The organism is Kineococcus rugosus (genome assembly GCF_050871975.1).
Lineage (GTDB): Bacteria > Actinomycetota > Actinomycetes > Actinomycetales > Kineococcaceae > Kineococcus.
Genome location: NZ_JBJLSJ010000021.1, coordinates 1 through 56,182, shown reverse-complemented (window position 1 = coordinate 56,182; position 56,182 = coordinate 1). Strand labels below are relative to the sequence as shown.

56 protein-coding genes and 1 pseudogene (1 of these 57 cut by a window edge) are annotated in these 56,182 nt (G+C 75.4%); 27 read left to right on the top strand and 30 right to left on the bottom strand.

What is annotated here, in order from left to right; translation table 11 throughout:
* Together ACRYM6_RS13560 and ACRYM6_RS13555 are read left to right on the top strand one after the other, a co-directional pair.
* On the top strand, positions 1-785 hold the end of the coding sequence (locus ACRYM6_RS13560) for an aconitate hydratase (protein WP_432543405.1). It extends 2,065 nt beyond the left edge of the window; 785 of the gene's 2,850 nt are visible here — the last part of the coding sequence; its start codon lies beyond the left edge, outside the window; the stop codon is at positions 783-785.
* A gap of 147 nt (positions 786-932) precedes the next feature.
* Entirely contained in the window at positions 933-2,423 is a 1,491-nt protein-coding gene (locus tag ACRYM6_RS13555) for a hypothetical protein (protein WP_432543404.1), read from the top strand.
* A gap of 149 nt (positions 2,424-2,572) precedes the next feature.
* On the opposite strand, the gene ACRYM6_RS13550 is transcribed toward ACRYM6_RS13555, so the two are convergent.
* The 4 genes from ACRYM6_RS13550 to ACRYM6_RS13535 are packed head-to-tail and all read right to left on the bottom strand — an operon-like array spanning position 2,573 to position 9,385.
* Positions 2,573-5,947, bottom strand: a complete 3,375-nt coding sequence (locus ACRYM6_RS13550; protein ID WP_432543403.1) for an ATP-binding protein — start codon at positions 5,945-5,947, stop codon at positions 2,573-2,575.
* Positions 5,944-6,621 (bottom strand): DUF4194 domain-containing protein, encoded by a 678-nt coding sequence (locus ACRYM6_RS13545; RefSeq protein WP_432543402.1) that lies wholly within the window; start codon positions 6,619-6,621, stop codon positions 5,944-5,946. The genes ACRYM6_RS13550 and ACRYM6_RS13545 overlap by 4 nt, the downstream gene beginning before the upstream one ends.
* On the bottom strand, positions 6,618-8,201 hold the full coding sequence (locus tag ACRYM6_RS13540) for a DUF3375 domain-containing protein (protein WP_432543401.1): 1,584 nt from the start codon (positions 8,199-8,201) through the stop codon (positions 6,618-6,620). The genes ACRYM6_RS13545 and ACRYM6_RS13540 overlap by 4 nt, the downstream gene beginning before the upstream one ends.
* Positions 8,198-9,385 (bottom strand): MFS transporter, encoded by a 1,188-nt coding sequence (locus tag ACRYM6_RS13535; protein WP_432543400.1) that lies wholly within the window; start codon positions 9,383-9,385, stop codon positions 8,198-8,200. The genes ACRYM6_RS13540 and ACRYM6_RS13535 overlap by 4 nt, the downstream gene beginning before the upstream one ends.
* A 221-nt stretch (positions 9,386-9,606) precedes the next feature.
* Here ACRYM6_RS13535 and ACRYM6_RS13530 point away from each other — a divergent pair, with 221 nt between their 5' ends.
* From ACRYM6_RS13530 to ACRYM6_RS13515, 4 genes are read left to right on the top strand one after another with little or no spacing between them, the layout of a single operon-like run.
* Positions 9,607-11,817 carry a putative bifunctional diguanylate cyclase/phosphodiesterase gene (locus tag ACRYM6_RS13530; RefSeq protein WP_432543399.1) on the top strand — a complete coding sequence of 737 codons (2,211 nt, stop codon included), beginning with the start codon at positions 9,607-9,609 and terminating at the stop codon, positions 11,815-11,817.
* Between the two features lie 8 nt (positions 11,818-11,825).
* On the top strand, positions 11,826-12,662 hold the full coding sequence (locus ACRYM6_RS13525; protein WP_432543398.1) for an HDOD domain-containing protein: 837 nt from the start codon (positions 11,826-11,828) through the stop codon (positions 12,660-12,662).
* Between the two features lie 12 nt (positions 12,663-12,674).
* Entirely contained in the window at positions 12,675-13,067 is a 393-nt protein-coding gene (locus tag ACRYM6_RS13520) for an ATP-binding protein (RefSeq protein WP_432543397.1), read from the top strand.
* Complete coding sequence (locus ACRYM6_RS13515; protein WP_432543396.1) at positions 13,064-13,609, top strand: GNAT family N-acetyltransferase; 546 nt, start codon at positions 13,064-13,066, stop codon at positions 13,607-13,609. Before ACRYM6_RS13520 ends, ACRYM6_RS13515 begins: the two co-directional genes overlap by 4 nt.
* A 38-nt stretch (positions 13,610-13,647) precedes the next feature.
* On the opposite strand, the gene ACRYM6_RS13510 is transcribed toward ACRYM6_RS13515, so the two are convergent.
* Complete coding sequence (locus ACRYM6_RS13510) at positions 13,648-14,265, bottom strand: TetR/AcrR family transcriptional regulator (protein ID WP_432543433.1); 618 nt, start codon at positions 14,263-14,265, stop codon at positions 13,648-13,650.
* A 130-nt stretch (positions 14,266-14,395) separates the two neighbouring features.
* On the opposite strand from ACRYM6_RS13510, the gene ACRYM6_RS13505 reads away from it, so the two are divergent.
* Complete coding sequence (locus tag ACRYM6_RS13505; RefSeq protein ID WP_432543395.1) at positions 14,396-14,947, top strand: NAD(P)H-dependent oxidoreductase; 552 nt, start codon at positions 14,396-14,398, stop codon at positions 14,945-14,947.
* A gap of 22 nt (positions 14,948-14,969) precedes the next feature.
* On the opposite strand, the gene ACRYM6_RS13500 is transcribed toward ACRYM6_RS13505, so the two are convergent.
* From ACRYM6_RS13500 to ACRYM6_RS13490, 3 genes are all read right to left on the bottom strand, one after another.
* A complete protein-coding gene (locus tag ACRYM6_RS13500; protein ID WP_432543394.1) occupies positions 14,970-15,458 on the bottom strand; it encodes a hypothetical protein in 489 nt (162 codons plus the stop codon).
* Between the two features lie 9 nt (positions 15,459-15,467).
* The gene (locus tag ACRYM6_RS13495) at positions 15,468-15,887 is read right to left on the bottom strand and encodes a hypothetical protein (RefSeq protein ID WP_432543393.1); all 420 of its coding nucleotides are present in this window, start codon (positions 15,885-15,887) and stop codon (positions 15,468-15,470) included.
* Between the two features lie 1,279 nt (positions 15,888-17,166).
* On the bottom strand, positions 17,167-17,532 hold the full coding sequence (locus ACRYM6_RS13490) for a MerR family transcriptional regulator (RefSeq protein ID WP_432543392.1): 366 nt from the start codon (positions 17,530-17,532) through the stop codon (positions 17,167-17,169).
* Positions 17,533-17,575: 43 nt separating this feature from the next.
* Here ACRYM6_RS13490 and ACRYM6_RS13485 point away from each other — a divergent pair, with 43 nt between their 5' ends.
* Complete coding sequence (locus ACRYM6_RS13485; RefSeq protein ID WP_432543391.1) at positions 17,576-18,304, top strand: SDR family oxidoreductase; 729 nt, start codon at positions 17,576-17,578, stop codon at positions 18,302-18,304.
* Positions 18,305-18,639: 335 nt separating this feature from the next.
* The gene (locus ACRYM6_RS13480; RefSeq protein ID WP_432543390.1) at positions 18,640-18,819 is read left to right on the top strand and encodes a hypothetical protein; all 180 of its coding nucleotides are present in this window, start codon (positions 18,640-18,642) and stop codon (positions 18,817-18,819) included.
* Positions 18,820-19,559: 740 nt separating this feature from the next.
* Here the strand turns inward: ACRYM6_RS13480 and ACRYM6_RS13475 are convergent.
* The 3 genes from ACRYM6_RS13475 to ACRYM6_RS13465 all read right to left on the bottom strand — a co-directional run bounded on the left by ACRYM6_RS13475 (position 19,560) and on the right by ACRYM6_RS13465 (position 22,112).
* Positions 19,560-19,928, bottom strand: a complete 369-nt coding sequence (locus tag ACRYM6_RS13475; protein WP_432543389.1) for a hypothetical protein — start codon at positions 19,926-19,928, stop codon at positions 19,560-19,562.
* A 229-nt stretch (positions 19,929-20,157) separates the two neighbouring features.
* A complete protein-coding gene (locus ACRYM6_RS13470) occupies positions 20,158-20,607 on the bottom strand; it encodes a hypothetical protein (RefSeq protein ID WP_432543388.1) in 450 nt (149 codons plus the stop codon).
* An 845-nt stretch (positions 20,608-21,452) separates the two neighbouring features.
* Positions 21,453-22,112: a hypothetical protein gene (locus ACRYM6_RS13465; protein WP_432543387.1), complete on the bottom strand. Its 660-nt coding sequence runs from the start codon at positions 22,110-22,112 to the stop codon at positions 21,453-21,455.
* 444 nt (positions 22,113-22,556) lie between these two features.
* Here ACRYM6_RS13465 and ACRYM6_RS13460 point away from each other — a divergent pair, with 444 nt between their 5' ends.
* Positions 22,557-24,224, top strand: a complete 1,668-nt coding sequence (locus ACRYM6_RS13460; protein ID WP_432543386.1) for a thiamine pyrophosphate-binding protein — start codon at positions 22,557-22,559, stop codon at positions 24,222-24,224.
* A gap of 75 nt (positions 24,225-24,299) precedes the next feature.
* Here the strand turns inward: ACRYM6_RS13460 and ACRYM6_RS13455 are convergent, their stop codons facing one another.
* Genes ACRYM6_RS13455 through ACRYM6_RS13440 form a run of 4 tightly spaced genes read right to left on the bottom strand, consistent with a single transcriptional unit; the run spans position 24,300 to position 27,739 of the window.
* The gene (locus ACRYM6_RS13455) at positions 24,300-25,769 is read right to left on the bottom strand and encodes a Na+/H+ antiporter NhaC family protein (protein WP_432543385.1); all 1,470 of its coding nucleotides are present in this window, start codon (positions 25,767-25,769) and stop codon (positions 24,300-24,302) included.
* A 35-nt stretch (positions 25,770-25,804) separates the two neighbouring features.
* Entirely contained in the window at positions 25,805-26,341 is a 537-nt protein-coding gene (locus ACRYM6_RS13450; protein ID WP_432543384.1) for a helix-turn-helix domain-containing protein, read from the bottom strand.
* Between the two features lie 7 nt (positions 26,342-26,348).
* On the bottom strand, positions 26,349-27,410 hold the full coding sequence (locus tag ACRYM6_RS13445) for an LLM class flavin-dependent oxidoreductase (RefSeq protein ID WP_432543383.1): 1,062 nt from the start codon (positions 27,408-27,410) through the stop codon (positions 26,349-26,351).
* Entirely contained in the window at positions 27,407-27,739 is a 333-nt protein-coding gene (locus ACRYM6_RS13440; protein ID WP_432543382.1) for a TIGR04076 family protein, read from the bottom strand. Before ACRYM6_RS13440 ends, ACRYM6_RS13445 begins: the two co-directional genes overlap by 4 nt.
* Before the next feature lie 195 nt (positions 27,740-27,934).
* Here ACRYM6_RS13440 and ACRYM6_RS13435 point away from each other — a divergent pair, with 195 nt between their 5' ends.
* Positions 27,935-28,723 (top strand): GPP34 family phosphoprotein, encoded by a 789-nt coding sequence (locus ACRYM6_RS13435; RefSeq protein ID WP_432543381.1) that lies wholly within the window; start codon positions 27,935-27,937, stop codon positions 28,721-28,723.
* A 20-nt stretch (positions 28,724-28,743) separates the two neighbouring features.
* Here ACRYM6_RS13435 and ACRYM6_RS13430 read toward each other — a convergent pair whose 3' ends face one another.
* The 4 genes from ACRYM6_RS13430 to ACRYM6_RS13415 all read right to left on the bottom strand — a co-directional run bounded on the left by ACRYM6_RS13430 (position 28,744) and on the right by ACRYM6_RS13415 (position 31,351).
* Positions 28,744-29,688 (bottom strand): amidoligase family protein, encoded by a 945-nt coding sequence (locus ACRYM6_RS13430; protein WP_432543380.1) that lies wholly within the window; start codon positions 29,686-29,688, stop codon positions 28,744-28,746.
* Positions 29,689-29,710: 22 nt separating this feature from the next.
* The gene (locus ACRYM6_RS13425) at positions 29,711-30,280 is read right to left on the bottom strand and encodes a hypothetical protein (protein ID WP_432543379.1); all 570 of its coding nucleotides are present in this window, start codon (positions 30,278-30,280) and stop codon (positions 29,711-29,713) included.
* Between the two features lie 67 nt (positions 30,281-30,347).
* Entirely contained in the window at positions 30,348-30,848 is a 501-nt protein-coding gene (locus ACRYM6_RS13420) for a hypothetical protein (protein WP_432543378.1), read from the bottom strand.
* The gene (locus ACRYM6_RS13415; RefSeq protein ID WP_432543377.1) at positions 30,833-31,351 is read right to left on the bottom strand and encodes a SigE family RNA polymerase sigma factor; all 519 of its coding nucleotides are present in this window, start codon (positions 31,349-31,351) and stop codon (positions 30,833-30,835) included. The genes ACRYM6_RS13420 and ACRYM6_RS13415 overlap by 16 nt, the downstream gene beginning before the upstream one ends.
* 103 nt (positions 31,352-31,454) lie before the next feature.
* On the opposite strand from ACRYM6_RS13415, the gene ACRYM6_RS13410 reads away from it, so the two are divergent.
* From ACRYM6_RS13410 to ACRYM6_RS13400, 3 genes are all read left to right on the top strand, one after another.
* Positions 31,455-32,132, top strand: a complete 678-nt coding sequence (locus tag ACRYM6_RS13410) for a ThuA domain-containing protein (protein ID WP_432543376.1) — start codon at positions 31,455-31,457, stop codon at positions 32,130-32,132.
* Positions 32,133-32,301: 169 nt separating this feature from the next.
* Entirely contained in the window at positions 32,302-33,630 is a 1,329-nt protein-coding gene (locus tag ACRYM6_RS13405; RefSeq protein ID WP_432543375.1) for an MFS transporter, read from the top strand.
* A gap of 70 nt (positions 33,631-33,700) precedes the next feature.
* Positions 33,701-34,225: a hypothetical protein gene (locus ACRYM6_RS13400; RefSeq protein ID WP_432543374.1), complete on the top strand. Its 525-nt coding sequence runs from the start codon at positions 33,701-33,703 to the stop codon at positions 34,223-34,225.
* A 7-nt stretch (positions 34,226-34,232) separates the two neighbouring features.
* Here the strand turns inward: ACRYM6_RS13400 and ACRYM6_RS13395 are convergent, their stop codons facing one another.
* Genes ACRYM6_RS13395 through paaI form a run of 4 tightly spaced genes read right to left on the bottom strand, consistent with a single transcriptional unit; the run spans position 34,233 to position 38,094 of the window.
* The gene (locus ACRYM6_RS13395; RefSeq protein ID WP_432543373.1) at positions 34,233-35,033 is read right to left on the bottom strand and encodes an enoyl-CoA hydratase/isomerase family protein; all 801 of its coding nucleotides are present in this window, start codon (positions 35,031-35,033) and stop codon (positions 34,233-34,235) included.
* Positions 35,030-36,346 carry a phenylacetate--CoA ligase PaaK gene (gene paaK / locus ACRYM6_RS13390; RefSeq protein WP_432543372.1) on the bottom strand — a complete coding sequence of 439 codons (1,317 nt, stop codon included), beginning with the start codon at positions 36,344-36,346 and terminating at the stop codon, positions 35,030-35,032. The genes ACRYM6_RS13395 and paaK overlap by 4 nt, the downstream gene beginning before the upstream one ends.
* Before the next feature lie 42 nt (positions 36,347-36,388).
* Positions 36,389-37,582, bottom strand: coding sequence for a 3-oxoadipyl-CoA thiolase (gene pcaF / locus ACRYM6_RS13385; protein WP_432543371.1), 1,194 nt, complete (start codon positions 37,580-37,582; stop codon positions 36,389-36,391).
* A 38-nt stretch (positions 37,583-37,620) separates the two neighbouring features.
* Complete coding sequence (paaI, locus tag ACRYM6_RS13380) at positions 37,621-38,094, bottom strand: hydroxyphenylacetyl-CoA thioesterase PaaI (protein WP_432543432.1); 474 nt, start codon at positions 38,092-38,094, stop codon at positions 37,621-37,623.
* A 174-nt stretch (positions 38,095-38,268) separates the two neighbouring features.
* Between paaI and ACRYM6_RS13375 the strand changes: the two genes are divergently transcribed.
* From ACRYM6_RS13375 to paaZ, 9 genes are all read left to right on the top strand, one after another.
* A complete protein-coding gene (locus ACRYM6_RS13375) occupies positions 38,269-38,895 on the top strand; it encodes a TetR/AcrR family transcriptional regulator (RefSeq protein WP_432543370.1) in 627 nt (208 codons plus the stop codon).
* A gap of 169 nt (positions 38,896-39,064) precedes the next feature.
* A complete protein-coding gene (gene paaA, locus ACRYM6_RS13370) occupies positions 39,065-39,979 on the top strand; it encodes a 1,2-phenylacetyl-CoA epoxidase subunit PaaA (protein ID WP_432543431.1) in 915 nt (304 codons plus the stop codon).
* A gap of 74 nt (positions 39,980-40,053) precedes the next feature.
* A complete protein-coding gene (gene paaB / locus ACRYM6_RS13365) occupies positions 40,054-40,380 on the top strand; it encodes a 1,2-phenylacetyl-CoA epoxidase subunit PaaB (RefSeq protein WP_432543430.1) in 327 nt (108 codons plus the stop codon).
* Positions 40,377-41,159, top strand: coding sequence for a 1,2-phenylacetyl-CoA epoxidase subunit PaaC (paaC, locus tag ACRYM6_RS13360; RefSeq protein ID WP_432543369.1), 783 nt, complete (start codon positions 40,377-40,379; stop codon positions 41,157-41,159). The genes paaB and paaC overlap by 4 nt, the downstream gene beginning before the upstream one ends.
* Positions 41,153-41,659: a 1,2-phenylacetyl-CoA epoxidase subunit PaaD gene (gene paaD / locus ACRYM6_RS13355; protein ID WP_432543429.1), complete on the top strand. Its 507-nt coding sequence runs from the start codon at positions 41,153-41,155 to the stop codon at positions 41,657-41,659. The genes paaC and paaD overlap by 7 nt, the downstream gene beginning before the upstream one ends.
* A 35-nt stretch (positions 41,660-41,694) precedes the next feature.
* Positions 41,695-42,837: a 1,2-phenylacetyl-CoA epoxidase subunit PaaE gene (gene paaE / locus ACRYM6_RS13350; protein ID WP_432543368.1), complete on the top strand. Its 1,143-nt coding sequence runs from the start codon at positions 41,695-41,697 to the stop codon at positions 42,835-42,837.
* The gene (locus ACRYM6_RS13345) at positions 42,834-43,622 is read left to right on the top strand and encodes an enoyl-CoA hydratase/isomerase family protein (protein WP_432543367.1); all 789 of its coding nucleotides are present in this window, start codon (positions 42,834-42,836) and stop codon (positions 43,620-43,622) included. Before paaE ends, ACRYM6_RS13345 begins: the two co-directional genes overlap by 4 nt.
* A gap of 71 nt (positions 43,623-43,693) precedes the next feature.
* A complete protein-coding gene (locus tag ACRYM6_RS13340; protein WP_432543428.1) occupies positions 43,694-44,494 on the top strand; it encodes a 3-hydroxyacyl-CoA dehydrogenase family protein in 801 nt (266 codons plus the stop codon).
* Between the two features lie 95 nt (positions 44,495-44,589).
* On the top strand, positions 44,590-46,647 hold the full coding sequence (gene paaZ, locus ACRYM6_RS13335) for a phenylacetic acid degradation bifunctional protein PaaZ (protein ID WP_432543366.1): 2,058 nt from the start codon (positions 44,590-44,592) through the stop codon (positions 46,645-46,647).
* A 3-nt stretch (positions 46,648-46,650) separates the two neighbouring features.
* Here paaZ and ACRYM6_RS13330 read toward each other — a convergent pair whose 3' ends face one another.
* The 5 genes from ACRYM6_RS13330 to ACRYM6_RS13310 all read right to left on the bottom strand — a co-directional run bounded on the left by ACRYM6_RS13330 (position 46,651) and on the right by ACRYM6_RS13310 (position 50,242).
* A complete protein-coding gene (locus ACRYM6_RS13330; RefSeq protein ID WP_432543365.1) occupies positions 46,651-47,082 on the bottom strand; it encodes a PaaI family thioesterase in 432 nt (143 codons plus the stop codon).
* Positions 47,083-47,121: 39 nt separating this feature from the next.
* Positions 47,122-48,018, bottom strand: coding sequence for an SDR family oxidoreductase (locus tag ACRYM6_RS13325; RefSeq protein ID WP_432543364.1), 897 nt, complete (start codon positions 48,016-48,018; stop codon positions 47,122-47,124).
* A gap of 564 nt (positions 48,019-48,582) precedes the next feature.
* Complete coding sequence (locus tag ACRYM6_RS13320; protein WP_432543363.1) at positions 48,583-49,203, bottom strand: GNAT family N-acetyltransferase; 621 nt, start codon at positions 49,201-49,203, stop codon at positions 48,583-48,585.
* 70 nt (positions 49,204-49,273) lie between these two features.
* Positions 49,274-49,567, bottom strand: a complete 294-nt coding sequence (locus ACRYM6_RS13315) for a hypothetical protein (protein WP_432543362.1) — start codon at positions 49,565-49,567, stop codon at positions 49,274-49,276.
* A gap of 150 nt (positions 49,568-49,717) precedes the next feature.
* Complete coding sequence (locus ACRYM6_RS13310; protein ID WP_432543361.1) at positions 49,718-50,242, bottom strand: DUF6584 family protein; 525 nt, start codon at positions 50,240-50,242, stop codon at positions 49,718-49,720.
* A gap of 142 nt (positions 50,243-50,384) precedes the next feature.
* Between ACRYM6_RS13310 and ACRYM6_RS13305 the strand changes: the two genes are divergently transcribed.
* Positions 50,385-50,630 (top strand): hypothetical protein, encoded by a 246-nt coding sequence (locus tag ACRYM6_RS13305; RefSeq protein ID WP_432543360.1) that lies wholly within the window; start codon positions 50,385-50,387, stop codon positions 50,628-50,630.
* A 92-nt stretch (positions 50,631-50,722) separates the two neighbouring features.
* On the opposite strand, the gene ACRYM6_RS13300 is transcribed toward ACRYM6_RS13305, so the two are convergent.
* Positions 50,723-50,923, bottom strand: coding sequence for a hypothetical protein (locus tag ACRYM6_RS13300; protein WP_432543359.1), 201 nt, complete (start codon positions 50,921-50,923; stop codon positions 50,723-50,725).
* A 1,561-nt stretch (positions 50,924-52,484) separates the two neighbouring features.
* On the opposite strand from ACRYM6_RS13300, the gene ACRYM6_RS13295 reads away from it, so the two are divergent.
* The 3 genes and pseudogenes from ACRYM6_RS13295 to ACRYM6_RS13285 all read left to right on the top strand — a co-directional run.
* Complete coding sequence (locus ACRYM6_RS13295) at positions 52,485-53,384, top strand: macrolide 2'-phosphotransferase (RefSeq protein WP_432543358.1); 900 nt, start codon at positions 52,485-52,487, stop codon at positions 53,382-53,384.
* A gap of 237 nt (positions 53,385-53,621) precedes the next feature.
* Positions 53,622-55,280: an ABC-F family ATP-binding cassette domain-containing protein gene (locus tag ACRYM6_RS13290; RefSeq protein ID WP_432543357.1), complete on the top strand. Its 1,659-nt coding sequence runs from the start codon at positions 53,622-53,624 to the stop codon at positions 55,278-55,280.
* A pseudogene (locus ACRYM6_RS13285) lies at positions 55,277-55,711 on the top strand (IS5 family transposase); the annotation flags it as partial. The gene ACRYM6_RS13290 and the pseudogene ACRYM6_RS13285, both read left to right, overlap by 4 nt.
* Here the strand turns inward: ACRYM6_RS13285 and ACRYM6_RS13280 are convergent.
* Positions 55,678-55,989, bottom strand: a complete 312-nt coding sequence (locus ACRYM6_RS13280; protein WP_432543356.1) for a hypothetical protein — start codon at positions 55,987-55,989, stop codon at positions 55,678-55,680. The pseudogene ACRYM6_RS13285 and the gene ACRYM6_RS13280 sit on opposite strands and share 34 nt — an antisense overlap.
* Positions 55,990-56,182: the final 193 nt, after the last annotated feature.

Sequence of the window (56,182 nt, the reverse complement as noted above, 5' to 3'; positions counted from 1 at the left end):
AGTCCACCTACGTCCGCAAGCCCCCGTACTTCGAGGGCATGCAGGCCGAGCCCGCCCCGGTCACCGACATCTCCGGCGCGCGCGTCCTGGCGCTGCTCGGCGACTCGGTCACGACCGACCACATCTCCCCGGCCGGTTCCATCAAGCCCGACTCCCCGGCGGGGGTGTACCTGTCCGAGCACGGCGTCGAGCGCAAGGACTTCAACTCCTACGGGTCCCGCCGCGGCAACCACGAGGTGATGATCCGCGGGACGTTCGCGAACATCCGGCTGAAGAACCAGCTGCTGGACAACGTCTCCGGCGGTTTCACCCGGGACTTCACCCGCGACGGCGAGCAGACGTCGATCTACGACGCCGCGCAGAACTACGCCGCGCAGGGCACCCCGCTGGTCGTCCTGGGCGGCAAGGAGTACGGCTCGGGGTCCTCCCGCGACTGGGCGGCCAAGGGCACCGCGCTGCTGGGCGTCAAGGCCGTCATCACCGAGAGCTTCGAGCGCATCCACCGCTCGAACCTCATCGGGATGGGCGTCGTCCCGCTGCAGTTCCCGAAGGGGGAGTCGGCCGCGTCGCTGGGCCTGGACGGCACCGAGACGTTCGACATCACCGGCATCACCGAGCTCAACGAGGGCCGCACCCCCAAGACCGTCAAGGTCACGGCGACGAAGGTCGACGGCGGCGTCGTCGAGTTCGACGCGGTCGTGCGCATCGACACCCCCGGTGAGGCGGACTACTACCGCAACGGCGGGATCCTGCACTACGTGCTGCGGTCGCTGACCGGCGCGTGACGACCCGCTGAGCGGCGCCGCGCGCCGCCGGTCGCCCGGACGGGCGGTCACCCCGGGTGGGGTGGCCGCCCGTCCGGCGTCCGGAGCCGGCCCACCGCACCGGACGCTGTGCGCGGGCTGTACCGGGAGTGTGGTGGGATCACCCCTGTGCCCAGCCTGACCCGGAGAACCGTCCTGCCCCTGTTCGGGGCCGTCGTGGGGGCCCTCGCGGCGTGGGTGGCGTCCCGCGGTCTCATCGACGACACGTACATCACCCTCGCCTACGCGCGGAACCTCGCCGAGCACGGCCACTGGGGGATGACCCCGGGGATCCGGTCGAACGCCGCCACCTCCCCGCTGAACGTGGCCCTGCTGGCGCTGGGCTTCCTCGTCGTCGGCCCCTTCGCCGGGGCCGACGGGGAACTCGCGCTCGGGGTCGTGACGACGGTCCTGGGGGCGGTGGCCGCCGCCTGCGCCGGCGTCGTCGTCCGGCGCGCCGGCCTGTCGGCGTGGTGGGCCGCGGCCGGGGTCGTGGTCGTGCTGGCCAACCCGTTCCTGCTCTCGGCCCTCGGCCTCGAGGTCGTGCTGGTGTTCACCGCCGTGACGGCGCTGCTGGCCGCCGGGGTCGCCGGCCGCCCCGCGCTGTACGGGGTCGCCGCGGCCGCCGCGCTGCTGGCCCGGCTGGACACGGTCGTGTTCGTCGGTCTCCTCGCGCTGCTGACCCCGGTGGTGCGGCGCCTGCACGTCGCGGTGCTCACGTGCTGCGCCGTCGCGCTGCCGTGGTTCGTGACCAGCTGGTTCTGGCTCGGGTCGGCGATCCCGGACACCTTCGTCATCAAGACGAGCCAGCGGAACTTCGGCGAGGGCCGCACCTACCTGCGGGGCCTGTGGACGCACTACTGGCCGAACACGCCGCTGGCCGTCGCGGTGAGCGTGGCGGCCGCGGCCGTCGGGCTCGTGGTCCTGCTCGTCCTGCTCCTGACCCTGGTGCGCCGCCGCGAGGCGGTCCGCACCGGCCTGGTCGGCCTCGGCCTGGGCGGGGTCGGGTACTTCGCCGTCTACAGCGTCCTGGGCGTCCCGCCGTACCAGTGGTACTACGTGCCGGCGATGGCGGCGCTGTCGTTCACCGCCGTCCTGGGGCTGGGGCTGCTGCTGCGCGACCGGGTCCGGCGGGTCCTGCCCGTCGTCCTGTCGGCGGCCGCGCTGGGCGGCCTGGCCGCGACCGTACCCGCCGCGGCGTGGCCGCTGCCGTGGGCCTACCCGCCGGTGTTCGGCAACTTCGCCACCCCCGCGCAGTACCGCCAGATCGGCGCCGACGTCGGTGAGCTCGTCGGGGACCAGCGGGTGACGGCCCCGGGGGAGATCGGCACCCTCGCCTACGCCTGCGACTGCGAGCTCATCGACCAGTTCTCCGACCCGGCGGTGCTGCAGCCGCTCGTCGAGGCCCGCATCGCCGACGCCGGTCCGGTGCTGGGCCGGCTGCTGGAGTGGAACTACACCCACCGCGACCCCGGCCCGGCGCAGCCGACGCCGTGGGTCCTGCGCTGGCGCAGCGCCGCGATCGCGCCGCCGGAGGGGGTCGAGCAGTGGACCACCAACGCCGGGACGTGGCAGTCGCCCGACGAGCTGGTGCTGTTCCGGGCGCAGGACGGTCGGTAGGCCCCGCCGTCCAGCGGCTGGACCCGCCGGGCCGGGCGGTGCCCAGGACGGGCGGTCGTGTCCCCGAGCCGCCCGTGAGACCCGCGTAGTCACACCTCGGCCACCGCCGAGCTGCACCTGCCCGGCGGTGGACCCGGCGGGGGGCCGGGTCAGGCCCCCTCGTCGGCGTCGACCAGCGTCAGGGCCCGGGCGTACCCGGCCGGCGTCTTGGTCACCTCGATGACCCGCTGCATGAGCGGCTCGATCGCGGGCACCTTGTCCAGCGGGGCGGCGATGATCAGCTGGAAACCCAGCCCTCGCCACGCGTTCACCCCGCGCGCGGTGAACTCCCCGTCGGACTTCACGAACCCCTCGTCGAGGAACACCGGGGCGAACACGGGCAGCGCGTTGCGGCTGGTGCCCAGCTGGTAGCGCAGCGCGGCCCCCACGATGAACGCGATGAGTTCCTGCACCTCGCCCCCGGACTTGCCGCCGAGGTGGTCGTAGATGCTCAGCGTGCGGCCCGTGGCGGGGTCCACGCGCAGCGCCCGGACGGAGGTGTGCTTGCGGACGTCCAGCAGCAGGTCCCGCTCGGCGGTGTTGCCCGGCACGTTGCGGATCCGGTCGATGAACGCGCGCAGCGCCAGGAACCGCTCCTCGACGGCGGCCGCGTCGGCCGGGCGCACCGACCCCCCGGCCAGGTCGCGCAGCTCCCGCTGGAACACCGTGACCTCGGCGATCGTCTGCGGCTGGACCTCGATGTGCAGCCGGTCCCCGGTGGGACCGAACGGCAGCCCGGCGAGGATCTCGTTGACCGGGGCCAGCCGGTTCACGATGTCCGCCCCGGCCTGGCGCAACGTCGACTGCAGGGTCAGCAGGTCGTCGCCGGACCAGCTGACCACCTGGCGGCGGAACTCCTCGGCGCGTTCGGCCAGGCCCTGCCGGGTCAGGTCGTCCAGGATCTCGCGGTACCCCTCGTAGGAGGCGACGCCCTGGCCCAGGTTCGGCTGCGGCCAGCGGCTCTGGAACGCCCGGAAGGCGCGCTCGAGCCGGCTCACGGCGTCCGCCTCGCGGGCCAGCGCCTCGGTCCGGCCCTCGGCGGTGGCCTGCCGGATCTTCGGCAGCACGCGGCGGAAGTTCTCCACGGTGTCGTCGATGCCGTACCGGCGGTGCAGCTCGGCCAGGTGCCCGGCCTGGTCGGCGGTCACCTCCACGCCGCGCTCGTCGAGGTCGGCGAGCTGGTCGGTGACCTCGTCCTGCAGCGCCACCAGGTCGCCCCACAGCTTCTCGGCCGCGGTCAGGGTGATCTGCGCCCGGGCCTCGCCCTGCCGGGCCTCGTCGGCGGCCACGTCGAGCCGGTCGCGCTCGGCGCGCAGCGCGGCGATCTGGTCGTTCGTGGCCAGCAGGGAGTCGATCTCGCGCTGGCGGGCCGCGACGGCGGCGGCGGTGGCGGTGGTGTCGACGTCCTCCCAGCGCACCTCCGTGCGCCGCTGGTGGGCCTTCTCCCGCGCCAGCAGGTCCGTGCGGGCCGCGGTCAGCGCGTTCTGCCGCTGCTGGTGCCCGGCGAGCCGGGCGTCGACGGCGGCGACCTCCTCCTCGATGCGCACCAGCAGCGCGGCGGGGGAGAAACCCAGGATGGCGCGCAGCCCCTCCTGGCCGCCGTGGGCGCCGCGGTCGCCGTTCTGCACCTGCCCGGCGCGGGTGATGCGCCGGACCCGGTCCTCGCCGAACGCGTCCGGGCCCTCCACGGCCAGGTGCGGGAAGTCCTGCGGCAGGACCGTGCTCAGCCAGCCCCGGTACGGGGAGTCCTCGCGGATCCGCAGCTTGCCCACCAGCGTCGCGGGGTCCGGTTCGGCGACCGGCAGGCCGGTGTCGGCGAACTGGAACTGCACGCGGCGGTGCAGCCGCAGCTGGTCCACCCGGCGGCGGAACGTCGAGCGCAGCGAGCGGTCCACGACGAGGCTGCGGGCGAAACCGCCGAGCAGCAGCTCGGCCGCCGTGCGCCACTGCTCGTCCTCGCGGCGCACGTCGAGGAGCTCGGCGACGAACGGCAGGTCGTGCGGGTCCAGCCCGAGCTGCTGCGCGATGGCCGTGCGGGTCGCGTCCAGGTCGTGCGGGATGAGGTCGCTGCGCCGGGCGAACCAGCGCTTCTCGGCCCACAGCCGCTGCCGCTCGGCCAGGTCGGGCCCGGCCGACTCCGCCAGCGCCCGGCCCTGCTCCTCCAGGTCCTCCAGCGCGCCGGGCAGGTCCCGCAGGAACTGCGCCGAGGCGCGCTGGTGGTCCTCGAAACCCTCCCGGTCCCCGGCGACGTCGCCCAGCGCCCGGGTCTGCTCGGCGAACCGGCGCCGCGCGGCCCCGGTGCCGGAGTGCGCCTGCTCGGCCGCCTTCCGCTGCAGGCCCAGGGTCTCCAGCGCCCCGCCGCCGTGGGTGTCCAGCAGCTGCCGGTTCTCGTCGACGCGGACCTCCGCGGCCAGCCGCTCGGCCCGCGCGCGCCGCAGGTCGGCCTCGGCCTCGTCCCGGCGGGTCTTGGCGGCCCGTTCCTGCGCCTCGACGAGGCGGGCCTCGATGCGGGCCGCCCACAACGCGAAACCGCTGTTCTCCGACGAGCCCAGCGCGTCGGCGAGGTCGATCGCGTCGCGCGCCCGCGACAGGTCCTCGTGCAGCCGCGGGATCTCGCCGAGGACGGTGATCTGCTCCTCGGCGGTCTTCATCGTCGCGTACGTCGACTCCAGGTCGGCGAAGTGGGCGACGGCGCGGTCGGCGGCCTCGAACGTCCGGGGACGCTCCAGGACCATCGACCGGTACAGCTGGTCGACCGAGGCGACCTCCCGGCCGGCCTGGATGCGGCCCAGCAGCTTCATCGCGGCCGAGCCGTCGCCGTCGGCGCCGATCCCCAGGACCGGGTGCACGGTGGCGGCGAACCGGGAGTAGGAGTCGAAGAAGTCCAGGCCCTCGAACTCGCGGCGCATCGCCTTGTGGTCGAAGCGCCGCTCGGCGAACGGTTCCACGCGGGCGAGGTCGAAGTCGCCGCGGAACACCGCCAGGTGGTCCTTGACGTCGCGGGGGTCCTTGGCCGAGGCGGGGGCGAAGTACAGCCGCATCGTCGTCAGGGTCCGCCCGCCGGTGTGCCGGAACGTGAACGCCAGCCCGGACCAGGCGTTGGCGGGGTTCCCGGCCGCGTCGCGCCCGCGCAGCGTCGCGTCGCGGTTCTTGCCGGTCTGCTCGTCGAGGACCTCGTCGAGCTTGCCCCGCACGTACGACAGCGGGTTGCGCTGGGTCGCCGAGCGCGCCCGGCCGGTGACGGCGTCGTTGCTGGCGCCGTTGAACGCGGTCGCGGTGTTCATCATGACGGCGATGTACGCGTCGAGCGTCGTCGACTTCCCGGTGCCCGAGGCGCCGGTGACGAGGTTGGCGCGCTCGTCGAACTCGATGCGGTGGTAGCCGTCGAAACCGCCCCAGTTCACCAGCTGGGCGTGCGCGACGTGCCACTGCTGGCGGCCGGCGCCGGCCAGGGCGAGGCCGGGGATGGTGGGGCCGTCGGTCACGTCGTCTCCTGCTCGGCGGGGTCGGTCGGGCCGGCGGGGCCGGTGCCGGAGTTGTGCTCGGTGAGCTGGGCCACGAGCCGCTGCACGACGTCGACCGGCAGCAGGACCTCCAGGATGGGGGAGACCCGGTAGCGGTTCTCGGTCCCGGTGCGCAGCAGCACCTCCTGGCGCAGCAGGCTGTCCACCCCGAGCGCGGCCTGCTGCAGGTCACGGGCCCGGTTGGTGCTCGACAGCGGGCGGAAGTGCCCCACCTCGTCGATCAGCTCGGCGCGGTCGACGAACACCTCGGTGTCCCCGGCGGCCGAGCGGGACCGGGCCAGGCGGCGCAGGCACACCAGCAGGACGGTCTCCTCCCGGCTCCACGGCTGGTCGAACAGCAGCGTCGGGAACCGGTCGGCCGCGGCCGGCGCCTGCTGCTTGTACGCGACCTGGTGGTCGGTGTTGACGACCAGGTCGAGGTACAGGTCGTTCAGCCGGGACCGCAGGGACCGCTGGTGCTCCAGCAGGACCCGCCACGCGGCGGGGTGCTGGGCGGCCGAGACGTACCGGCGCCGCAGCAGCTGCACCAGGACGGTGCGGACGGGTTCGGCCAGGGTCCCGCTGTCGCCGGGGAACAGGCCGTCCTCGGGCAGCGGGTCCGCCTCGGGGGGCAGCACGGGGGTGGGGTCGCTCATGCGGGGGTCCGGGACTCCTCGTCGGTGCCGTCTCGGGTTTCTTCTCGGGTTTCGTCGGGGGCCCCCTCGAGGGTCCCGTCGCGCAGGGGCAGGTCGGGACCCAGGAACCGGTGGACGGTCCCGTCGGGGCGGGTGGTGGTGTACACGGCCTCGCGCGTGGTGGTTCGCGGGTCCGAGCCGGACACCGACACGGCCAGGTGCAGCAGCCCCATGAGGTCCGCCGGCCGGCGCAGGTCGTCGGGCAGGTCGTCGAACACCCCCGCCGTCCCCGCGCCGGGGTCGGCGGTGGTCAGCGCCGAGCGCAGCCGCTCGAAGTCCGGGCCGCCGAAGCGGCGCAGCTCCTCCAGCGACGACCCCTCGCCGGGGTCGCCGTCGTGCGCGCGCAGCGGCGGCGGGCTGGCGTCGTCGGCGGGGTCGTGCAGGCGGGTGCGCATCGTGGTGACCGCGATCCGCGCCGAGGGGATGGGGGAGGACACGTCGATCGTGGCCCGCGGCCCGGTGGTGGCCATCCAGCCGGTCAGCTGCTCGGCCGCCGCGCGCAGCGCCTCGTCGAGCTCCCTGTCCCGCAACGGGTCGTGGCGCAGGATGTGCGAGCGCAGGGAGGCCGACAGCCGCCGCCGCTGCTCCAGGACCAGTTCGATGCCGTCGCCGATCGTCTCCAGCGTCGTGCGCAGCGCGTGCCGCTGCTCGCCGCTGAGGTCGGCCGCGAAACCGTGGTCGAGGATGGTGGTGAGGTCGGCCTGCAGCTCCCGCAGGGTGTCCTCGTCGCGGGCCAGTTCCACGGCGCCGGCGAACGCGCGCCCCGAGACGGACCCGGTGAGCATGCCCTCGGCGCGGCGCAGGTAGTCGTCCAGCACCTCCCCGGAGGGGCGCTGCTCGGCGCGGAAGTCGCCGACGATCTCCCGGTGGATGCGGCGGACCTCCTCGGAGACGCGCAGGAAGTCCCCCGGCAGCGCCGAGAGCAGGTCCTCCAGGTTCAGGTACTGCCCCAGCACCCGCTCGTTCGAGGCGGGTTCGTCGTCGCCGGCCAGCAGCCGGTCGCGCTCGGCGCTCAGCTGCGCGATCTGCTCCTCCAGGCGCTGCACGCGCCGCTCCCGGTCCGGGGTGGCCTCCAGCGCGCAGCGGCGGGCCGCGTCGAGGATCGTCCGCATCCGCGACTCGCCCAGCAGGACCCGGTCCCCGCCGATCCGCGCGACGTGGTCGAGGGCGTCCTGGGCGTGCGAGGTCAGCGCGTACTCCTCGTCCGCCTCGTCCTCCCCGTCCTCCGCGCGGTCCTCCCGCACCGCGTCCGCGCCGGGGCCGCCGACCGGGGTCAGGGACAGCCACTGCTCGCGGACCCAGCCGCGGACCAGCTCGCGGGCCGGGGTGTCGGGGACCTCCTGGCCGTGCAGGGCCAGCTCGTCCAGCAGCCCCTGGACCTGGGAGTGGAACCGGTCGGCGGGGATCCGCGAGCGCTGCCCCCCGAACGCGCAGGTCAGCACCGCCACCACCAGGGGGCCGGTCGGGCGCCGCAGGAGGCTGAGCGTTGGCCGGGTGAACGCCCGCTGGGCGCGCGCCAGGTCGTCGCGGATGCTGCTCACAGGTCCTCCGGGGTGCCGTCGTGCTCGGAGAACGGTAGACGAGTCCGCGGCCCGCCCCGACCACCCGCGGGCCGCGCGAGCACCACCGGCACCACCGCGAGCGCCGCGGCGGCCAGCGCGAACGCCGGCGCCGGCCCGGCCCGCTCGACGCCCTGACCGGCCAGCGCCGCGCCCAGCGCCCCGCCGGCGGCCGAGGCCGAGGCCAGCCACGCGAACGTGCCGGTCAGCCGGCCCGGGCCGGCCGTCTCCCGCGCCCGCACCGCGGCGGCCACGACCACCGGCGGGAGCGTCGCGCCCACCGCGAGCAGCACCAGCGCGAGCACCGGCACCGGCCAGGGCACCAGCAGCAGCGCCGCGCCCCCGGCCAGCACCCCCGCCGCGCGCCGCGGCGCCGGGCGCCGCGTCAGCACCAGCGCGGCCAGCAGCCCCCCGCAGCTGGAGGCCGCGAACAGGGCCGTCGCCGCCGCGGGGTGACCGGCCGCGACGGCCAGCGGCAGGGCGCCGAAGTGCACCCCGAGCAGGGCGTTGACGGCCAGCGCGGCCCGGGCACCCCGCGGGCGCCCGCCCACCCGGGACCGGCGCGCCGCCGGTGGGGCCGCCGGTGGGGCCGAGCCGCGCAGCGCGGCCAGCACCCCGGCGCCGGACACCACGAGCGCCCCCGCCCCGAGCAGGGCCGCGCCGCTGCGGCCGGTCGCGGCCAGCGCCGAGGCCAGCACCGGCCCCAGCACGAACGCGGTGGAGCCCGCCAGCGCCTCCCACCCGAAGGCCCTCGCCAGCACCGGCCCACCCCCGCCGGACCCGCCGGACCCGCCGCTCCCGCCGAGGCGGTGCGACCAGCGCGCCGCCGAGAACGCGCCGAGCTGGGGCAGGCTCGCGCCCAGCGCGAACCCCGCCGCCAGCGCGAGCACCCCCGTCGTGCCCGGGCCGGCGGTGCCCAGCACCACCGCCGCGGCGAGCCCGTGCGCCGCGGCCAGCAGCAGCAGGACGCGGGTCTGCCCCCACCGGTCGGCCAGCCGGGCCGTCTGCGGCCCCACCACCGCCTCGGCCAGGGCCAGGCCGGCGGTGGCCAGCCCCGCCGGTCCCCACGAACCCGTCCGGTCGTGCACCAGCCACAGCAGCGCCAGGGGTGTCGCGGCCAGCCCGACCCGCCCCCACGCGGCTGCGGCGAAGAACGCCGTCAGCACGGCGCGTCCTTCCCCCCGGGGCGGACCGGCCTCGCGGGCCGGACGTTTGACCCCACGCTAAGCCCTGCCCGGCTCACCCGGGCGGGTGGTGACGCGCCGCAGCGTCCGCCGTCCGGGGGACACCGCCGCCCCCGGGGGGATCAGCTCGTCGCCGAACGTGCCGATGGAGGTCTCGACGTGGCCCCGCCCGGGGCCGCCGGACCGCTCGTGGACGGGGACCAGTGCTGAACGAGGCGTGGGGCAGCCAGCACCGCGGCAGCGGCGAACCGCCGTCCGCGGTCGACGCCGCCCTGCTGCACTACGTGGCCGCCGCCGACCAGCCCGCCCTCGTCGTCTCCCGGCCCCGCACCGGAGCCCTGGAGGTCCCCCGCGTCCGGTGGGCCAGCAGCGCCGCCGCCGACCTGTTCGGCGTGGACGCCGACAACCTCGTCGACCTCGCCGTCACCCGCCTCCTGCGGCCCGGCTCGGCCGTCGAGCAGCTCTCCCGCGAGCGGCGCACCCGGTACGCCGTCGAGGCCGTCACCTCCGGCGGCACCACCCGCCCCACCGAGGTCGTCGCCTGGCCCGTGCCCGACCGCGACGGCGCGCGCGGCGGGGAGCACTTCTGGGTGCTGACCGTCGTCCTGCCCCGGGACGAGCGGTCCCAGGCGGCGCTGCGCGCGGCCGAGGAGCGCTTCGCGACGCTGGCCCAGAGCTCCCCGGTGCCCACGATCGTCTCCGACCTCGGCGCCCGGCTCTCGCGCGTCAACGACGCCTTCGCCGAGCTCGTCGGGCTCCCGGCCGAGGACCTGTGCGGCACCGCCTGGCTGACGCACGTCGTCGACGACGAGCGCGCCGGGGTCGTCGAGGCCGTCGCCGCCGTCCTGGCCGGCGAGCGCGTCGTCGTCGACACCCGGTTGCGCAACGCCGCCGGGCAGGTCCGCTGGGTCACGATCCGGCTGGCCCCCAGCCGGACTCCCGGCTACGGCGCGGGGTTCATCGGGACCGTCGAGGACGTCACCGACCGTCTCGCCCGCGAGCACCGCCTCGCCTACCAGGCCCAGCACGACCTGCTGACCGGGCTGCCGAACCGGCTGGCCCTGCTCGAGCGCCTCGCCGACCTCGTCGGGGACGGCACCACCAGCGGCCCGGCCGGCCCGGCCGGCCCCGGCGAGGGCGTCGGCGTCCTCATGGTCGACCTCGACGACTTCAAGACCGTCAACGACGGCCTGGGCCCCGAGGCCGGCGACGCCGTCCTCGTCGAGATCGCCCGCCGGCTGGCCCGCACCGTCCGCAGCGGCGACATGGTCGCCCGTCCCGGCGGGGACGAGTTCGTCCTCGTCTGCGGCGACCTGACCGACCTGGACGCCGTGGAGGCCACCGCCCGCCGCGTGCTGGACGCCGTCCTGGCCCCCGTGGAGGTCAACGGCCTGCGGCTGCGGCTGGTCGCCAGCATCGGCGTCGTGCTGCTGTCGGGCCTGCGGTGCAGCGCCGAGGAGGTCGTGCGCGACGCCGGGATCGCCGTCCACGAGGCCAAGGCCGCCGGCGGCGGGCGCTGGACGCTGCTCGACGAGGACGTCCGCACCCGCGCCCGCCGCGCCCTGCGCCTGGTCGCCGACCTGCGCGAGGCCCTGGCCCGCGGCGGCGTCGAGGTGCACTACCAGCCGGTCGTGCGGCCCGGGCGCCCCGCGCGGCTGCGCAGCGTGGAGGCGCTGTGCCGCTGGACGCACCCGGAGCTGGGGCCGGTGCGCCCCGACGTGTTCATCGAGCTGGCCGAGCGGGCCAACCTGGTGCCCGCCCTGGACGCGCACGTGCTCGCCGTCGCCTGCCGGGACCTGGCGTCCTGGCGGGCCGCGCACGCCGCCGGGCGGCTGGCGGCCAGCCCCGAGCACGTCGCCGTGAACGTCTCGGCGGTGAGCCTGGCCGCCGAGGGGTTCGCCGCCGGGGTCCGCCGCACCGTGGCAGCGGCGGGCCTGGAGCTGCGCGACGTGTGCCTGGAGGTCACCGAGACCGCGCTGGCCAGCGACCTGCGCGCCTGCCGGCAGGTGCTGGAGGAGCTGCGCGCCGACGGCGCCCGCGTCGCCATCGACGACTTCGGCACCGGCTACTCCTCGCTGGCCTACCTCAAGGACCTGCCCGTCGACCACCTCAAGGTCGACCGCTCCTTCGTCCGCGACCTGCGCTCGGCCGGTGCCGGCGTCGCCGGCGGGCCCGCCCGCGCCGTCGCCGCCGCCGTGGTGTCGCTGGCCCGGACGCTGGGCCTGGGGGTCGTCGCCGAGGGCGTGGAGACCCCCGAGCAGGACGAGGTCGTCACCGACCTCGGCTGCGAGGCCGTCCAGGGGTACCTGTACTCGCGGCCGCTGACGCCCGAGGCGCTCGTGGACCTGCTGCGCGCCGGCGGCGAGCTGGCCCCGCGGCCGGCGCTGCCCACCCCGCGGGAGGTCCCGGCGTGAACGGGCCGGTGAGCGAGAGCGTGACGACCACCACCGCGCCGGGCGCCGTCGACGTCCTCGGCCGGGTCTCCGCGGCACTGGACGACCTGCCCGCCCACCGCCCCGTGGCCGCGAAGGTGATCGCCGAGGCCGACGACCACCGCTCCGACGCCACGTCGCTGGGCCGGACCCTCAGCTGCGATCCCGCGCTCGTGGCGAAGGTGCTGCGGCTGGCCAACTCCGCGTACTTCGGCCTCTCCGGCCGGGTCTCGGCGCCCGGCTTCGCCGTGACCGTCGTGGGGTTCTCCACCGTGCGCAGCCTGGCGGTCTCGGCGATGGCCGGGCTCGACGACGTCCCCGAGGCGCTGGAGGGCTTCTGGGACCGCAGCGTGCTGACCGCCGTCGCCGCCGCCGAGTTCGCGCCCCGCCTGCGCTGCGGGGCGCCCGACGCGTTCTCGGTCGGGCTGCTGGCCCGGCTGGGCCAGGCCCTGCTGGTGCGCTGCGACCCCGTGGAGTACCCGCTGCTGGTCGCCGGTGCCGCCGGCCGCGAGGACCTGCTGGCCGCCGAGAGCCGCCGCTACGGCGCCGTCCACACCCGGGTCTCGGCCGAGGCCCTCGCGGCGTGGGCCTTCCCCGACGAGCTGGCGCAGGCCCTGGCCCAGGTCGACCGCCCGGGCTGGGCGACGCCGCTGGCCACCTGCGTGCGGCTGGGCGTGGAGCTGTCCGAGCGGATCCTGGACCCGGCCCGGCGGCCGGTGCCGGCCGACCAGCTGTCGGCGGGGCACGTGCGCGACGCCGAGGTGGACGCGCTGCGGGCGGTGGTGACGCGCACCGCCGCCGAACTGGTGCAGCTGCTCACCTCCTGAGCATGGTGTTGGATGTCACTCGTGTGCGAGGCGACCCCGGCGGCGGAGATCACCCTGCCCGACGAGGAGCACTCGGCGCGGCGGGCCCGGGCGTTCCTCACCGAGGCCTACTGCGCGGCGCACCACGCCCGCGTGCTGGACGAGGCGCAGCTGCTGATCTCGGAGCTGGTGACCAACGCCGTCCGCCACGGCGGTCCGCCGGTCCGGGTCCGGGTCTCCTGCGACGGTGAGGGCCCGGCCCTGCACGTCGCCGTCTCCGACGGCAACCCGCACCCCCCGGTGCGGCGCGACGCGGCCCCCGAGGCCGAGGGCGGGCGCGGGGTGGCGCTGGTGGACATCATCTCCGACCGGTGGGGCGTCGAGCGCGACGACAACGGCAAGACCGTCTGGTTCGTGATCTCGTGACCGAGCCGGCCGTCGGCACCGCGCTGCGGCTGGCCCGCACGGACGACGCCCCGGCCGTCGCGGCGCTGCTGCGGGGGAACTGGCCGTTCCTGGCCCCCTACGAGCCCGAGCGCGACGAGCACTACTTCACCGCCGAGGGCCAGGAGGCGCTGCTGCGCGACGCCCTGGCCGAGCACGCCGCCGGGCGCGCCGTCCCGTACGTCATCGAGCACGACGGTGAGCTCGTCGGGCGGCTGACGGTGTCGGGCATCGTGCGGGGCGCCGCCCAGTCCGCCGACGTGGGCTACTTCGTCGCCGAGGCCGTCAACGGGCGCGGCGTCGCCACGAACGCGGTCGCCGCGCTGCTGGGGATCGCGTTCGCCGACGGCCCCGGCGGGCTGGGGCTGCACCGCCTCCAGGCGGGCACCCTGCTGTCGAACTCCGCGTCGCAGGCGGTGCTGCAGCGCAATGGTTTCGAGCGCATCGGGGTGGCCCGGCGGTACCTGCGGATCGCCGGCCGCTGGCAGGACCACGTGCTGTACCAGCGGGTCGCCGCGACCTGACCGGTCCGGGAGCGGCGGCGCGCCGTCCCCCGTCGGGCTCAGGGGTTGCCCGGGGCCGCCGAAATCGTCACCACGGCCCGCACGAGGGCGTCCCACCCCTCGGCCAGCCGCTGCGGCGACACGTGCGGGACGCCGTCGAGGTGGCCCTCGACGTAGTACCCCAGCGGTGCCTCCAGCGCCGCGTGCAGCTGGAAGGCCAGGACCTCGACGTCCCCGCGGACCCCGGCCGCGCCGAGCAGGACCCGCAGGTGCAGCCGGCTGAAGCCCGCCGGGGCGCTCGCGACGGCGGGGCGGGCGTTGACCTCGCGGATCAGGTGCCCGCGCTCGGCGGTGAACCGGAGCCGTTCGTGGCCGAAGGCGAGGAGGCGGTCCAGGGGGGCGGCGCCGGGTCCCAGCGGGGCGGGGCCGCTGAGGCAGGCGGCCTGGAACTCGCGCTCGTACTCGTCGAGCAGCGCCCCGAACAGGCCCGCGCGCGAACCGAAGCGGCGGAAGACGGTGCCCTTGCCCAGCCCGGCCGCGGCGGCCAGCGCGTCCATGCTCAGCCCGGTGACGCCGACCTCCTCGACGAGGCGGCGGGCGGTGCTCAGCAGCAGCTCCCGGTTGCGCGAGGCGTCCGCGCGGCCGGGGACCCCGGGGACCGCGAGCTGGGTCAGCATCCGTGCCACGGCAGGCAGCGTAGGCCCCTGCCGGGCCAACCGGTGCTTGAAGGTCGCAGTAGAAACGGACTACAGTCCGCATCGAGGGCGAGCGCGTCGCCGCCCCGACGACCTCCCCGAGGAGCCCCCGATGACCAACGTCATGGTCCTGGTCGGCAGCCTGCGCGCCGCCTCCACCAACCGCCAGATCGCCGAGACCGCCGTGGCGCACGCGCCCGAGGGCGTCGAGCTGAGCATCTACGAGGGCCTGGCCGACCTGCCGTTCTACAACGAGGACGTCGACGTCGAGGGCTCGGTCCCGCAGGCCGCCACCGACCTGCGCGCCGCCGTCACCGCCGCCGACGCGATCCTCGTCGTCACCCCCGAGCACAACGGCACCATCCCGGCCGTGCTGAAGAACGCCATCGACTGGGCCTCGCGCCCCTACGGCGCCAGCCCGCTGACCGGCAAGCCGCTGGTCGTCGCCGGGTCCGCCTTCGGGCAGTACGGCGGCGTGTGGGCGCAGGACGACGCCCGCAAGGCGCTGGGCATCGCCGGGGCGAACGTCCTGGCCGAGGTCACCTTCTCCATCCCCGGCTCGGTCACGCGCTTCGCCGACGTGCACCCCAAGGACGACGCCGAGGTCGTGGAGAAGATCCAGGCCGTCCTCGGCGGCCTCGTCGCCGCCGCCCGCGCCGCCTGAACCCGGCTCACCCGACCGCCCGTCACCCGCCCGGGGTGGCGGGCGGTTCGGGCCGGACCGGCACCATCGCCGAGACGCTCTTGTCCCAGATGCGCGGGTTCCGGTCCGCGCAGCGCGTCGCGAGGTCGCGGCGCACCTGCGGGAAGGTGCGGCCCGGCTCGGCCAGCCGGTGCTCCCCGAGCTCCTCGAACCGGTCCCCGTCCAGGCAGTAGGCGACCTGGTCCAGGGAGTTCAGCTGCCGGATCGTGATCAGCTGGTCGACCAGGACGTCCCCGGGGTGCTCGGCGCCCGGGTGCAGCTGCGCCGCCGCGGCCAGGAACTCCTCGCCGTACCCGCTGTCGGTGAACGTCCACTCGCACGGCCCGCCGAGGCCGTCGTCGCTGACCAGCCCGAAACTCTGCCCGTACCGCAGCAGGTTCGCCGACCAGGCCACCGCGCCCGACAACAGGTCGGACTCCCGGTACCCGCTGATGCTGTACCGCTGCAACGGGTGACTGATCGGCAGGGCCACGCGCCGAGCCTACGCGGCCACGTCGGGGGACGGCTCGCGCAGGGCGTGCGCGACGAGTTCGAGGCGGTTGCGGACCGACTCCAGCACGACCCGCTCGGCCACCGTCGCCGGGCCCAGGGTCTCCAGCAGCGGCAGCGCGGCGGCGCACGACGCCCGGTCCTCCGCGACGAACACCGCGTGCAGGACGGCGAGGTCCAGCACGAACGCGGCGTGCCGGCGGGCCTCGATCGCGTGCAGGTCGTCCACCGTGAGGCTGAGACCCAGGACCCGGCGCACGCAGGCCCGGGCGTAGTACCGCGTCGTACCGGACCCGTCCCGCACGACGGCGGCGCCCTCGGGCACCGGGTGCGCGCAGCCGGGTGCCTGGCACCAGCCACCCTCGCGGGAGAAACCCACCACGCGGGGCGCGGTGACGTCGGACGTGAACATGCAGGGAGGATCGGGCCCGGCGGCGCCGGGCTGGATGCGCCACCAGGGGGACAGGTGCCTCCCGGCCCTCGGCGTCGTCGACAGCCGGGGCCGGGGCCGGGCGGTGCACGTCCGCGCGGCGGGACCACCCCGGCGGCGGGGCTGCGGGGCGCCGAGGACGCCTGCCCGGCGAGGTTGGCGATCCCCGGACGACGCACCTGGCGTCGCCGCCGACGACGGTGCGGCAGGACTCCACCGCGCTGGGTCCACCGTCACCGGGCTGCTGCCGGCGGTGCCCGCCGGGATGAGCACCCCTACCTCGGTGCGGTCGTCGCCCCCGGTGGCGAGCACATCCGCCGCCCACACCCGCCGCCCGCACCTGCTCGGTGACGGACACCGCTTGACCGGTCCGACCGCCGCGAAACCGGCTCCTCGGATCCACGGGTGGGTCGATCACCCTGACCCGCGCCGTCGTCGTCGCGGACGGGTGCTGTCGGCGGCGCGCAGGGTGTGGAGGCGGTCGTTGCCGGACTCCCGGGATCCGTGGGTCACGGCGGGTTCTCCCGGTGATGAGGTCGACCGCTTCGGTGCCACCCCTGCTGAAGCCGGGCCGGGCCGGGTCGTCATCGAAGGAGGCCGGCACCTCGGTCCGCCGAGACCTCAGCGTCCGACCCCACCGAGCGATCTGCGGGACGGGGCAGCGGTGGGAGGGGGCGAGCACCCGCTCGGTGGTGGTCCTTCCCGCAGCCGGGAGAGGCGTGGAACACCGAGCGCAGATCCTCGCAGGCGTGGCAGGCGGCGGTCATCCTCAGGCGAGGGTCACCGGCCTGCAGCGCGGCCTCGAGCCGGGCGCGGCCGCGATCAGCGAGGCTCTCCCTCGCCGTGGTCAGCCGGCGGCGGACCTCGTCCACCGCGGTGCAGGCGAGCTCGATGACACGGACACCGTCCAGCACCGCCACGGTGTCGTCCGGGAGTTCGCGGAGGGCGTTGGCGCAGCGCCGTGGAGGGAGCGGAGGTCCGATCCAGGTCGGCGAGCGCTGGCCCGTCGGGGGAACTGACGCCTGGTTCGACGGCTACGGCGAACTGCGCCGGGTCACCGGCCGATCCTGGGCCGTCGTGGAACTCCGCACCCACGTCGCGGCCCCGCTCACCGTCACCCGCCGCCTCGTCGACGAAACCCGCCACCGCCGGCCGGGTCGGCCCACCACCCGACGAGTGACGTGAGCAGCTGTCGTCGGTCGTCCCGAGGGAGATCATCCAGGTCTGGAGGCTCGGTGGGCGTCAGCCGCCCAACCCTGTTTCAGGGGACGTAGGTGTAGCCCGACCCGGGGTTCTCCGCGTTGCGGATCACCTCGTCGAGCTTCGCGCGGGCCGCCGACAACTCCTGGATCTGCCGATCGATCCGTTCACGTTCCTGCCTCAGCCGCCCGCGCACCCCAGGGGTGGACGTCCTGGTGTCGACGCACGGCAGCAGCTCGGCCACCGCCTTGCTGGACAGGCCCGCCGCGTAGAGCTGCTGGATGAGCCTGACCCGGTCGACGGCCGTCTCGCCGTAGTGCCGCTGCCCACTGGGGCTCCGCTGAGCGGACAGCAACCCCTGCTCCTCGTAGTAGCGCAGAACTCGCACGCTCACCCCCGCACGCGCGGCGACCTCACCGATCCGCACTCCCGTACCTCCGGTCCCGGCGAACTGCTTGCCTCTCACATCGATGTCAGGGTTTAGCGTAGTCGACGTGAACATCGACAGCACCACCACCGCACTCGTCACCGGCGCCAACCGCGGCATCGGAGCGCACTTCGTCGGCCAGCTCCTGGAGCGTGGCGCCACGGTCTACGCCGCCGCCCGCCGACCTGAATCCATCGACGTCCCTGGGGCGCGCGTCCTCGCCCTGGACATCACCGACCCCGAGGCCGTCGCGTCGGCCGCGCGGAGCGCCGGGGACGTGAACCTCCTCATCAACAACGCGGGGTCCTCGACGTGGGCGAACCTCCTGGGGGACCTGGACGCCGTTCGCGCCGAGATGGACGTGAACTTCTGGGGAACCCTCTCGATGGTGCGTGCGTTCGCGCCGATCCTGGCCGCGAACGGCGGCGGCGCGGTGGTCAACATCGCCTCGGCGCTCTCCTGGTCCGCCTACCCCGGCAACGGCGCGTACGCCGTGTCCAAGGCGGCGAACTGGAACATGAGCAACGCCCTCCGTCTGGAACTGGCGAGCCAGGGAACCCTCGTCACCTCAGCCCACCTGGGAGCCACCGACACCGACATGATCAAGGGTCACGACCTGCCGAAGAACGACCCCGCCGACGTCGCCCGCGCGGTGCTCGACGGCGTCGCGGCGTCGAGGATCGAGGTCGTCGTCGACGAACCGACCGAACGGGTCAAAGCCTCGCTGGCTGAGGATCCGGCAGAGTTCTACCGCCAGTTCCTCACGGCCTGACCTCGGGCACCCCCTGACCAGCGAAATTCCCGGCGTGCGAGCGCGCAGTGTGCCGCCGGATCTCGCCCGTTGCCGGTAGCTCGTCGTGCGGTGGGTCGAGGGTTTCGCCGGGCTGGAGATCCGCGCCACCCCCCTGACCGGTTCCGAGTTCCCCGTCGGCCGGCTCCGCGGGTGCCTCCCCGTCCCGCTGGTCCCGGGTTTCACCCACCTGTCCAGCACCGACCCGCTCCACCACACCGCCACCCGGCGGGGAGTCGGCCGTCGAACTCCCTCACCACCCCGGTCCTGTGCCCCTCGACGACCGCCACCGCCGTGCGGTCCGGAGGGGTTCCGACGTGATCGCCCTCCGCACCGGACCGCGCTCGGTACCCACCGAGATCGACGACGCCCGCGTCGACGCCACGGGGGAGATGCGCACCGTCACCTCCACCGCCCCGTCCAGGACGGTGCACGGCGTGCTGCCCTTCACCGTGCTGCCCTCCACCGTGCTGTCGAACCAGGACGAACACCCCTGACGCTGGCCTCACCTGTTTCCCGTCCGAGGGGACCAGTCACACCGACCCGCTCGCCGGTGGGCTGGAGGGGTCGGCCCAGCCGGCGCCGTGGTCCGTCCGAACGCGGGGACCTCGACGGTGGTGGCACCCGTCCAGGACGCCGTCGTCGCCGCCGGCCACCGCAGCCGGGACCGGGGTGGCGGGAGGTGACGCCGGCGGTCACCGCCTGCTCACGGGCGGCCGGCCCGGTGCAGGCGGCCGGCGCCGTCGCGGGCCGGAGGACGTGCCGGTGCGCCAGGGCGCGGTCACCGGCTCTCGCCCCGGGCGGACAGGCGGACAGCGGTGACCGGGTTCGCCCGGCGGGGGACCGGTGAGGCCGGGGGGCTCCCCGCTGCGGACGGCGGGGTCGGCCCGTCAGGCGGCCGCGGACGACGCGGGGTGCCGTCGGCGCCCTCGCCGCCGTGCCCGGCGCCCGGCCCGCTCCGGCCGGTGCTGCGTGTCCCCTCGCCCCGGGCCGCGAGATCGGTCGCACCCGGTGGGTGCGCCGGCTCCGGGTCTCCTCGGCGCACCGCCGTTCCTCCGGCCCGGTCGCCCGGGGCCGCGCACGGGGGCCGAGCCGCAGCCGGGGGGACGTGCCGGTGCCGCGTCCCCCGCGTGCCTCCCGCTGGGGCGCGCGGCACCCGTTCGGCGCGCCCGCCGAGGCGTTCCCGGGCGGCAGGTGGCCCGGCGGCCCCCGCCCGTCCGAGCCGGGGACCGCAGGGTCAGGAGGGCTGGGTCTCGCGGGTGTGGATGAGGGCGGCGGCCTTGAAGAGGGTGGCCAGGTCGGTGTCGAGGTCGCAGGTGTCGCAGAGGTGGTGGATGTCGGTGAGGAGTTCGGTGAGGGCAGTCTCGAGGGTGTCGGCGTGACTGCTGCTCACGCGCGCGTGGTGCTGGAGCGCGGCCGCGGCGTAGCCGGCGCGGTGGGCGTTGGTGTGGCGGGCCCGGGCCGGGCTGAGCGTCTCCCCGTCGGGGGGCCCGGGCTGGACGAGGTGGAGGAGACCGGCCAGCCCGTTGAGACCCGCGAGCTGCGCGTGGCCGGGGGGCGGGCCGTCCGGGTGGGCGTCGTCAGGTCGGCGGATGGGCTGGGTCACCGGGGATCCTTCCGTGGGCGGGTCGTCCGTGGGTGGGTCGTCCGTGGGGGCCGGGGGCGGGGCGGCTGCGGAGCCCGCGGACGGTGCGTGGCCGGGCTCAGGGGCGGTGTGGCGGCCGCGGGGCGGCGGAGGGGGAGCGGCGCCGAGGGGGTCCGGTGGGGACGCGCCGGGCGGCGGGGCCGGCGTTCGCGCCTCGGGCCTGTCCGGTGGCCGGCGGGGGCGCTCGCGGTCAGGGGGCACGGTGGCTCGTGGGGCACGGCGCCGGCTGGGGTCCTGGGTGGTGCGGGGGTCGGCTCGCGCTCGCGGGGGGAGCCGGGGCAGGGGCTGGTGCCCTGCGGGGTGGGGCGGCGGCGGCGCGGGGCCCGGCGCGGGTCTGCCGCGGTGCTCCGCTCGGGGGAGCGGCCGGGACGGCCGCGGCCGCCGGTGGCGTCGGACTCGGGTCGCCGGGGTCCGCCACGTCGACGTGACCGAGCGGACCGGTCGCGGGGCGGGGCGCGGCGGCGTACCCGGCGAGGGCGCCGAAGAGCAGGGCGAGGGGGACGGCGGCCAGCAGCAGGCCGACGCGGGGGGCCCGGGAGCTGTGGACCACCACGTCGACGGCCCAGGGCACGAGGGTCAGGGTGGCGAAGGAGGTCACGGCCGTGCCGAGGGCACGGCGCGTGTTGACGTGTGCGCTCACGGCGTCGCTCCCTCCCCGCTCCGGTCCCGGTCCTCGCCCATCGCCCCGCCCGCTGCGTCCCCGCCCCAGCCTGCTCGTGGCGCTGCCGGTTGCAGGGTCGCAGCTCATCTTGCCTTGCGGAAGGCGCTGGTGCTCGGCCTTGGCCGTTCTGCCGGTCCGGGCGCGGCTGCCGGTGCCGGTGAGGAACCGGTGCGGGCCGCTGGACGGGGAGCGTCGGACGGCGGTCCCCGCGGGCCCGGGCCGTGGCCGGCCGGTGCGGCCGCCCGCCGGTGGCGCGGTCGCGCCGGAGGAGGGACGGGGGGACGCGACGGCAGGAGCTGCGGGCCCCGGTGGGTGGCCGCGTGCCGGGCCCGGCCGGGCGGGACGGTGGCCGGTGACGTCCCACCCGCCCGCGAGGGTCGGCCGGTGCGCTCCCGCGGCGGACGCGCTCTGCGGTGCCGCTCGGGGTGCCGCCCGGGGTGTCCGCCCGGGTGCGGCGCCGTCCGGTCGCGCCGGCGGGGTGACCTCGGGGCCCGGCCCGCCGACGCGCGCGGCCCGGTCCCGGGGCGTCGCGCGCCGGGTCGCGGGCGCGGACCCGGGAGAGCCCGGCGGCGCGGTGCACGGCGGGAGGGTCCCCGGCGGGCCGCCGCCGGTGGCCGGAGCCCGGACGGGTGACGGGGCGGGTCCCGCTGCTCGCGCGGCCGCCGGGTCCCGGCGCACCGGCGGGAGTTCCCTCCGGCCGGGAACCCGGGTTCGGGCCGTGACGCCCCGCTCGTCCGGTGGGGCGTGCGCGGGAGAACTCGCGGGCGGGATCGGCGTCCCGGAGTTCCCTCGCGGAGTCCGGCGAGCGGGAGCCGGGGAACCGGTCAGCTCCAGGTGACGGGTTCGCCGTCGTAGGAGTCGTAGTCGGTGTCGTAGGCGCTGAACTGCGCCGTCGTGATCTCCAGGGAGGAGGGCGCGACGAAGATGCGGCAGGTCTGGTACGTGCTGCCCTCGGCGAAGTCGACGCCCTGGTCCCCGTGGGCGCAGCGGTCCCACTCCTGGAACAGGATCACCGGGGTGGCCTCGGAGCCGTCGGGCAGCAGGGCGGAGATGTCCTGCGTGATGTCCGTCCCGCGCAGGGCGGCGGCGTTCTGCCCACCGGTGACGGTGTAGCGGACGTAGAAGGGGGTCATCCCGGCCACCGCGTCGCCCAGGTCGAGATCGGCCAGTTCGGCGTCGGTGCCCCGTTCGACCGCGTCGACGCTCACGGTGTAGGTGCCGGTGGTCCCGGACAGTTCCACGGGCAGCGTCGCCGGCGAACCCAGGCGCAGTTCCGCACCCGGAGCCGTCAGGCCGGCCGCGGGAGCGGCGGTCGCGGTGGTGCTGGGCGACGCCGCGGCCGGGTCGCCGGTCCCGGTGGGGGCGGCGTCCCGGGTGACGGTCACGGTGGGCGCGGGCTGGGCCTGCGCCCCGAGGCTGCAGGACGTCAGCAGCGCGGCGGGCAGCAGCAGGGCGGTCGCGGTCGTGACGTGCCGGGTGTTCACAGGGGTTCCTCCGGGAGAGCGGGTCTGCTCCCAGGGTGACCCGCTGCGGCGGGGCCCCCGTCACGGTGGGCGAACTCCCACCCGCTCGGCGCAGGGCCGCGGTCGACCGTTCGGCGCAGTCCGGTGACACCCCGGCGGCGGACGGGTGAACCCGCGGTGCCCCCCCGGGTCCGGCTCGACAAGGAGGGGGTTGGCGGGCAGGATCGATCCGCCCCGCCCCCGCGGTGGTCGCGACGACGCTGTCACGGCGAGGAGAACGGGTGCCGATCGACGTCCACCCGCCCGCGGGGTCCCGGTGAGCCGGGGGAACCGGTCGCTCCGCGTCGCGGTGCCGTCCGCGCCCGAACTCCCCGGCACCTCCCGGCACGTCCACCCGGGCCCTCCGCGCGGCCCCCCGGGCGCCCCGCACCGCACCCGCTCACCCACGACACCCGGAGGTCACCGTTGCCCACCACCGTCTCAGCCCTCGTCGCCCGCACCCTCGCCCGTCACGTGGACCACGTGTTCGGGATCATGGGGCACGGCAACGCCTACTTCCTCGACGCGCTGCTGCGCGAGACCCCGGCCTCCTTCACCGCGGTGCGGCACGAGTCCGGGGCGGTGGTGGCCGCCGACGCCCACCACCGCGCCGGGGGCGGCCTGGCCGCGGCGACCGCCACCTACGGCGCGGGGTTCACGAACACCCTCACCGCGCTGGCCGAGTCGGTCCAGGCCCACGTGCCGCTCGTCCTGGTCGTGGGGGACGAACCCACCTCCGGGCCCCGGTCCTGGGACGTCGACCAGGTCGCCCTGGCGGCGGCGGTCGGTGCCCGCACCTACACCGTCGGCCGGACCGACGCGGCCGCGACGACGGTGCTGGCCGTCGAGCACGCGCTGACGTACCGGGTGCCGACGGTCCTGGCCATCCCGTACGACGTGGCGCGGCGGAACCCCGGGCCCGTCGACGCCGTGCCCGACGTCGTCCTGCCCGAACCGGTCCCGGTGGGCGGGCCGTTCGACCGGCGGTTGCTGCAGGAGGTCGCCGGGGCGCTGGGCGCGGCCCACCGGCCGCTGCTGCTGGCCGGTCGCGGGGCGTGGCTGGCCGGGGCCGCCCCCGCGCTGGGGGAGCTCGCCGACCTCACCGGCGCCCTCACCGGGTCCACGGCCCTGGGGCGGGGGATCTTCCCGCGGCAGGAGTTCGACCTCGGGGTCATCGGCGGGTGGGGCGCCCCGGGAGCCGTGGACCTGGTCCGCGAGGCCGACGTCGTCCTGGTGGTGGGCGCCTCGCTGAACCAGTTCACGATGCGTTTCGGGCAGTTGTTCGCCCCCGGGACCCACGTGTTCCAGGTGGACCTGCGGGACTCGGCCACCCACGCCCACGTCCGGGGTTACCTGCGCGCCGACGCGGCGCTGACCGTCCGGGCGCTGGTGGAGGCCGTGCGCGCCGACGACGCGAAGGCCTCGGGGTGGCGCGAGTCGGTCGACGTGGCCGCGGCACGGGCCCACGACCCCGGGACGGGGCAGGCGGAGGACGGTCGGCTGGACCCGCGCTCGGCCGCCCGGCGCCTGGCCGAGCTGCTTCCGCCGGATCGGGTCGTCGTCTCCGACGGCGGTCACTTCATGGGCTGGCCGAACATGTACTGGCCGGTCGCCGCCCCCGACCGGGTGGTGATGGTCGGCACCGCGTTCCAGTCCATCGGGCTGGGTCTGCCCAGCGTGGCGGGGGCCGCGGCCGCCCGCCCCGGGGCGACCGTCGTCCTGAACACCGGCGACGGCGGCGGCCTCATGGCGCTGGCCGACCTGGAGACCGCCGTCCGCGTCGCCGGCGGCCGCGGTGTCGCCGTGGTGTGGAACGACGCGGCCTACGGCGCCGAGGTGAACGTCTACGGCCACAAGGGCCTGGCCCGCGGGCCGATGCTGATCCCCGAGGTCGACTTCGCCGCCCTGGCCCGCAGCGTCGGCGCCGAGGGCGTCGTCGTCCGCGAACTGGCCGACCTGGACCACCTGGGCGCGTGGGCGGCGCGACCGGTGGCCGAGCGCCCGTTCCTGCTGCTGGACCTGCGGGTCTCCCCGCTCGTGGTGGCGCCCTACCAGCACGAGATCGTCGCGGTGACCCCCGACCCGAAACCCTGACCCCGCACTCACGGCCCACCCGCACCACCGCGCTGCCCCGGGACGTCCGCAGCGCGGTGGGCGCGGTACCGGTTTTCAGGCGACCGGGCGCTGCTTCACCGCCGCACCCCCCGCGGCCTCGAAGCGCCGTCCCCACCCGGTGAGGACGCACACGGCCATCACCGCGGTGAGCGCCAGCGGGTAGACGGTCCCGGCGAACAGGGCTCCCGCGGAGACCGGAGCGCCGTTGCCCTCGACGAGGGTGGCGCCGATGAACAGGAACGCGGACAGGAACGGCACGACGCAGCCCAGGCCCATGGCGAAGCAGTCGAGCACGTTGGACCGGCGGTAGGGGTGCAGCCCGGCGCGGCCCCCGATCTCGTCCGCCACCGGCCCGAAGGCGATCATGGACGCCGAGTTCACGCCCCCGAACAGGACCGTGGTGACGGTGCTCCCGACGGCGATCGCGACCTCGGCCCCCGCCGGGGTGCGCCCCAGCCGGCCCGAGCGCAGCGCCGAGGTCAGCCGGTCCAGGACCCCGGCCTCGACCAGGACCCCCATGACGCCGAAGACGCCGATGACGAGGGCGACGGTCCCCAGGACGGCGGTGGTTCCGGTCACGAGGTACCCGGCCGGGGCTCCCTCGCTGACCGACAGCACCTGCGCGGGGGAGATCAGCCCGGCGGCCAGGGCGGTGAGGGTTCCCAGCACCAGCCCCACGGCGACGGCCCGGAAGATGTCGCGGGTGCGCACCGCCACGACGAGGACCGCGACGACGGGCAGCAGCATCCACAGGCCCCGCGGCGCGCCGGCCCCGGCCAGTTCCGGCGCGCGGGCGGCGCCGTCGGCGGCGCCGCCCAGCAGCGCGAACACCACCGTGCTGAACGCCGCCGCGACCAGCGCGTAGGGGGCGCGGGAACGGACGACGCCCCCGACGTCCGCGGTGCCGGGCCGGGTGCGGAAGGACTGCGTGGAGGCGGAGATGATCGTGGTGTCGGAGACGGGAGCCAGGTTGTCGCCGAAGATCGCTCCGGAGACGATCGCCCCGGCCAGCACGGCCGGTTCGGCGCCCACGGCCGGGCCGGCCGCGAAGAACACCGGGAACGCGGTGAACATCGTCCCGATCGACGACCCCGTGGAGACCGCGACGGTGCAGACGGCGAGGAACGTGAACACCGTGAAACCCGCCCCGGTGATCCCCAGGGTTTCCGCCAGCCAGGCGAAACCCCCTGCGACGCCCGACGTCTTGACCAGTTCGGAGTACATCCCGATGACGAAGAGGATGAGGACGATGGTCACCGAGGCGGGGCTGGAGATCCCGCGCACGGCGGCGTCCCAGTACCGCGGGTTCTCGCGGCAGGCGACGGAACCGGCGAGCAGCCCCACGAAGGCCGCCATCGCCAGCGCCGACAGGTCGAACGCCTTGAAGACCACGAAGTAGGTGACGCACCCGGCGAGGAACACGACCAGGGGGACGAAGCTGAGGGTCCAGCCGCCGGCGAAGCGCAGGGGGGCGGTGGCCGGGGTGCTGCCCGGGGTGGCGGTGGGGTGGGCGGTGGCGGACACGCGGACCTCGATCCGGGGGAGGGGCGGGGGCTGGGTCAGGGGTTGGGCGGGGTGACGGCGACGAGGAACTCCACCGGGACCGTGGAGGTGTTCAGGTACCGGTGCGGTGCGCGGGAGTCGAAGGAGATGCTCTCCCCGGTCAGCAGGTCGTGCCGGCCGTCGCCGATGAGCACGGTGAGGGTTCCGGCGAGCACCACGGCGCACTCGACCGAGGCGTGCCCCCAGGGTTCGGGCGAGGTGGCCCGTCCCGGTTCCAGCCGGCCGCGCAGGACCTCCAGGTCGCTGCGCCCGGGGGTCAGCCGCTCGTACACCACGGCGCCCTCCCCGGCCGACAGCAGCGGCCGGTGGCCGGGGCGGCTGACGTGCGGGTCGCCCGGGGGCTGCTCGGCGAACAGGGTCGCCAGGTCGGTGCCGAACGCCTCGGCCAGGCGGCGCACCGTCGACAGGCTCGGGTCGGTCACCCCGCGCTCGACCTGGCTGAGCAGCGCCGCGGACAGGCCGGTCACCTCGGCGAGCTGACGCAGGGACAGGCCGTGCTGCGCGCGCAGCGCCTTCACCCGCTCGCTCAGCACGCCCGGTTCACCGCCCCGCCGGGACGGGCGTGGGCTCGGGGGCGCCGCGACCGGCCCGGTCCAGCAGGGGCAGGACGCGGGTCCCGAGGAGTTCCACGCCCTCGGCGGTGTCCAGGCCCTGCGGGGTCCCGAACTCGACGCGGTCGACACCGGCGTCGATGAGCCGCTGGGCCTGCGCCGCGACCTGCTCGGGGGTGCCGGAGAACGCGAACCGGTCGAGGAGGTCGTCGAAGACCAGCCGCCCGGCGCCGGCGTGGTCGCCGTCGGCGAGGTGGCGCCCGACGCCGGTGAGCAGGTCCTGCGGCAGGTGCACGGTGGGGTCCAGGCCACCCACGACCGCCAGGTACATCGCGACCTCGGCGCGGGCCCGGTCCCGGGCGGCGTCCCCGTCCTCGGCGACGACGGTCACCGCGCCCAGGCACAGGCGGGTGCTGCCCGGGGCCCGTCCGGCCGCGACCTCCCCGACGGCGAGGCGTTCGCGGGCGACGGCGACGACGTCGGGGTTGGCGCTGCCGCCGAGCTTGACCTCGTCGGCGATCTCCCCGGCCAGGGCCAGGCCCTTCGGTCCCCAGGTCCCGAGGAGCAGCGGGACCCGCGGGCGCTGGAGCGGGAAGCGGAACGCGGTGCCCGGGGCCAGCCGGAACTCCCGGCCCTCGAAACCCGCGGTGTCCTGGGCGATGAGGGCCCGCACGCAGTGCGCGGCCTCCCGCAGCCGGGTCAGCGGGCGGGGCTGGTCCACGCCCACGTCCCCCAGCCACGTCCCGCGGGCCAGGCCGCAGTAGGCCCGGCCGTGCGAGGCCAGGTCCAGGGCGGCGACCTGCCCGGCGATCTCGTAGGGGTGCATCGAGTACGGGTTCCAGCAGGCCGCGCCCAGCCGGACCCGTTCGGTGACCCCGGCCATCTCCAGCAGCGGGAAGACCGGCGGCTGGAACATCAGGTCGGAGAACACGGTCAGGACGTCCAGGCCGTGGCGCTCGGCGGCGCGGGCCAGGTCGGCGTACTCCCCGGCGCGCTTGTCGCTCTGCAGGCCCAGCCCGATCTCGACGCGGCGCGCGGCGGGGGCGCTCACGTGAGGTCCTGCGAGCGCAGCCGCCGGGTGCCGATGCGGTCGATGCGCATGACGAGCCGTTCGTCGGGGTCGGGGCAGGCCACGTGGGAGTCCCGGCTCATCCAGTCCCCGGCGGGCAGGTCGCGCTGCTTGGCGGCCAGCAGCGGCAGGACGGCGGCGAAGGCGTACAGGCAGAAGTGCTTGCCCTCGGGCAGGCGCATCTCGTTGCTGCGCACGACGTCGATGTAGTCGCCGACCTGCAGGCCGCACACCGACCGGCCCTCGATGCGGTCCACGCAGACGCGCAGGTCGTGCAGTTCCATGTCGGTGCCGTCGGGGGTGTCGCTCATCGGTACCTGCTCCCGTCGTGGTCGCGGCCTGGACCGGCCGGGAGGGACCGTGCGGTCAGTCCCTGCGGTGTGGAGCCTCGGTGAACGTCAGTGCGCCCGGAGCATACAAGGCGGTGACGGCGAGGGGGAGGGCCGACGACGGCGGTCCGGGGAAAGCGCCCGCGCGGCGGTGGTGCGGACCCGTAGGTTCTCCCCGTGCTGATCGCCGACCGGGCCGCCCTGCTCCTGCTCGACGCCCGGGGGCGGCGGCGACTGCCCGCCCGGGCGGTCGGCACCGTCCTCGCCGGCGCCCTGCTGAGCGAGCTCGTCCTGCGCGGCGACCTCGACGCCGACCCGGCGACCGGGGCCCTGCGGGCCCGGCCCGGGGCGGCTCCCGGACCCCGGCTCGCCGCGGCGCTGGAGACGGTCACCGCCGCCGGCGGGGACGCCCGGCGCGGGGTGCGGGCGCTGGCCGCGCGACCGGTCTGGGACGACGCCGTGGCGGCCCTGGGGAAGACCGGCGCGGTGCGCACCGAGCGCCGGCGCCGGCTGCTGGTCCTCACGTCGGTGCGGTGGTTCCCCCGGGAGGGGTCGGTCACCGCGGTGCGGACGCAGGTGCGGGCGGCGTTGCAGGCCGCCCGGCGTCGCGACCGGCCGGCGAAGGTGCGGGCGGTCGACCCGGCGACGGTCAGCCTCGTCGTGCTGCTCGCCGGCGCCGGGTGCCTGCCCGCGGTGGCCCCGCACCTGCCTGGTGGGCTGCACCTAGAGGAGGCCGCCGACGTCCTGGCCGACGGCCGGGACCTCACCCCGGAGGCGCGCGAGGCGCTCGAGGACGTCGAGACCGCGGTCTCCGTCCGGGTGCACGCCCTCACCGGCGGGGACTCCTCCTCGTCCGACACCTCGACGAGCAGCGGCTCCGGTGACGGCCACCACGGTCACGACGGGGGCTCCGACGGGGGCTCCGACGGCGGCGGTGACGGCGGGGGCGGTGGCGGCGGGGACTGAACCCCGCGTCCCGCCCGCGGTCAGGCCCCGGGAGCCGGGCGCAGCAGCTCGACGAGCCGGGCGAACCGCGCGCCGATCGAGGCCCCGTCGATCGCCCCCGGCAGGATCCGCACCTCCAGCACGTCCGGTCCCGGGCGGACCCCCAGCACCCGGGTGAGGTTCACGTCGCTGAACTTCGTCACCGCGGTCCGGGCCGCGGCCTCGCGCAGCGACGCCCAGTCGTCCCAGTCCGCGCGGACGAGGTCCACGAGGTCGGCGGGCAGCGGGGCCAGCCGGGTGCAGCGCGGGTTCGTCCCGAACAGCCCGGCGAGCTCGGCGCGCCGCTGCCCGAACGTCGTCACGACGTGCCGGAAGGCCCGGACGTCGCGGAACGGTGCCGCGTCGAGGTTGACGTGGACGGCCGCCTCGGCGGGCACCGTGAAACCCAGGTCGCGCGCCGGTCGCAGGAGTTCCTCCAGCCGGCGCACGTGGTCGTCCGCCCACGGCGGGGTGACGACCTCGCAGGGGCGTTCCCGTTCCCCCGGCAGCGGTGCGGCCAGGGCGATCGTCGCCCCGGCCGCGTCGTCCAGCCGGTGGACCCCGCGGACGTCCCGGACCGGCGCGCCGAACAGCGCCGCCACCGGCGCCAGCACCGACCCGATCCCCTCCGCCGGGTCGGCGTGCCGCTCGACCAGGCGCAGCAGCCGCGGGTCGTCGCTCACCACCCGGTACCACCCCGGTCGCGGGGGTGCCCCCGCGTCGAGGTCCGCGACGATCGTGGTGTCGTCGACGAGGGAGCAGACCGGCCCGCCCGCGGCGTCGAGCACGTCGAAGGCGGGGGTGAGGTGCCAGAACGCCCGGACCCCCGGCGTCGTGGAAACCTCGGTGTCGACGTGGAACCGCCGGCGCACCGAACCGCCTGCGCGGGAGGCGAGCTCGTGCGCGAGGTCGAGCCTGCTCGCCCCGGGCGGGGCGAGCAGTTCCACCTCGAAACCGGCACGCACCACGTCAGGGCGCGACCGGCAGGGTCCCGCCCGTGAGCAGTTCCCGCCCACCGGTGACCTTCGCCTCGTAGGGGTCCACGTGCCAGACCGCCCCCAGGGCCACCGCGTCGTCGTAGGTGTACCCCGCGGCGAAGAACGCGTCGACCGCCGCGGACTCCTCCGCCGGTACCTCGGAGACGGGCACGGCGGGGGCGGGGGCGGAACTGCCGGGGGCGATCGGCAGGGTCTTCCCGGCGGCCAGTTCCTCCCCGCCGGTGACCTTCGCCTCCCAGGGGTCCTGCGCCCACTGCTCACCGAGGACGACGGCGTCGTCGTAGGTGTACCCGGCGGCGAAGAACACCTCGCGGGAGGCCTGGTCGGGATCGACCGGTTCGTCGACGAACCCGGTGGCGGGTTCGACGGGTTCGACGGGCTCGCTGGCCGCGCTCGCCGCGCGGGGCGGCACCTCGTCGGCGGAGTTCGCGTCCGCGTAGGCGGTCCCGCCGGCGAGGGCGATGCCGCCGGCCACGACGGTGGCGGTGACGATCCGCGCTGCGCGCCGGTTCGCCGGGGTCCTGTCCTGGAGTTCGCTCATGCCCGGGGAGACGTCGCGCGGCCGGCCGGGGTTGCCTCCCGCCGCGACCCCACCGCGATCCGGTCGCTCACGAGGGGATCGGCAGGGTCAGGCCGTCCGTCAGCGCCTGCCCGCCGAGCGCCTTGGCCTCGTCGGTGCCCACGTTCCACACCTCGCCCAGCGGCACGGCGTCCTCGTAGCCGTACCCCGCGGCGAAGAAGGCGTCCCAGGCCGCGGTGGGGTCCATCGTCAGGACCGGCGCGGCCGTCGCCACCGGACCGGGTGCGGGTGGTGCCGCGGTCGGCGGCGCCTCCGTCGTCCCCGGCGCCTCCGACGTCCCCGTGGCGGTCCCCGCGGGCACCACCGCCTGCGGCGGCCGGGAACCGCCAGCCCACACCGCCCCGCCCACCACCCCGCCCACCGCGACGACCGCCGCGGGCAGCGCCACCAGCGCGCGCCGCCGCCGCAGCCGCCGGCGCCCGCCCTCGCGGACGTCCGCGAGCAGGTCGGCCCCCGCGCGCACCTCGCGCACCGAGGCGTCCAGCTCGTGCCGCAGCCGGTCCTCCCAGCCGCTCAGCCGTTCGTCCACCGCGCACCCACCCCTTCTCCGCTCGACTCCTGCACGAGCCGCCGCAGCGACGCCAGCCCCTTCGACGCCTGGCTCTTGACGGTCCCGCGGGACACGTCGAGCTCGTCGGCGATCCGCTCCTCCGACCAGTCCTCGAAGTACCGCAGGACGATGACCGCCCGCTGCCGCGGGGGCAGCAGGCGCAGCGCCTGCACGATCCGCGACCGCTCGGCCCGCTGCTCCGCACCGTCACCCACGACCCCGCCCGCGGCGTCGGGACCCTCCCCGAGGCCCACCTCCCGCGGCCGGCGCGCGCGGGCGCGCCACCGGTCGGTGACCGCGCGGGCCAGGGCCGTGCGCGCGTAGGCGTGCGGGTCCTCGATGCGCCGCCAGCGGACGTACATCCGCTCCAGGACGTCCTGCACGAGGTCCTCGGCGTGGCCACGGTCCCCGGTCAGGAGCACGGCGAAGCCCAGCAGCCGGTCGCCGCCGGTGCGCACGAACTCCTCGAAGGAACCCCTCACACCCCTCCAGACGACGCGGGGGCCGCCGGGGTTGCCCCGCTCGTGCCCCGTCCTCGGGCGATCATGGGGCGGGGACAGGACGCCGGGGGACCAGGAGGAGCTCGTGCGCGCGTTGATCGCTTCGGGGACCGGTCGGTACGGCGACCCCTGGCACCCGTTCGCCGCCACGTCGGCGGCGCTGGCGCGGACGCTGACCGCGTCGGGCGTCGACGTGACCGTCGAGCACGACGTCGACCGGGCGATGACGCTCCTGGACGACGTGGACGTCCTGGTGGTGAACGCCGGCGACCCGTGGCGCGGTGAGGACGCCGGGGCCGTGCCGCCGCAGGCGTCCCTGGACGGCCTGCGGGCCGCGCTGGAGCGCGGCACCGGGGTCCTGGCGCTGCACGCCGCCGTCGCCTCGCTGCGCGACCACCCGCACTGGGCCGCCGCCGTGGGCGCGGTGTGGGTCCCGGGCGCCTCGTGGCACCCACCCGCCGGCGAGGTGCGCGTGCGGCTGCTCGCCGAGGGGCCCGGTGCCGCCCTGGTGCGGGGGCTGCCGGACTTCACCGTCCACGACGAGCGGTACCTGCGCCTGCAGCGGGTGAGCCCGGTGCAGGTGCTGGCCGACGTCGAGCACGACGGCGAGCGCCACCCGGTCGTGTGGGTGCGCCGGCACGGGGCGGCCAGGGTCGCCGTCGACCTGCTGGGGCACGACACCCGCTCCCACGAGGCGCCCGGGCACCGCGCCCTGCTGGCCCGCCTGACCCGCTGGTGCGGCGGCTCCACCGCGGGGCCTTGACAGGGCCGCTCCCGCTGGGTAGACCGAACGTTCGGTCAAGAAGTTCCGAGGGCGAGGAGGCTCACGAGCCGGCGGTCCCGACCGGCCGCAGAACCCGGACCCCCGGGTGCCCCGACCCGACGTCACACGGCCCACCGCGTGCCCCTGCCGATCGAACGATGGAGTTCCCATGGCGACGACCACGACCCCGGGCGCGTCCGCGCGCCTCACCCGTGACGAACGCAGAGTCCTCGCCGGCACCCTCGCCGGCACGACCATCGAGTGGTACGACTTCTTCATCTACGCCCAGGCCGCCGGCCTCGTCCTGGCGCCCCTGTTCCTGGCCCCGCTCAGCGAGTCCTCGCCCGGGGCGGCCACCGTCGTCTCGCTGGCCACCATCGGCATCAGCTTCCTGTTCCGCCCCCTCGGCGCCGTCCTGGCCGGGCGCTTCGGCGACCGGCTGGGGCGCAAGCGGATGCTGGTGCTGACCCTGCTGATGATGGGGTCGGCGACCTTCCTCATCGGCGTGCTGCCCACCTACGGCCAGATCGGCGTCGCCGCCCCGCTGCTGCTGGTGCTGCTGCGGGTCCTCCAGGGTTTCTCCGCCGGGGGTGAGTGGGGCGGGGCCGCCCTCATGTCCGTCGAGCACGCCCCGGTGCACCGTCGGGGGCTGTTCGGCGCCTACCCCCAGGTCGGGGTCCCCCTCGGCCTGATCCTGGCGACCGGCGTGCTGTGGGTGCTGACGACCGTCACGACCCCGGAGCAGTTCGACTCCTGGGGCTGGCGGGTGCCGTTCCTGCTGTCCGTGGCCCTGATCGCCGTCGGCTACGTCATCCGCCGGTCGGTGGAGGAGAGCCCGGTGTTCCAGGACATGCTGCAGCGCAAGCGCGCCTCGGCCGCCCCGTTGCGCGACCTGTTCCGGCGCCACACCCGCAACGTCCTGCTGTCCGCGCTGATCTTCGTGGCGAACAACGCCGCGGGGTACCTCGTCATCGTCTTCTTCATCACCTACGCCACCGGCACGCTGGGCATGGAACGCCCGCCGGTGCTGCTGGCGACGGTGTTCGCCTCGCTGGGGTGGCTGACGTTCACGCTGTACGGCGGGGCCCTGTCGGACCGCATCGGCCGCGTGCGCACCTTCCAGATCGGCTACGCGCTGATCTTCGTGTGGCTCATCCCCATGTTCCTGCTCATCGAGACCGCGAACGTCTGGCTGTTCGGGGCCTCGATCTTCGTGCTGACCATCGGCCTGGGGCTGTCCTACGGCCCCATGTCGGCGATGTACGCGGAGATGTTCCCGACCGCGGTGCGGTACTCGGGGGTGTCCATCGGGTACGCCCTGGGCGCGATCCTCGGCGGCGCCTTCGCGCCCACGATCGCCGAGCTGCTGATCCGTTCCACCGGCACGTCGGTCGCCGTGGGCGGGTACGTCATGGCGCTGGCCGTGGTCTCGGGGATCGCCGTCACCGTGGCCGGCGAGACGCGCGGGAACGACCTGCACGTGGACGACGCGCCCTGAGAGCGGCGCGGCGCGGGACCGGGCCCCGGGTCGGCTGGCGGCGTCCGCCGGCCCGGGGCAGGGTGACCCCGTGCCCCTGGTGATCACGAGTTCGGACGCGGCCCGGCGTGGACGGCGGGCGGTGCTCGCCGCGGCCGCGGCCCGCGGCCTGCTGGGCGGGCTGGCCGGCGCGGCGGCCATGACCGCCAGCCAGCGCCTCGAACGCGCCGTCACCGGCCGTCGCGCCTCCCACGTCCCGGGCCGCACGTTGCTGCTCCTGGCCGGGCGTTCCCCGTCCGAGGACGACGAACCGGCCGCGGCGACCGCGGCGATGGTGGTGGCCACGAGTGCGGCGCTGGGCGCGCTGCGCGGGGTGTGGCGGGCGAGCGGGCTGCTGCGGGTCCGCGCCGACGTGGCGCAGACGCTGACGCGGATCCTCGTGGACCAGACGCTGGAGAACGCCACCGGTGCCGGTGCCCCGCCGCGCACCTGGCGCAGCGGCGAGGGCGTCGTGGAGGTCCTGCACGCCGCGGTCGCCGCGGTGGCCACCGGGGCCGTCGTGGAGCGTCTCGTCGACCCCGTGCTGGAGTCGCGGCGCGGCACCACCAGCCACTGAGATCGGTTCAGGCTCCGGTGAAGCGGGGTGCGCGCTTGGCCTGGAACGCCGCGAAACCCTCCGCGTAGTCGGCGCTGGACCCCGCGGCGCGCTGGGCGTCGGCCTCCGCGGCCAGCACCGCGGCCAGGTCCAGGCCCTCGTCGCGCAGCCGCCCCAGCAGCCGCTTGCTGGCCGCGAACGCCAGCGTCGGGCCGTCGGCGAGGGTGCGGGCGAGCGCGTCGGCCTCGGCCAGCGCCCGCCCGGGGGCCGCGGTGGCGGTGACCAGGCCCCACGCGTGCGCCTCCACGCCGGTCAGCAGCCGACCGGTGTAGACGAGTTCCAGGGTGCGGGGGCGGCCGATGCGCTCGGCGAGCAGCAGGTGGGCGCCGGAGTCCAGGACGGCGCCCAGGCGCGCGAACGGCGAGCCGAACCTCGCGTCCTCGGCGGCGACCACGAGGTCGCAGGCCAGCGCCAGACCCAGTCCCACTCCCAGGGCCGGGCCCTCGACGGCGGCCACGGTCGGCACCGGCAGGTCGGCCAGCCGCTGCACGAGGGGGTTGAACACGTCGGCCAGGACCCGGCCGGGGTCCTCGGCGGCCGGGTCGACGCCGGTGATGTCGCGGCCGGCGCAGAACGCCGACCCCTGCCCGGTGACCACCGCGGCCCGCACCCGCCCGGCCGCGACGGCCTCCTCCAGCCCGCCCAGGGCCGAGGACAGGTCCGCGGCCGCGGCCGGGTCCAGCGCGTTGCGCTTGTGCGGGCGGGAGACGACCAGGTGCGCGAGCGCCCCGTCCACGTCGAGGCGGACGGCGCCGGGCGCGTCGCTCACGCGTCCACCCTCGGGCGGCGCAGGTCGACGATGCGGCGCATCTTGCCGACCGAGCGCTCGATGCCGTCGGGGTCGACGACCTCGACCTGCACGGTGATCCCGATGTTGTCCTTGACGAGCTTGCCCAGCAGCCGGCCGGCGTCCTGCGCGGTAGCGTCCGGGCACTCCTCGCGGCGCTCGACGCGCACGATCATCTCGTCCATCCGCCCGGGCCGGACCAGGACGCACTGGAAGTGCGGGGACAGTTCGGGGGTCCGCAGGATGAGTTCCTCGATCTGGGTGGGGAACACGTTCACCCCGCGCAGGATCATCATGTCGTCGGTGCGGCCGGTGATCTTCTCGATGCGGCGCATCCCGCGGGCGGTCCCGGGCAGCAGGCGGGTGAGGTCGCGGGTGCGGTAGCGCACCACGGGCAGCGCCTCCTTGGTGAGGGTGGTGAACACCAGTTCCCCGTACTCCCCGTCGGGCAGCACGGCGCCGCTGAGGGGGTCGACGACCTCGGGGTAGAAGTGGTCCTCCCACACGTGCAGGCCGTCCTTGGTCTCCACGCACTCGCTGGCCACGCCCGGGCCCATGACCTCGGACAGCCCGTAGATGTCCACGGCGTGCATGTCCAGGCTCTCCTCGACCTCGCGGCGCATCTCGTCGGTCCAGGGTTCGGCGCCGAAGATCCCGACCTTCAGCGACGTCGAACGGGGGTCGACCCCCTGCCGCCGCATCTCGTCGAGGATGGCGAGCATGTAGGTGGGCGTCACCATGATCACCTCGGGCCGGAAGTCCTGGATGAGCCGGACCTGGCGCTCGGTCTGCCCACCGGAGACGGGGATCACGGTGCAACCCAGGGCCTCCGCGCCGTAGTGCGCGCCCAGGCCACCGGTGAACAGCCCGTACCCGTAGGCGACGTGGACCTTGTGCCCGCGCCGGCCCCCGGCGGCGCGGATGGAACGGGCCACGACCCGGGACCAGTTCTCGACGTCCTTCGCGGTGTAGCCGACGACGGTGGGCTGCCCGGTGGTGCCGGACGAGGCGTGCACGCGCGCGACCCGGTCCTGGGGGACGGCGAACATGCCGAAGGGGTAGTTGTCGCGCAGGTCCTGCTTGACGGTGAAGGGGAACATCGACAGGTCCGACAGTTCCCGCAGGTCCCCGGGGTGGACGCCGTGGTCGTCGAACGCCCTGCGGTAGTGGGCGACGTTGTCGTAGGCGTGCTGCAGGGACCACCGCATCCGCTGCAGCTGCAGGGCCTGCAGTTCGTCGCGCGAGGCGGTCTCGACGGGTTCGAGGTCGCCGGGGCGGGGGCTGAGGTCTTCCACGGTGTGCTCCTGGTCGGCGGTGACGGGTGGCGGGGGTGGGTCTCAGGCGGCGTGGACGAGGACGGAGATCCCCTGGCCGACGCCGACGCACATCGTGGCGACGCCGTGGCGGCCACCGCGGCGGCGCAGTTCCAGCGCGGTGGTCAGGACCAGGCGGGCGCCGCTGACGCCGAGGGGGTGCCCGAGGGCGATGGCCCCGCCGTGCGGGTTCACGTGCTCGGCGTCGTCGGGCAGCCCGAGGCGGCGCAGCACCGCCAGGGACTGCGCGGCGAAGGCCTCGTTGAGCTCCAGCAGGTCGATCTCCCCGAGGGACAGCCCGGTGCGCGCCAGCAGCTTCTCCGTCGCCGGCACCGGGCCCAGTCCCATGAGGCGCGGTTCGACCCCGGCGGTGGCCGCGCCGCCGATGCGGGCCAGCGGCGTCAGGCCGTAGCGGTGCACCGCCTCCTCCGAGGCCAGCAGCAGGGCGGCGGCGCCGTCGTTGACGCCGGAGGAGTTCCCCGCGGTCACCGTCCCGCCGGGGCGGAACGCCGGCTCCAGGCGGGCCAGCGCCTCCCGGGAGGTCTCGCGGGGGTGCTCGTCCTCGGTGACGACCGTGTCGCCCCGGCGACCGGGGACGGTGACGGGCGTGATCTCCTCGGCCAGCACGGCCCGGGAGGCGGCGACGCGCTGCTGGGACCGCAGCGCGAAGGCGTCCTGGTCGGCGCGGCCGACGCCGTCGAGCTCGGCGACGTTCTCCGCGGTCTGGCCCATGGAGTCGGTGCCGTGGACCGCTTCCAGCGCGGGGTTGACGAAGCGCCAGCCGATCGTGGTGTCGTGCATCTGCGGGGCGCGGGAGAACGCGGTGTCGGCCTTGCCGACCACGAACGGGGCCCGGCTCATGCTCTCGGTGCCACCGGCGACCACGAGGTCGGCCTCGCCGGCCACGATCGAGCGCGCGGCGATCGCGACGGCGTCGGCGCCGGACCCGCAGAGCCGGTTGACCGTGGTGCCCGGGACGGTCTGCGGGTAGCCCGCGAGCAGCACGGCCATCCGGGCCACGTCGCGGTTGTCCTCCCCGGCCTGGTTGGCGCAGCCGAGCACCACGTCGTCGACCGCTTCGAGGTCGACGCCCGGGTTGCGGGCGGCGAGCGCGCGCAGGACGTGGGCGGCCAGGTCGTCCGGGCGCACGCCGGCCAGCGCGCCGCCGTAGCGGCCGATGGGGGTGCGGGTGCCGTCGATGAGGTAGGCGGTGGGCATCTCGTCTCGTTCCTGGGGCGGGGTCGGGCCGGGCGGGATCAGGGCGGCGGCGGCCCGAGCGCGCGGGATCGGCCGCGGAACTCGGCCACGACGCGGTCGCCGCGCAGCACGCTGACGTCGTAGATCCCGCTGCGCCCGCGCAGCGCGCGTTCGGTGGCGACGGCCTCCAGGACGTCGCCGGCGCCGGTGGGTTCCAGGAAGGCGATGTCGCACCCGGCGGCGACCGTGGTCCGGCCGCGGGAGTTGCAGGCGTAGGCGAACGCGGTGTCGGCCAGGACGAACACGTAGCCGCCGTGGGTGGTCCGCAACCCGTTGGTCATGGTGGGGCGCACGCTCATGCGCACCCGGGCCGCGCCCGGGCCCACCTCCAGCAGTTCGATGCCGAGGTCGCGGGCGACGGCGTCGTCGGTGCGCAGGGCCGCGACGCTGCGCTCGGCGAGGTCGCGGGCCCGCGCGGGGGCGGCCTCCGGGTCGAGGTCCGTGCCCAGGTCCGTGCCCAGGTCCGCGTCCAGGTCCTGGGCGTGGCCGGCGGCGGGGCCGGTCGGGGTGTCGTGCTGCGTCACGGTGGCCTCCTCGTCCTCGTGGTGCACCGACCGAACGTTCAGTACAGCGGGGAGCGGGCCCGTCGTCAATGCCGCGCGCACGCGGGCGCGTCCCCGGCGGCCGCGGCGTGCCAGGATCGCCCCGTGACCACCGCTCCCGGAGCCCGCCGCGTCCAGCGCTACGACGTCGCCTCGCTGCTCGACGTGGCCGTCCGGGTGTTCACCGAGCGCGGGTACGACGGGACCAGCATGGAGGACCTCGCTCGCGCCGCCGGGGTCTCGAAGTCCTCGATCTACCACCACGTCGAGGGCAAGGAGCACCTGCTGCGGCTGGCCCTGGAGCGCGCCCTGGACCCGCTGTTCGCGGTGCTCGCCGAGCCGGGGGCCACCTCCGGGCCCAGCCTCGGCCGGCTGGAGCACGTCCTGCGCCGCGAGGTCGAGGTCCTGGTGGCCGAGCTGCCGTACGTGACGCTGCTGCTGCGGGTGCGCGGCAACACCGGGACCGAGCAGTGGGCGCTGGCCCGGCGCCGCGACTTCGACGCCGAGGTCGTCGCCCTGGTGCGCGCCGCGGCGGCCGAGGGGGCGCTGCGCGCCGACGTCGACCCGGCGCTGGCCACCCGCCTCGTCTTCGGGATGATCAACTCCGTCGTCGAGTGGTACCGCCCCGAGGGCCCGCGCGACGCGCGCTCGCGCAGCGGCCTGCGCCCCGACGCCGGCCGGCTGACCGACGGCGTCCTCACCCTCGTCCTGGACGGCCTGCGCGCCCGCTGACCCCGGCCCGCCGGGGCGGGGACGGCTTGACGGGGCGGCTGGACCGGGCCACAGTGTGACCGAATGTTCGGTCGGTTTCGAGGAGGATCCCGTGCCCACCCAGGACGAGTCCCGAGCTGAGTCCCGAGCTGAGTCCCGGACCGAGCTCGAGGCGCGGTTCGAGGCCACGATCGCCGCGGACGAGCGCATCGAGCCGCGCGACTGGATGCCGGACGCCTACCGCCGGACGCTGATCCGGCAGATCGCCCAGCACGCGCACTCGGAGATCATCGGCATGCAGCCCGAGGGCAACTGGATCACCCGAGCCCCCAGCCTGCGCCGCAAGCAGATCCTGCTGGCCAAGGTCCAGGACGAGGCCGGGCACGGGCTGTACCTGTACTCCGCCGCCGAGACCCTCGGGGTGGACCGGGCCGAACTGCTGGACCTGCTGCACACGGGGAAGCAGAAGTACTCCTCGATCTTCAACTACCCGACGCTGACCTGGGCCGACATGGGCGCCATCGGCTGGCTCGTCGACGGGGCCGCGATCGTGAACCAGGTGCCCATCACCCGCTGCTCCTACGGGCCCTACGCCCGGGCGATGACGCGCATCTGCAAGGAGGAGTCCTTCCACCAGCGGCAGGGTTTCGAGATCCTGCACCACCTCTCGCACGGGACGCCCGAGCAGCACACGATGGCCCAGGACGCGGTGGACCGCTGGTGGTGGCCCTCGATCATGATGTTCGGCCCGCCCGACGACGCCTCGCCCAACAGCGAGCGCTCGATGGCCTGGCGCATCAAGCGGTTCTCCAACGACGAGCTGCGCCAGCGGTTCATCGACATGGCCGTGCCGCAGGCCGAGGCGCTGGGCCTGACCCTGCCCGACCCGGACCTGCGCTTCGACGCCGACAGCGGCCACCACGGGTTCGGGCCGATCGACTGGGACGAGTTCCACGAGGTGGTCCGCGGCAACGGCCCGTGCAACGCCCAGCGCGTCGAGCACCGCGTCCGCGCCCACGAGGAGGGTGCCTGGGTGCGCGAGGCCGCCACGGCGTACGCCGACAAGGTCGCCGCCCGCGCCGCGCGGTCGGAGGTGGCGGCGTGAGCGGCCCCCGGGACCCCGACGCCGACCCCGTCGCGGGCTCGGCGCAGGCCGAGGGCGGTCACGGAGCCGTTCCCCTGCAAGGGGTCCCGGCCGGGTCGCCGGGACCGACCGCGGCCTCGCGGCGGGACTGGCCGCTGTGGGAGGTGTTCGTGCGCGGGCGCCGCGGGCTGTCCCACAGCCACGTCGGCAGCCTGCACGCCCCCGACGCCACGATGGCGCTGCGCAACGCCCGCGACCTCTACACCCGCCGCCAGGAGGGGGTTTCGCTGTGGGTGGTGCCGGCTGCGGCGATCTCCGCCTCCAGCCCCGACGAGCGCGACGCGTTCTTCGACCCGGCGGCCGACAAGGCGTACCGCCACCCGACCTTCTACGACGTCCCGGCGGGGGTGGAGCACCTGTGAGCACCGCCACGACGGCGGGGGAGGACCTGCGCGCGGACACCGTCCGCTACCTGCTGCGGCTGGCCGACGACGCCCTCGTGCTCGGTCAGCGCCTGGGCGCCCAGCTCACCCGCGCCCCGCAGCTGGAGGAGGACGTGGCGCTGTCGAACATCGCCCTGGACCTGCTGGGTCAGGCCCGGCCCCTGCTCACCCGGGCCGGGGAGCTGGAGGGCGCCGGCCGCGACGAGGACGCCCTCGCGTTCGGCCGCGGCGAGCGGGAGTTCCTGAACTGCCAGCTCGTCGAGCAGCCCGACGGCGACTTCGCCGGGACGATCGTGCGGCAGCTGTTCTTCTTCCTGTTCCAGCACCGGCTGTACGAGGGGCTGACCGCCAGTTCCGAGGAGGTGATCGCCGGGGTCGCGGCCAAGGGCGTCAAGGAGGTCGCCTACCACCGCGACCACGCCGTCCAGTGGACGCTGCGCCTGGGCGACGGGACCGCCGAGAGCCACCGCCGAGTGCGGGCCGCCCTGCACCGGCTGTGGCCCTTCACCGCGGAGCTGTTCGAGGCCGACGACACCGTCCGCGCGCTCGTCGCGGCCGGGGTCGCCGTGGACCCCGGGTCGCTGCGGGCCGGGTGGGACGCCGAGCTCGACGCCGTGCTGGCCGAGGCCACGCTGGAGCGGCCCGCGAACCCCCGGGTCGCCACCGGCGGCCGGCGCGGTCTGCACACCGAGACGTTCGGGTTCCTGCTGGCCGAGATGCAGCACCTGTGGAGGTCCCACCCGGGAGCGACCTGGTGACCGCCACCGGGGCCGCCCTGGACGCCGCGGGCGTCGAGCGCGCCCGCTCGGTCGCCGCGCAGGTCCCCGACCCCGAGGTGCCGGTGCTGAGCATCGACGACCTGGGGATCCTGCGCGACGTCACCGCCCGCGACGGCGCGGTGCACGTCACCATCACCCCGACCTACTCCGGGTGCCCCGCGGTGCAGACCATCCGCGACGACGTCGTGCAGCGCCTGCACGAGGCGGGTTTCCCCGACGTCGTCGTCCGCACCACGCTGACCCCGGCCTGGACGACGGACTGGATGAGCGAGGACGGCCGGCGCAAGCTGCGCGAGTACGGCATCGCGCCCCCGCAGCGGGTCCCGGGTGGCCCGGTCCCGCTGACGCTGTCCCTGCGCTGCCCGCGCTGCGGCTCGCCGCGCACCCGCGAGCTCAGCCGGTTCGGCTCCACGGCGTGCAAGTCGCTGTGGGTGTGCGGGGACTGCCGCGAACCCTTCGACCACTTCAAGGACCACTGAGGTCCCGCCGGACCCCCGACACGACGGAGCAGTCGATGACGACCACGCACGACGAGACCGGCGCCCCCGGCGCGGCCGTCGCCCGCCCGCCCGCCCGCCGGGGCCGGACCGGGTTCCACCCGTTGCGGGTCAGCGGCCTGGAACGGCTGACCGAGGAGGCGGTGGCGATCTCCTTCGACGTCCCCGAGGACCTGCGCGCCGAGTTCGCGTTCACCCCCGGCCAGCACCTCACCCTGCGCCGCACGATCGACGGCGAGGAGGCCCGCCGCAGCTACTCCATCTGCGCCCCGGCCGGGGAAGGCCGGTTGCGGGTCGCCGTCAAGCGCGTCGACGGCGGCACGTTCAGCGAGTGGGCCACCTCCGAGCTCGCCGAGGGCGACGTCCTGGACGTCATGCCCCCCGCCGGCCGGTTCGGCGTCGAGTTCACCCCCGGCCGGGTCCGGCACTGCACCGCGATCGCCGCCGGCAGCGGCATTACCCCGGTCATCTCCCTGCTGGAGACCGGGTTGCGGACCGAACCGGACAGCCGCTTCACCCTCGTCTACGGGAACCGCACCTCGGCCTCGGTGATGTTCCTGGAGGAACTGGCCGATCTGAAGGACCGCTGGCCGGACCGGTTGCAGCTCATCCACGTCCTCTCCCGCGAGGCCCGGGACGCGCCGCTGCTGTCCGGCCGCATCGACGCGGCCAAGCTCCGGCTCCTGCTCACCGAGGTCCTGGACCCCGGGGACGTGCAGGAGTGGTTCCTGTGCGGGCCGGCCGAGATGGTCGAGGGCTGCCGCGGCGCGCTGCGCGAGGCCGGGGTCCCCGACGAGGCCGTCCACCACGAGCTGTTCCACGTCGCCGGTGCCGGGCCCACCCCGCGCCGCCCGCGCCGGGAGGGGGAGGACCGGGGCCGGCTGAGCACCGTCGTCGCCGTCCTGGACGGGCGCAGCACGACCATCGAGGTGCCCGCCGACGACGAACCGGTCCTGGACGCGGTGCTGCGCGAGCGCGCCGACGCGCCCTACGCCTGCAAGGGCGGGGTGTGCGGCACCTGCCGCGCCCTGGTCGTGGAGGGGGAGGTGCGGATGGAGCACGAGTACGCCCTGGAACCGGCCGAGAAGGCCGCCGGGTACGTGCTGACCTGCCAGGCGCACCCGCTGTCCGAGCGCGTCGTCGTGGACTTCGACCGGTGAGCGGCGCCCCGCCGGCGTCCTCCACGGACGGCCGGACCCCGACCGCGCTGGTCGTCGAGGAGCTCGACGACCGCGTCGTCGCGACCGTGCACGGGCCGGCCACCCGCAACGCCGTCGACACCGGGCTCGTCGACGCCCTCCACGCGCTGTGCGCCGGCCTGGAACGCGAACCCCGCCCGTTGCTGCTGGCCGGCGGTGACGGGGTGTTCGCCTCCGGCGCCGACATCCGGCAACTGCGCGACCGTCGTCGCGACGACGCGCTGCGCGGCATCAACTCCGGCGTCTTCGACCGCATCGCCCGGCTGCCGCTGCCCACCGTCGCCGCGGTCGACGGGCACGCCCTGGGCGGCGGGGCCGAACTGGCCTACGCCTGCGACTTCCGCATCGCCACCCCCCGCACCCGGTTCGGCAACCCCGAGGCCGGGCTGGGGATCCTGGCCGCCGCCGGGGCGAGCTGGCGCCTGCGGGACCTGGTGGGCGAACCCCTGGCCAAGGAGGTCCTGCTGGCCGGCCGCGTCCTGGACGCGGGGGAGTGCCTGGCCGCGCACCTGGTCACCGAGGTCGTCGAGGTCCCCGACCTGCTGCCCGCCGCGCACCGCCTGCTGGACCGGGTGCTGCGCAACGGCCTCCTGGCGCTGCGGCTGACGAAGCTGGCGCTGCGGATGCCGCCGGGCGCCCACCCGGCCTTCGACGACGTCGCCCAGGCGGTCCTGTTCGAGACCGAGGAGAAGCACGAGCGCATGACGGCCTTCCTGGAACGGCGCACGAGGCGGGAGGACGCGTGAGCACCACGACCGGCCGGGACGCCGGCGCGGAGGACCTGCCGGACGTCGCCGGGGTGCTGGGCGGTGGGCGCATGGGGTCCGGCATCGCCCACGCCCTGCTGCTCGCCGGGGCGCGGGTGCTGGTCGCCGAGTCCTCCGCCGAGCGCGCCGACCAGGCCCGGGACGCGGTCGGGAAGGCGGTGCGGGCCAGCGCCGAACGGGGCGCCGACCTCGACGTCGACGCGGTCCTGGCCCGGCTGGAGGTCGGGGTCGGGCCGGGGTTCCTGCGCCCGGCCGGTCTGGTCGTCGAGGCCGTCCCGGAGGACCCCGCGCTCAAGGCCGAGGTCCTGGCCGGTCTGGACGCCGCGCTGGAGCCGGGCGCGGTGCTGGCCTCGAACACGTCGTCCCTCGGCATCGGCGAACTGTCCACCGTCCTGTCGGGCGACCGGCCGTTCCTGGGGCTGCACTTCTTCAACCCGGTCCCCGCCTCGGCCCTCGTGGAGGTCGTCGTCGGGGCCGCGACCCCGGCCGGGCTCGTCGACCGGGCGCGGGGATGGGTGCGGCGGATGGGCAAGACCGCGGTGGTGGTGCGCGACTCCCCGGGTTTCGCCAGCAGCCGCCTCGGGGTCGCGCTGGGCCTGGAGGCGGTGCGCATGGTCGAGGAGGAGGTGGCCTCGCCCGAGGACATCGACGCGGCGATGACGCTGGGCTACAAGCACCCGGTGGGGCCGCTGCGGTTGACCGACCTCGTCGGCCTCGACGTCCGGCTCGGGATCGCCGAGCACCTCGAGCGGACCCTGGGACCGCGGTTCGCCCCCCCGGAGCTGCTGCGGGAGAAGGTGTCGCGCGGGGAGCTGGGGCGCAAGAGCGGCCGGGGTTTCTACACCTGGTGAACCCCGCCTGGGGCGGTTGACCGGGGCGGGCCGTCCGGATACGGTCACACAACCGAACGTTCGGTCAGTGAGGGAAACCTCGAGGAGGATCACCGATGACTGCCACCGCGATCCGCGACGTCGCCACCGTCGAGAGCTTCATCGCCGGGCGCTGGATCTCCCCCTCGGGAGCGACCACCGCGCTGCTGGACGCCGCGACCTCCGAACCCGTCGCGCGCATCGGCACCACCACCCCCGACGTGGCCGCTGCCGCCGAGCACGCCCGCACCGTCGGCGGCCCCGCCCTGCGCGCGCTGACGTTCCCCGAACGCGCCCTGATCCTCAAGCAGCTCGCCCAGCACCTGGACGGCCTCAAGGACGGGTTCCACGAGACCTCCGCCCGCACCGGCGCCACCCGGCGCGACTCCCGCGTCGACGTCGACGGCGGCATCGGGGTGCTGTTCACGTACGGTTCCAAGGGCCGCCGGGAACTGCCCGCCGGCAACGTCGTCCTCGACGGGCCCACCGAGGCCCTCGGCCGCGGCGGCCAGTTCGTCGGCCAGCACGTCTACACCCCCCGGCGCGGGGTGGCGCTGCAGATCAACGCCTTCAACTTCCCCGTCTGGGGGCTGCTGGAGAAGTTCGCGCCCGCCTTCCTCGCCGGCGTCCCCACCATCGCCAAACCCGCCAGCCAGACCGCCTACCTCGCCGAGAGCGTCGTCCGGGCGGCCCTGGCCAGCGGCCTGCTGCCCGAGGGCAGCCTGCAGCTGCTCTCCGGCAGCGCCCGCGGCGTCCTCGACGTCCTCGGCGACCAGGACCTCGTCGCGTTCACCGGCTCGGCCGACACGGCGAACTCCCTGCGCACGCACCGAGCCGTCCTGGGCGGGGGAGTGCGCTTCACCTCCGAGGCCGACTCCCTGAACTTCTCCCTCCTGGGACCCGACGCGGTCCCCGGGACCCCCGAGTTCGACCTGTTCGTCCGCCAGCTCGTCACCGAGGTGACGAGCAAGGCCGGGCAGAAGTGCACCGCGATCCGCCGCGCCCTCGTCCCCGACCGGCTCGTGGGTGACGTCGTGGCCGCCGTGCAGGCCCGCGTGGAGGAGAAGGTGCGCGTCGGGCACCCGCAGGCCGAGGGCGTCACCATGGGCGCTCTCGTCAGCCTCGCCCAGCGCGAGGAGGTCCGCGCCCGCGTCGCCGAGCTCCGGCGCGCCGCGCGCCTGGTCGTCGGCGACCCCGACCGCGTCGACACCCTCGGCGCCGACGCCGAGCGGGGCGCCTTCCTGGCCCCGCTGCTGCTGCTGGCCCAGGACACCGGCCGCAGCGAGGTGCACGAGGTGGAGGCGTTCGGGCCGGTCAGCACCGTCGTGCCGTACCGCAGCACCGCCGAGGCGGTCGAGCTGGCCGCCCGCGGCCGCGGCAGCCTCGTCGGGTCCGTCGTCTCGAACGACCCCGACGTCGTGCGCGACGTCGTCCTCGGCGTCGCGCCCTGGCACGGGCGCGTCCTCGTGCTGGACCGCGACTCCGCGCCGGAGTCCACCGGGCACGGCTCCCCGCTGCCGCACCTCACCCACGGCGGCCCCGGCCGCGCCGGCGACGGGGAGGAGCTCGGCGGCATCCGGGGCGTCCTGCACCACATGCAGCGCACCGCGCTGCAGGGTTCCCCCCGCGCGCTGTCGGCCGTCACCGGGACCTGGGTCCCCGGCGCCCCCCGCACCACCCCCGCCGAGCACCCGTTCCGGCTGTCGCTGGCCGAGCTGCGCGTGGGTGACACCGTCGAGGCCGGGCCCCGCGAGATCACCCTGGCCGACGTCGACCACTTCGCGGAGTTCTCCGGCGACCGGTTCTACGCCCACACCGACGAGGCGGCGGCCGCGGCGAACCCCTTCTTCGAGGGCCGCGTCGCCCACGGGTACTTCCTCGTGTCGCTGGCGGCCGGCCTGTTCGTCGAACCGCAGCCCGGACCGGTCCTGGCGAACTACGGCCTGGAGAACCTGCGCTTCCTCACCCCCGTGTACCCCGGCGACGCCGTGCGGGTCGAACTCACCGCCAAGTCCATCGCCCCCCGCGTCGACGCCGACCACGGCGAGGTCCGCTGGGACGCGCGCCTGTACAACCAGGACGACGTCCTCGTCGCCACCTACGACGTGCTGACCCTCGTCGCCAAGCAGCACTGAACCTCAGGGTGCGGCCGGGCCCGTCAGGTAGCACGTCATCCGGGCCGAGCACACCGCCCGTCCCTGCTCGTCGGCGATGGCCACCGCGTAGGTGGCCATCGTCCGCCCCCGGTACAGCGGGGTGGCGACGGCCGTGAGGGAACCCTCCCGGGCGCTGCGGTGGTGGGTGATGCTCAGTTCCACACCCACCGCGCCGCGCCCGGGACCGGCGTGCAGGACCGCGGCCCACGACCCGGTGGCCTCGGCCAGCGCCGCCGAGGCACCCCCGTGCAGCAGGCCGTAGGACTGCGTGTTCGTCGCCACCGGCATGCGCGCCACCAGCCGCTCGGCCGACGCCTCCAGGACCTCCACCCCGAGCTTGCGGTCCAGGTCCCCCAGGTCCAGGTCCGGGCGGGCGGCGGTCAGCGGGTTCACGGGCGGGGTACCGGGGTCCACCAGGTCAAACTAGCGGCCCCGGACCCCGCCCGGCGCGGTTCAGGCCAGGGGCGACCCGCCGGTGACGCCCAGGACCTCGGCGGTGATGTAGCTGGACTCCTGCGAGGCGAAGAATACGAACGCCGGAGCCAGTTCCGCCGGCTGCCCCGCCCGGCCCAGCGGGACGTCCTCGCCGAAGGTCGCGACCTTCTCCTCCGGCATGGTCGCCGGGATCAACGGCGTCCAGATCGGGCCCGGGGCCACCGAGTTCACCCGGATGCCCTTCTCCGCCAGCATCTGGCCCAGCCCCTTGGTGAAGTTCACGATGCCCGCCTTGGTGGTGGCGTAGTCCAGCAGCGGGGGAGAGGGCTGGTAGGCCTGGATCGAGGAGGTGTTGATGATGGTGGCCCCCGGCTGCATGTGCGGGACGGCCTTCTTGCACAGCCAGAACATGGCGTACAGGTTGGTCTTGAGGACCCGGTCGAACTGCTCGGTGGTGATGTCCTCGATGCCGCCCGGCTGCGCCATCTGGTAGGCGGCGTTGTTCACCAGCACGTCGATCCGCCCGAACTCCTCCACGGCGCGGTCGACGACCAGCTGGCAGGCGTCCTCCTCCCGCAGGTCCACGGGCACCGCGACGCCCTTGCGCCCGGCCCGCTCGACGTGGCCGATCGTCGTCCGCGCGTCCTCCTCCTCCTCCGGCAGGTACGCGATGAGGACGTCGGCGCCCTCGCGCGCGAACGCGATCGCCACCGCGCGCCCGATCCCGGAGTCGCCGCCGGTGATGATCGCCTTCTTGCCGGCCAGGCGGTCGCTGCCCCGGTAGGAGTCCTCGCCGTGGTCGGGCTCGTCACCCATCTCCGGCGTGCGGCCGGGGTGCGGGATCTGCTCGCCCTCGGCGTCCGGCTGGGCGAACTGCTGCTGCGGGTCCTGCTGCTCGGTCTGGTCCTGGGACATGGCTACCTCCGTCGGTGGGTCTCTGACGGTGACCTACCCCGAACCGGGCGGCTCACTCCCCGGACCACCGGATTCCTGCGGCCTGCGGTGCCGGGACGCGCGAGGACCTCGCCCCGGCGCGCCGAGCGCGCGTCGTGACCGGCCGGGCCGGTCGGCGGCGGTTGCCGGTCGAGCCTCGAGAGACGCTCCGGCAGCAGCCTGCGACGGAGCCGTGATCGGGGAGGAGCACGGTTGCCTCACGCTCGGCGATGAGGTCGTGGTCGGGGAGACGGGGACCACGGGGGACGAGGACACGGACCACGGCGTCCTGCCCTCCGGGGAACGGCTGGCGGTCGATGACCAGGTGAGCGGCGGCGGATCGAGTGGACGAGTGCGGCAGCGGCGTGGAGGTCATCCAGCTCACCTCCCGGGACCCGCTCCTCGAGAGGCAGTTCAACGATCGCCGGTCCCGGTCAGCCGCGTCGCGCTCGTCCGGTGTTGCGACCGTGACGTCGGCTGTGGCCGCTGAACCCCAGGAGCTGCGCGTCGCAGGTCCGTCCGACCGCTGGTCGAGGACGGGAGCGGTCAGGTGGTGAGGACGCGCACCTGGTCCTCGTTCAGCGCCCGATCGGCGTACAGCAGCAGCTGCGCCGTCGGGTCGGGGTCCTCGGGGTCCCGGCCCCGCCACGCTCGGCGGAGCCCAGCTCGTTCGACCGCACGCCGCGAGCGGAGGTTGCGGGCGGCCACCACCGCGGTGACCGGCAGGCTCGGGCGCAGCGCGTGCGCGCAGGCGCGCCCGGCGGCGGCGACTTCCTGCGCGTACCCCTGTCCCCACACCTGCGGGCGCAGGGTGAAAGCCAGGTTCCACGCGATGGGGGTCGCGGTGGCGGTGGGCAGGCTGCAGCCGCCGACTCCGACCAGGGTCCCGGCCGAGGGACCGCTCAGCGCCCGCACCACCCACAACCCGATGCCGTAACGATCCCAGCTCTCACCCCAGCGTTGGACGCGGTCGTGGGTCCGGGCGGTGCTGGTGTGACGCAGCAGCGGGTCGTCGTGCCAGACCCGGGGGTCGGAGTACACGGTGAAGAGCTCGGCCACGTCGGTGTCCGCGGGACGGCGCAGCGACAGCCGCAGGGTCCTGGTGTCCTCGGAGGGTGGATGGACGTCGTGGTGCTCGTCGTGGGGATCGTGGCCGGGGCGCCTCACCGCTGCAGGATCGCAGCCGCAGCGCCACACCGGGGAGCACCGTCCGCTCGTCGGCGCCGGTGGTCGCGCCTCAGCCGATGGGCGGTTCCGTGGGGCAGCCAGGACCGCTGAGGCAGGTGCTTCCTCGCGGCTGACCGTCCTCATGGAGGGTGCTCGGACCGCGACTGGTCGCCTGTCCGTACGGCTCGCCGTTGACGTGCACGTCGATCTCGCCGATGAGGACCTGGACGCCGATCGCGCTGCCGACGTCGGTGCCGCGGGTGGCCACGACCTTCCCGTTCTGCCGGAATTCCACCTCGACGTGCTCCGAGGCGGCGAAGTCGACGCTGGGGGCGACGCAAGTCGCGGCGTCCTGCGCGTCCACGGATGCATCGAAGCAGCCCTCAGGCCTCGCAGGGGTGGCTACGGGCACGTCGGCGTGCTGGAGCTCAACTACTCGGTCCTCGGTGAGACCGCGAAGTCGTCGACGTCCTGGCCAGCGCCAGAACCCCGATGTCGCGCCCAGCGGAGACGGTCAGGTCACCCACCCCCACACCAGCCGGACTGCGGTCACGACCAGCCAACCCAGCCCGAGCAGCACCAAGCCGGTGACGGTGATGATGATCAGCCCGCCTCCCCAGCCGGCGATGCGGTCGGCCCACGTCAGGGCAGGCGCCGGCGGGTGCGGGTCCTGCCAGGAGACGGGGGCGCCGGCGATCTGCTCGGCGGCCTCGCGCACGGCGCGCAGACGCGCGGCCGCGTGCGGGCCGGCGCTGTCCTCGCTGGTGCGCCAGCGGAGGGCCTTCATCTGGGCGAAGGGGCCGCGGTAGGTGCGCTCGAAGGCGGCCACCTCCCGTTCGTCGCGGTGGGTGCTGAGGTAGGACCAACGCCCGGCCTGGGCCAGGTCGCCGTCGCGGCGGTACGCGGCGGCGAGTTGATCGCGCAGGTCGAGGCGGTCGGGGAACGACGCCACCAGCCCGCGCAGGCGCTGGCGTGCCAGCGTGGTCCGTCCCGCGGCCAGGTCGGCGGCGACCTTGGTCAGGGTCTGGTCCACCGGCATGGTCCGATGATCCCTGACGGCAGGCCGGGTGTGCCGTTCCTCCTCACTCCCTCGGTCGCACACGTCGTGGTCACCAGCACAGGACCCGCGCCACGACCCAGCGGGCCGCCCGGGAGTGGAACCGTGCCCCTAGCGTCAGGGCATGGCGCCGACCGACGCAGCGAACGGCAAGGGCACGTACGAGATCAGGATCGGCCTGTGGGCTTCGCCGGAGCAGGCGTTCGAGATCCAGGAGCGGTTGAGCAGAGCCCTGTGCCCTGAACCCGAGCACGACGGGCCGTGCGAGGTGCCGTGGTCCATCGCCGTGCTGCCGCCTGGAGCCGTCGACCAGGGGGAGGACCGCTACGACGAACTGGTCCGGCAGGCGAGGATCGAGGGCACCTCCTGACCTCGACCCTCATGGTCCGTGCCACGACCGCGACGTCGTGGTGGAGCCTCGGGGCGGCGGATCTCAGAGGTGTGCGTCGAGGCGGTACGTCCTCACAGCGGGTACCGAACCGCGACGTCGCGGTTCGGGTCCGTCCCCTCCGTCGCGTCCGGAGGCAGCGGGAAGGGGGCCCGGCTCTCGATCGTGTCCGCGATGCTGATCGGTGCGGGCAGCGAGCGGTAGCGCGCTCTGGGGTCCGGAGCGTCCTCGGCGTCCGACGGGGCGTCCGTGTCGTGCTCGGTCACGGTGCTCATCTCCTCGACTGCGGCGGTCTCCTCCTCGGCAGTCTGCTCCCGCTCAGGCCGTGGTGCGAGGGGTCGACGTGACCGGTTCCCGGCCGCAGGCCCTCCCGCTCCTCGACACGTCCAGACGGCCGACGACGTCGTGGCTCGCGCCGTGACCGCACGGTCCGCGGGCGTGAGGCGGCGACCGAGCGGGAAGGAGCCTGCGGCCGTGGTGGGTCGGTGCTGAAGCAGACGTACCGGGGGTTCGTGACGACCGGTGAGTGGAAGACGCCGGCGCTGCACGATCCGACGGGTGGCGTCCCGGCCGGTCCCCGCCCAGTCGCCGGTGTGGGGCGTCTCGAACCGGCGGGCGCCTCCTCCAGGTCACGTCGTCAGGACGCGGCCCTGCAGGTCGTGGTGCAGGTGCACCCGGCCCAGCCGCCGCACCCAGTGGGGTGGGCGGACGTCCCGGCCCCGGTCACGGCGCTCTCCCCCTCCCGCAGGGCGCAGTTCTACGGGCTACCAGGACACCAGGCGCCGGGCCGGTTGCGCCTGGAGGGCATCGAGTCGTCCAGCGACCGGGTGTGGACCCGCGCGGCCGCGAATGGCTCGGACGCTGAGGACGCTGCGCAGGAGCGGTGGCTGATCCTGCTGTGGCCCCACCGCAGCCCGTTCCTCAACCCCAGCTGGTTCTGGAGCTCGAGCCTTGGACGTGGCGGTGTTGTGAGATCGCTCGCAGGGCGGCAAGGGCACGAGGTTCGCGCCGATGCGTGCGATCGGGTGAAGGAGTGGTGGTTCACCGTCGTGGAGGTTGGACGGTCCTCAGGGTGCCTGAGGATCACGGTGCACCGGACGGCTGCTCACCTCGGGATCGGCGAGGGCCTGTCGACGGTTGCCGAACCTGCCGGGAGAACTCGAGCGTGTCGATCGGTGGACGCCGATCGACCAGAGTCAGTACCCGGTGGTGAAGGAGTTCTACGTGTCCGCTGGCCGTTGCCGTGCCGTGGCTGTCCTCGCTCCGCTCGCACTGGTCCTGGTGGCCTGTGCGACGACGGGGGAGAACCGCGGGGTGGAACCCCCAACGCGCCCGCCACCACCGCTACGGCCAGCGCATCTTCTGCTGCTGGTCCGGCTGCGCCCGCGCAGGCTCCGGTGCCGGTCGGGGCCTCAGCGACAGCGGGAGGTGCAGGCGACGACGCCGCGGTGGGTGGGGCGATCGTCATGGACAGCGTGCAGTTGCCGGCGTGGACCGAGGCGACCAGGTCGGGGTTCGTGGGAGCGGTGCGCAGTGCGGTGCCCGGTGCTGGGGTCAGTGACGAGCAGATCGTGGCGTTGGGGGCCGCGACCTGCTGGAACATCGCCTCCGGTCTCGGTGATGAGGCGATCGGGCAGGACGTGGGTGCTCGTGCGGCCGGTTGGGGTGCGGGCACGGTGACGACGGCGCAGAGTGCAGCGGTGCTCGCGGCGGTGCGAACCGCTGGGTGCTAAGGCATGTCCGTCAGTGATTCTCGGCGGGTCGGACGGCGACGCGTGCGAATGGGGAAGGGGAATCGAGTGGATCTGGGCCGTACCCGGGCGAGATCGTCTCTCCATGAGCACGATCGGCGCCGTCCTCGCCCTTGCCGCCTCCCACGGCCTTCACCTGTCCGCCGAGGACGCCACGGTCAACGAGGCTGGCCTGGACTACCGGGTCGTCATGGCCACGGACACGGCCGGGCGGCGGTGGGTGCTGCGCCAGCCGCGCCGTCCCGACGTGACCGCAGGGATGGCTGCTGAGGCCCGCATCCTCGACCTGGTCAGCCCGACCCTGGCCGCCGACGGGATCGCAGTGCCCGACTGGCAGGTACGCGAGCCCGGCCTGATCGCCTACCCGGCCCTGCCCGGCGCGCCCGGCCTGACCCTGTCCACGGCGGGCGAACCGGTGTGGCACATGGATCCTGCCAGCCCTGACTACGCCGTCCGGCTGGGCCGGCTCCTCGCGCGGCTGCACGCCATCACCGCAGAGCAGGCCGAGGCCGCCGGGGTCGAGGTGCGCACCCCCGTGCAGGTCCGTCAGTCGTGGACCGACGACGTCGCCCGCGTGCGTGCAGCGTTCACCGTCGCTCCTGCTCTCTCCACAGCCTGGGAGGCGTGGTTGACCGACGACTCCTGCTGGCCTGAGCAGACCGTGATGACGCACGGGGAGATCTATCCCGCGCACGTCCTGCTGGCCGACGACGGTGCCTTCACCGGGGTGCTGGACTGGACCACGGCCCGGATGGACGACCCGGCCCGGGATCTGGCGGCCCAGTACGGGGCTGCGGGTGAGGAGATGCTGGACGTGACCCTGCAGGCTTACCGGGCCGCCGGAGGCCGTGTGTACCCGGGCCTTGCCGCTCAAGCCCGTCACCTGTGGAACGCCTCCCCGATCGGTTACGCCCTGTACGCACTGGCCACCGGCGCTGAGACGGACGCGGCTGCGGCCAGCGCCGTGCTGGATCCCGGCAACTGACCGGCCCCGTGTCCCAGTTCGTACCTGCGGGCGCGTGCTCGGGTGTTCTGCCCACCGTGGAAATCGCCTGGCCGGCCCCGGCTCGTTCCCCGTACGCTCGTCGGCATGACTTCCTGTGCGAAGCCGTGGTTCCGCCGCTGACGGCGGCCGAACCCGACTGAACTCGCCGCCCGTCCTGGCCCTGTGCCGGGCGGTCCCGCGTGCCGTCCGGCTCCCTGACGAGCTGAGAGATCACGCATGCTCCGCACCGATCGACCTTCCCTCACCCTCTCGCGCGACCTCCCTGCAGGGGCGGCCGCGCACGTACGCGCCCAGGGCGTCACCGTCCGCCTCGGAGAGCGCACCGTACTGTCCGGTCTCGACGTGACCGTCTCGGCCGGGTCCCGCCTGGCCGTCGTCGGCGAGAACGGGCGCGGCAAGACCACCCTGCTGCAGGTCATGGCGGGCTGTCTGACCCCGGACGAAGGCACCGTGACCCGCGCCGGCACTCTCGCCCTCGTCGAGCAGACCTTGCGCGTGGAGGACGGGCGCACCGTGGGAGACCTGGTCGGGGAAGCCGTGGGCGAGAGCCTGGCCGCCCTGGACGTGCTGGATGACGCGGCCCACGCGCTGGCTGCGGGCGAGCCCGGCGCCGAGGACACCTACGCCCACGCGTTGGAGGCGGCCACGCTCCTGGACGCCTGGGACGCTGAGCGGCGTGTCGACGTCGCCCTGGAAGGGCTGAAGGCCTGCACCGACCGCGACCGCGGGCTGAGGACGCTGTCGGTGGGGCAGCGCTACCGGGTGCGCCTGGCGGTCGCGCTGGGCTCGAGCACCGACGTGCTCCTGCTGGACGAGCCGACCAACCACCTCGATGCCGAGGGGCTGGAGTACCTGACCCGAGCCCTGCGAGAGCGCCCCGGGGGTGTGGCAGTGGTCAGCCACGACCGGGCGTTGCTGCGCGCGGTCGCCACCACGTTCCTCGACCTGGACCCCAGTCGTGACGGTCACCCGCGCCACTACGCCGGTGGGTACGACGGGTGGGTGGAGGGCCGCCGCCGGGAGCGGGAGCGCTGGGAGCAGGAGCACGCTGCCCAGGTGGCCGAGCACGCCCGCCTCGAGGATGCCGCGGAGGAGGCCCGGGGGCGTCTGCACACCGGGTGGCGGCCCGACAAGGGCACCGGAAAGCACCAGCGGGCCACTCGCACCGCCGGCGTCGTGCAGGCCCTCAACCGACGCGTCGAGGACCTCGAGGAGCACCGGATCACGGTGCCCGAGCCGCCCCGGCACCTGTCCTGGCCCGACGTGCGGGTACGTGCCGGAAGGCCGGTGCTGACCGGGAGCGGGCTGAGCGTCGAGGGGCGGCTGCCCGGCCCGGTCGACGTCGCCGTCAGCGGTGGTGACCGGCTGCTGCTGACCGGCCCGAACGGAGCCGGCAAGTCGACTCTGCTGGGGGTCCTGGCCGGGAAGGTCGACCCCACGTCGGGGCACTTGCTGACCCACCAGGGGGCCCGTGCGGTCCTGTTGTCCCAGGAGGTTCCTGACTGGAACTCCCAGCACACCGCCCACCAGGTGTACCAGGCTCACATCGAGCACCTGCAGACGCAGGGAGTGCCGGGCCGGCCGCCCGCACTGTCCGGCCTCGGCTTGCTGGACACGGTCTCGCTGCGCACCCCGGTGGGGCGCATGTCCCAGGGACAGCAACGGCGTCTGCACCTGGCGCTGTGCCTGGCCTCGCGGCCCGACCTGCTCATGCTGGACGAGCCGACCAACCACCTCTCCGCCGTGCTGGTCGATGAGCTCACGCAGGCACTGATCACGACCTCGTGCGCGGTCGTGGTCGCCACCCACGATCGGCAGATGCTCTCCGACCTGGCGGCCTGGCCTCGGCTGGACCTGGCCTGCGCGGCAGTCTGAGATCCGCCTGGGCCCGCAGGTCCGTGGTGTCTGACCGGCGGTGGGAACGCCTCCGACCGCCGCTACCCGACAGCGCTGGCCGTCGCGGCCGTCCATGGGCCGACCATCGGCGGATCGTGGAGGCGATCGCCTACCGGTACCGCACTGGTGTCCCACGGCGGGACCTGCCAGCCCGGTTCGGGCCGTGGAAGACGGTGTGGTCCCGACACCGTCGAGGGGCCGAGGACGGAACCTGGGACCGCATCCTGGAAGCTCTGCTCGCGACCGCGGACGAGGCCGGGCAGATCGACTGGCGGGTCTCGGTTGACTCCACGATCAGCAGGGCTCACCAGCACGCCACGAACACCCGACGCCCCGAATTCTGCGAGGCCACGGCTCATGCCCGCGGTCCCGGCGCTCACCATGAGCCGCCCGGGCACGCGACGTGCCGGCCGATGCGCACCACCACCTCGTCGGCTCCGCCCTCGTGGTGGGGCACCGTGGTGGTCTGCGCGGTCGCGTCCCACGTGCTGCCGGAAGGCCAGAGGATCGGCGGACCGCCGAGGGTGGTGCAGTCGTCGTGCTCCTCCACCACCCCGCTCACCAGCGCCGCCGGGGACGCCCCCTCGGGACCGGTGGGGGCGGGGACCAGCAGCGGCCCGGAACCGCGAGCGGCCACGGGCAGCACCGACAGCAGGGCAGCGCCGGCAGCGGCGGCGGTGGTCTTCACCGGTGTCGGACGCGGCGGAGCGGCTGCAGGTTGCTCAGCGACCGGTGGCCGCTGCGGGTCGGCCCCCTCACGTCCTGGTACCGGCCGGGGGGGGGGGGGGGGGGGGGGGGGGGGGGGGGGGGGGGGGGGGGGGGGGGGGGGGGGGGGGGGGGGGGGGGGGGGGGGGGGGGGGGCGGGGGGGGGGGGGGGGGGG

Bases quoted from the DNA above. Each gene is read 5' to 3' on its own strand.
- ACRYM6_RS13325 (WP_432543364.1), bottom strand. From the start codon at position 48,018: ATGTCCCAGGACCAGACCGAGCAGCAGGACCCGCAGCAGCAGTTCGCC.
- ACRYM6_RS13510 (WP_432543433.1), bottom strand. From the start codon at position 14,265: ATGCTGACCCAGCTCGCGGTCCCCGGGGTCCCCGGCCGCGCGGACGCC.
- ACRYM6_RS13440 (WP_432543382.1), bottom strand. From the start codon at position 27,739: ATGAGCGACACCCCCGACGGCACCGACATGGAACTGCACGACCTGCGC.
- ACRYM6_RS13425 (WP_432543379.1), bottom strand. From the start codon at position 30,280: ATGAGCGAACTCCAGGACAGGACCCCGGCGAACCGGCGCGCAGCGCGG.
- ACRYM6_RS13310 (WP_432543361.1), bottom strand. From the start codon at position 50,242: ATGCCGGTGGACCAGACCCTGACCAAGGTCGCCGCCGACCTGGCCGCG.
- ACRYM6_RS13485 (WP_432543391.1), top strand. From the start codon at position 17,576: ATGTCAGGGTTTAGCGTAGTCGACGTGAACATCGACAGCACCACCACC.
- ACRYM6_RS13520 (WP_432543397.1), top strand. From the start codon at position 12,675: ATGTCACTCGTGTGCGAGGCGACCCCGGCGGCGGAGATCACCCTGCCC.
- ACRYM6_RS13295 (WP_432543358.1), top strand. From the start codon at position 52,485: ATGAGCACGATCGGCGCCGTCCTCGCCCTTGCCGCCTCCCACGGCCTT.
- paaE (WP_432543368.1), top strand. From the start codon at position 41,695: ATGACGACCACGCACGACGAGACCGGCGCCCCCGGCGCGGCCGTCGCC.
- ACRYM6_RS13495 (WP_432543393.1), bottom strand. From the start codon at position 15,887: ATGTTCACGTCCGACGTCACCGCGCCCCGCGTGGTGGGTTTCTCCCGC.
- ACRYM6_RS13300 (WP_432543359.1), bottom strand. From the start codon at position 50,923: ATGAGCACCGTGACCGAGCACGACACGGACGCCCCGTCGGACGCCGAG.
- ACRYM6_RS13545 (WP_432543402.1), bottom strand. From the start codon at position 6,621: ATGAGCGACCCCACCCCCGTGCTGCCCCCCGAGGCGGACCCGCTGCCC.
- pcaF (WP_432543371.1), bottom strand. From the start codon at position 37,582: ATGCCCACCGCCTACCTCATCGACGGCACCCGCACCCCCATCGGCCGC.
- ACRYM6_RS13290 (WP_432543357.1), top strand. From the start codon at position 53,622: ATGCTCCGCACCGATCGACCTTCCCTCACCCTCTCGCGCGACCTCCCT.
- ACRYM6_RS13305 (WP_432543360.1), top strand. From the start codon at position 50,385: ATGGCGCCGACCGACGCAGCGAACGGCAAGGGCACGTACGAGATCAGG.
- paaZ (WP_432543366.1), top strand. From the start codon at position 44,590: ATGACTGCCACCGCGATCCGCGACGTCGCCACCGTCGAGAGCTTCATC.
- ACRYM6_RS13340 (WP_432543428.1), top strand. From the start codon at position 43,694: ATGGGGTCCGGCATCGCCCACGCCCTGCTGCTCGCCGGGGCGCGGGTG.
- ACRYM6_RS13405 (WP_432543375.1), top strand. From the start codon at position 32,302: ATGGCGACGACCACGACCCCGGGCGCGTCCGCGCGCCTCACCCGTGAC.
- ACRYM6_RS13505 (WP_432543395.1), top strand. From the start codon at position 14,396: ATGACCAACGTCATGGTCCTGGTCGGCAGCCTGCGCGCCGCCTCCACC.